At 35.1% G+C, this 57,671-nt stretch carries 46 protein-coding genes (2 of these 46 running past the window's edge); 28 read left to right on the forward strand and 18 right to left on the reverse strand.

Annotated features, from left to right (window positions below):
- From AC3Y25_RS15740 to AC3Y25_RS15750, 3 genes are all read left to right on the forward strand, one after another.
- On the forward strand, positions 1–1,684 hold the 3' portion of the coding sequence (locus tag AC3Y25_RS15740) for a family 16 glycosylhydrolase (protein ID WP_489903379.1). 1,628 nt of this gene lie to the left of the window's left edge; 1,684 of the gene's 3,312 nt are visible here — the last part of the coding sequence; its start codon lies off the left edge, out of view; its stop codon occupies positions 1,682–1,684.
- 125 nt (positions 1,685–1,809) lie between these two features.
- On the forward strand, positions 1,810–4,464 hold the full coding sequence (locus AC3Y25_RS15745; RefSeq protein WP_489903380.1) for a beta-1,3-glucanase family protein: 2,655 nt from the start codon (positions 1,810–1,812) through the stop codon (positions 4,462–4,464).
- Positions 4,465–4,642: 178 nt separating this feature from the next.
- Entirely contained in the window at positions 4,643–6,268 is a 1,626-nt protein-coding gene (locus AC3Y25_RS15750; protein WP_489903381.1) for a glycosyl hydrolase family 18 protein, read from the forward strand.
- Between the two features lie 278 nt (positions 6,269–6,546).
- On the opposite strand, the gene AC3Y25_RS15755 is transcribed toward AC3Y25_RS15750, so the two are convergent.
- Both AC3Y25_RS15755 and AC3Y25_RS15760 read right to left on the reverse strand, forming a co-directional pair.
- Positions 6,547–8,478, reverse strand: coding sequence for a metallophosphoesterase (locus tag AC3Y25_RS15755; RefSeq protein WP_489903382.1), 1,932 nt, complete (start codon positions 8,476–8,478; stop codon positions 6,547–6,549).
- Between the two features lie 487 nt (positions 8,479–8,965).
- Positions 8,966–10,024: a phosphatidylinositol-specific phospholipase C1-like protein gene (locus AC3Y25_RS15760; protein WP_489903383.1), complete on the reverse strand. Its 1,059-nt coding sequence runs from the start codon at positions 10,022–10,024 to the stop codon at positions 8,966–8,968.
- A gap of 265 nt (positions 10,025–10,289) precedes the next feature.
- Between AC3Y25_RS15760 and AC3Y25_RS15765 the strand changes: the two genes are divergently transcribed.
- From AC3Y25_RS15765 to AC3Y25_RS15785, 5 genes are all read left to right on the forward strand, one after another.
- Positions 10,290–10,814: an RNA polymerase sigma-70 factor gene (locus AC3Y25_RS15765; protein ID WP_250836398.1), complete on the forward strand. Its 525-nt coding sequence runs from the start codon at positions 10,290–10,292 to the stop codon at positions 10,812–10,814.
- Positions 10,815–10,898: 84 nt separating this feature from the next.
- A complete protein-coding gene (locus tag AC3Y25_RS15770) occupies positions 10,899–11,822 on the forward strand; it encodes a FecR family protein (RefSeq protein WP_489903384.1) in 924 nt (307 codons plus the stop codon).
- A gap of 70 nt (positions 11,823–11,892) precedes the next feature.
- A complete protein-coding gene (locus AC3Y25_RS15775) occupies positions 11,893–15,174 on the forward strand; it encodes a SusC/RagA family TonB-linked outer membrane protein (RefSeq protein ID WP_489903385.1) in 3,282 nt (1,093 codons plus the stop codon).
- A gap of 5 nt (positions 15,175–15,179) precedes the next feature.
- A complete protein-coding gene (locus AC3Y25_RS15780; protein ID WP_489903386.1) occupies positions 15,180–16,949 on the forward strand; it encodes a RagB/SusD family nutrient uptake outer membrane protein in 1,770 nt (589 codons plus the stop codon).
- Between the two features lie 883 nt (positions 16,950–17,832).
- Positions 17,833–18,201, forward strand: a complete 369-nt coding sequence (locus AC3Y25_RS15785; protein WP_095930732.1) for a SpoIIAA family protein — start codon at positions 17,833–17,835, stop codon at positions 18,199–18,201.
- Positions 18,202–18,277: 76 nt separating this feature from the next.
- Here the strand turns inward: AC3Y25_RS15785 and AC3Y25_RS15790 are convergent, their stop codons facing one another.
- Genes AC3Y25_RS15790 through AC3Y25_RS15800 form a run of 3 tightly spaced genes read right to left on the reverse strand, consistent with a single transcriptional unit; the run spans position 18,278 to position 19,509 of the window.
- Positions 18,278–18,550, reverse strand: coding sequence for a PrgI family protein (locus AC3Y25_RS15790; RefSeq protein WP_250836394.1), 273 nt, complete (start codon positions 18,548–18,550; stop codon positions 18,278–18,280).
- A 38-nt stretch (positions 18,551–18,588) separates the two neighbouring features.
- The gene (locus tag AC3Y25_RS15795; RefSeq protein ID WP_250836393.1) at positions 18,589–18,987 is read right to left on the reverse strand and encodes a hypothetical protein; all 399 of its coding nucleotides are present in this window, start codon (positions 18,985–18,987) and stop codon (positions 18,589–18,591) included.
- Between the two features lie 33 nt (positions 18,988–19,020).
- On the reverse strand, positions 19,021–19,509 hold the full coding sequence (locus AC3Y25_RS15800; RefSeq protein WP_489903387.1) for a hypothetical protein: 489 nt from the start codon (positions 19,507–19,509) through the stop codon (positions 19,021–19,023).
- A gap of 349 nt (positions 19,510–19,858) precedes the next feature.
- On the opposite strand from AC3Y25_RS15800, the gene AC3Y25_RS15805 reads away from it, so the two are divergent.
- Both AC3Y25_RS15805 and tnpA read left to right on the forward strand, forming a co-directional pair.
- Positions 19,859–20,332, forward strand: a complete 474-nt coding sequence (locus tag AC3Y25_RS15805; protein WP_320493777.1) for a CinA family protein — start codon at positions 19,859–19,861, stop codon at positions 20,330–20,332.
- 325 nt (positions 20,333–20,657) lie between these two features.
- The gene (gene tnpA / locus AC3Y25_RS15810; RefSeq protein ID WP_489903388.1) at positions 20,658–21,119 is read left to right on the forward strand and encodes an IS200/IS605 family transposase; all 462 of its coding nucleotides are present in this window, start codon (positions 20,658–20,660) and stop codon (positions 21,117–21,119) included.
- Positions 21,120–21,370: 251 nt separating this feature from the next.
- On the opposite strand, the gene AC3Y25_RS15815 is transcribed toward tnpA, so the two are convergent.
- Complete coding sequence (locus AC3Y25_RS15815) at positions 21,371–22,288, reverse strand: DsbA family protein (protein WP_489903389.1); 918 nt, start codon at positions 22,286–22,288, stop codon at positions 21,371–21,373.
- A gap of 284 nt (positions 22,289–22,572) precedes the next feature.
- On the opposite strand from AC3Y25_RS15815, the gene AC3Y25_RS15820 reads away from it, so the two are divergent.
- The 7 genes from AC3Y25_RS15820 (at position 22,573) to AC3Y25_RS15850 (ending at position 27,606) form a co-directional block, all read left to right on the forward strand.
- Positions 22,573–23,274, forward strand: a complete 702-nt coding sequence (locus tag AC3Y25_RS15820) for an SMI1/KNR4 family protein (protein WP_489903390.1) — start codon at positions 22,573–22,575, stop codon at positions 23,272–23,274.
- A gap of 2 nt (positions 23,275–23,276) precedes the next feature.
- Positions 23,277–23,942 (forward strand): SMI1/KNR4 family protein, encoded by a 666-nt coding sequence (locus tag AC3Y25_RS15825; RefSeq protein ID WP_489903391.1) that lies wholly within the window; start codon positions 23,277–23,279, stop codon positions 23,940–23,942.
- 19 nt (positions 23,943–23,961) lie between these two features.
- Positions 23,962–25,311 carry a DUF6138 family protein gene (locus tag AC3Y25_RS15830; protein ID WP_489903392.1) on the forward strand — a complete coding sequence of 450 codons (1,350 nt, stop codon included), beginning with the start codon at positions 23,962–23,964 and terminating at the stop codon, positions 25,309–25,311.
- Positions 25,312–25,408: 97 nt separating this feature from the next.
- Positions 25,409–25,726, forward strand: a complete 318-nt coding sequence (locus AC3Y25_RS15835; protein WP_250836385.1) for an aminoacyl-tRNA hydrolase — start codon at positions 25,409–25,411, stop codon at positions 25,724–25,726.
- A gap of 2 nt (positions 25,727–25,728) precedes the next feature.
- Positions 25,729–26,379, forward strand: a complete 651-nt coding sequence (locus tag AC3Y25_RS15840) for an Imm19 family immunity protein (RefSeq protein ID WP_489903393.1) — start codon at positions 25,729–25,731, stop codon at positions 26,377–26,379.
- Positions 26,380–26,505: 126 nt separating this feature from the next.
- Positions 26,506–26,985 carry a TlpA disulfide reductase family protein gene (locus AC3Y25_RS15845; RefSeq protein WP_095930722.1) on the forward strand — a complete coding sequence of 160 codons (480 nt, stop codon included), beginning with the start codon at positions 26,506–26,508 and terminating at the stop codon, positions 26,983–26,985.
- Between the two features lie 6 nt (positions 26,986–26,991).
- Entirely contained in the window at positions 26,992–27,606 is a 615-nt protein-coding gene (locus tag AC3Y25_RS15850; protein ID WP_489903394.1) for a thioredoxin family protein, read from the forward strand.
- A 141-nt stretch (positions 27,607–27,747) separates the two neighbouring features.
- Here the strand turns inward: AC3Y25_RS15850 and AC3Y25_RS15855 are convergent, their stop codons facing one another.
- From AC3Y25_RS15855 to AC3Y25_RS15870, 4 genes are all read right to left on the reverse strand, one after another.
- Positions 27,748–28,977, reverse strand: coding sequence for a PQQ-dependent sugar dehydrogenase (locus tag AC3Y25_RS15855; protein WP_489903395.1), 1,230 nt, complete (start codon positions 28,975–28,977; stop codon positions 27,748–27,750).
- Positions 28,978–29,328: 351 nt separating this feature from the next.
- On the reverse strand, positions 29,329–29,622 hold the full coding sequence (locus AC3Y25_RS15860; RefSeq protein ID WP_095930719.1) for a DUF3861 domain-containing protein: 294 nt from the start codon (positions 29,620–29,622) through the stop codon (positions 29,329–29,331).
- Positions 29,623–29,641: 19 nt separating this feature from the next.
- Positions 29,642–30,373, reverse strand: coding sequence for a LytR/AlgR family response regulator transcription factor (locus AC3Y25_RS15865; RefSeq protein WP_095930718.1), 732 nt, complete (start codon positions 30,371–30,373; stop codon positions 29,642–29,644).
- Positions 30,370–31,419, reverse strand: a complete 1,050-nt coding sequence (locus AC3Y25_RS15870) for a sensor histidine kinase (protein ID WP_489903396.1) — start codon at positions 31,417–31,419, stop codon at positions 30,370–30,372. Before AC3Y25_RS15870 ends, AC3Y25_RS15865 begins: the two co-directional genes overlap by 4 nt.
- 265 nt (positions 31,420–31,684) lie before the next feature.
- Here AC3Y25_RS15870 and AC3Y25_RS15875 point away from each other — a divergent pair, with 265 nt between their 5' ends.
- The 4 genes from AC3Y25_RS15875 to AC3Y25_RS15890 all read left to right on the forward strand — a co-directional run bounded on the left by AC3Y25_RS15875 (position 31,685) and on the right by AC3Y25_RS15890 (position 38,106).
- Positions 31,685–32,839: an efflux RND transporter periplasmic adaptor subunit gene (locus tag AC3Y25_RS15875; protein ID WP_427874214.1), complete on the forward strand. Its 1,155-nt coding sequence runs from the start codon at positions 31,685–31,687 to the stop codon at positions 32,837–32,839.
- Positions 32,840–32,844: 5 nt separating this feature from the next.
- Positions 32,845–36,015, forward strand: a complete 3,171-nt coding sequence (locus AC3Y25_RS15880; RefSeq protein WP_250836379.1) for an efflux RND transporter permease subunit — start codon at positions 32,845–32,847, stop codon at positions 36,013–36,015.
- A gap of 18 nt (positions 36,016–36,033) precedes the next feature.
- The gene (locus tag AC3Y25_RS15885; protein ID WP_489903397.1) at positions 36,034–37,440 is read left to right on the forward strand and encodes an efflux transporter outer membrane subunit; all 1,407 of its coding nucleotides are present in this window, start codon (positions 36,034–36,036) and stop codon (positions 37,438–37,440) included.
- A gap of 180 nt (positions 37,441–37,620) precedes the next feature.
- On the forward strand, positions 37,621–38,106 hold the full coding sequence (locus AC3Y25_RS15890; RefSeq protein WP_489903398.1) for a hypothetical protein: 486 nt from the start codon (positions 37,621–37,623) through the stop codon (positions 38,104–38,106).
- Between the two features lie 412 nt (positions 38,107–38,518).
- Here the strand turns inward: AC3Y25_RS15890 and fucP are convergent, their stop codons facing one another.
- The 7 genes from fucP to AC3Y25_RS15925 all read right to left on the reverse strand — a co-directional run bounded on the left by fucP (position 38,519) and on the right by AC3Y25_RS15925 (position 46,539).
- Positions 38,519–39,823, reverse strand: coding sequence for an L-fucose:H+ symporter permease (fucP, locus tag AC3Y25_RS15895; RefSeq protein ID WP_489903399.1), 1,305 nt, complete (start codon positions 39,821–39,823; stop codon positions 38,519–38,521).
- 195 nt (positions 39,824–40,018) lie between these two features.
- Positions 40,019–40,459, reverse strand: coding sequence for a MaoC/PaaZ C-terminal domain-containing protein (locus tag AC3Y25_RS15900; protein WP_276173181.1), 441 nt, complete (start codon positions 40,457–40,459; stop codon positions 40,019–40,021).
- 96 nt (positions 40,460–40,555) lie between these two features.
- Positions 40,556–41,629, reverse strand: coding sequence for a Gfo/Idh/MocA family protein (locus AC3Y25_RS15905; protein WP_489903400.1), 1,074 nt, complete (start codon positions 41,627–41,629; stop codon positions 40,556–40,558).
- A gap of 33 nt (positions 41,630–41,662) precedes the next feature.
- The gene (locus AC3Y25_RS15910) at positions 41,663–42,919 is read right to left on the reverse strand and encodes an extracellular solute-binding protein (protein ID WP_489903401.1); all 1,257 of its coding nucleotides are present in this window, start codon (positions 42,917–42,919) and stop codon (positions 41,663–41,665) included.
- On the reverse strand, positions 42,919–44,058 hold the full coding sequence (locus AC3Y25_RS15915) for a CaiB/BaiF CoA transferase family protein (RefSeq protein ID WP_489903402.1): 1,140 nt from the start codon (positions 44,056–44,058) through the stop codon (positions 42,919–42,921). Before AC3Y25_RS15915 ends, AC3Y25_RS15910 begins: the two co-directional genes overlap by 1 nt.
- A gap of 187 nt (positions 44,059–44,245) precedes the next feature.
- Positions 44,246–45,394: a CaiB/BaiF CoA transferase family protein gene (locus AC3Y25_RS15920; protein WP_489903403.1), complete on the reverse strand. Its 1,149-nt coding sequence runs from the start codon at positions 45,392–45,394 to the stop codon at positions 44,246–44,248.
- Positions 45,391–46,539, reverse strand: coding sequence for an ABC transporter substrate-binding protein (locus tag AC3Y25_RS15925; RefSeq protein WP_489903404.1), 1,149 nt, complete (start codon positions 46,537–46,539; stop codon positions 45,391–45,393). The genes AC3Y25_RS15920 and AC3Y25_RS15925 overlap by 4 nt, the downstream gene beginning before the upstream one ends.
- 366 nt (positions 46,540–46,905) lie before the next feature.
- Between AC3Y25_RS15925 and AC3Y25_RS15930 the strand changes: the two genes are divergently transcribed.
- The 4 genes from AC3Y25_RS15930 (at position 46,906) to AC3Y25_RS15945 (ending at position 50,629) form a co-directional block, all read left to right on the forward strand.
- The gene (locus AC3Y25_RS15930; RefSeq protein WP_489903405.1) at positions 46,906–47,760 is read left to right on the forward strand and encodes a fumarylacetoacetate hydrolase family protein; all 855 of its coding nucleotides are present in this window, start codon (positions 46,906–46,908) and stop codon (positions 47,758–47,760) included.
- Positions 47,761–47,778: 18 nt separating this feature from the next.
- Entirely contained in the window at positions 47,779–48,792 is a 1,014-nt protein-coding gene (locus AC3Y25_RS15935; protein ID WP_489903406.1) for a zinc-binding alcohol dehydrogenase family protein, read from the forward strand.
- Between the two features lie 202 nt (positions 48,793–48,994).
- Complete coding sequence (locus AC3Y25_RS15940; protein WP_489903407.1) at positions 48,995–49,792, forward strand: SDR family oxidoreductase; 798 nt, start codon at positions 48,995–48,997, stop codon at positions 49,790–49,792.
- 6 nt (positions 49,793–49,798) lie between these two features.
- Positions 49,799–50,629, forward strand: coding sequence for an amidohydrolase family protein (locus tag AC3Y25_RS15945; RefSeq protein WP_489903408.1), 831 nt, complete (start codon positions 49,799–49,801; stop codon positions 50,627–50,629).
- A 329-nt stretch (positions 50,630–50,958) separates the two neighbouring features.
- Here the strand turns inward: AC3Y25_RS15945 and AC3Y25_RS15950 are convergent, their stop codons facing one another.
- Entirely contained in the window at positions 50,959–52,635 is a 1,677-nt protein-coding gene (locus AC3Y25_RS15950) for a glycoside hydrolase family 28 protein (RefSeq protein WP_489903409.1), read from the reverse strand.
- 432 nt (positions 52,636–53,067) lie between these two features.
- Here AC3Y25_RS15950 and AC3Y25_RS15955 point away from each other — a divergent pair, with 432 nt between their 5' ends.
- The 3 genes from AC3Y25_RS15955 to AC3Y25_RS15965 form a co-directional block, all read left to right on the forward strand.
- Positions 53,068–55,575 carry a right-handed parallel beta-helix repeat-containing protein gene (locus tag AC3Y25_RS15955; protein ID WP_489903410.1) on the forward strand — a complete coding sequence of 836 codons (2,508 nt, stop codon included), beginning with the start codon at positions 53,068–53,070 and terminating at the stop codon, positions 55,573–55,575.
- Positions 55,576–55,757: 182 nt separating this feature from the next.
- Positions 55,758–56,822 carry a Gfo/Idh/MocA family protein gene (locus AC3Y25_RS15960; protein ID WP_489903411.1) on the forward strand — a complete coding sequence of 355 codons (1,065 nt, stop codon included), beginning with the start codon at positions 55,758–55,760 and terminating at the stop codon, positions 56,820–56,822.
- A protein-coding gene (locus tag AC3Y25_RS15965) for a sodium:solute symporter (protein WP_489903412.1) crosses the window boundary here: on the forward strand, positions 56,819–57,671 show its 5' portion. 728 nt of this gene lie beyond the right edge of the window; only the first 853 of its 1,581 coding nucleotides appear in the window; it begins with the start codon at positions 56,819–56,821; its stop codon lies beyond the right edge, outside the window. Before AC3Y25_RS15960 ends, AC3Y25_RS15965 begins: the two co-directional genes overlap by 4 nt.

A 57,671-nucleotide genomic window follows, 5' to 3' on the forward strand; every position in this document is an offset into this window, starting at 1 on the left:
AGGAACTACAACAGGAACGTATTCTGTTGTGGCAAATCCGGGTTCGAATGCTGTTAACTCATCTGCAAATGTAGCGAAGTACGTTCGAAATGCATCAGAACAGTATGATGTGCTTTTCTTTAATACACAAACTTCGATTGAAGATGCAGGATTATTCAAAAGTCAAACCAATAAAATTATGATTGATGTTTATACAACGGCGCCAATTGGTACAGTTGTAAGCATGAATTTTGAAAATAGCGCGACTTCGCTTCCAGCCAATTATCCGACAGGAAGAAATAGTAATTATGTAGCCATTACAACCAAACAAAACCAATGGGAAACATTAACTTTCTATTACAATTCAAGTCCAGATGCAGGAACTTCGAATCTGGCAGTAAATCAAATGGTTTTATTGTTCAATTCGGGTTCGTACACAAGCGATACCTATTATTTTGATAATATTAGAATTGGATCGACTAAGCTTCCAGATACTTTTACGCCTGGTGTTGTGTATGAAGATTATCAAACGATTCACAATATTACATTTAGAGATGCTATTGGAACGTATACAGCAAACACAGCAAATCCAAATGCAAGCGGAATCAATACTTCTTCGAATGTTGGAAAATACGTTCGCAAATCAACGGAGTTGTATGATAATTTCTCGTTCAATACGACTTTAAACAACATTGGTGATTTTAAAGCGGGAACAAAAAAGTTTGCAATGGATGTTTACACTTCTGCTCCAGTTGGATCTATTATTTCTTGGCAGGCAGAAAGCAGCGCTTCGGTTCCGTCCAATTATCCTGTTGGAAGACACAGTATTTATCAGGGAGTGGTAAAACAAAGTAACGCTTGGCATACGATTACTTTTACGTATGTAAGCACGCCAGACGCTTCGACTCCAGATAATGATGTCAACCGTTTTGTTTTCTTGTTTGAACCGGGAACCAATTCTGGAAACACCTATTATTTTGATAATCTGAGAGCTTTAAATTTAGTCTCTACACAAACTCCAAATGTGAATTTAGCTTTGGCTAAAACAGCAACGGCTTCGACATTAGAAAATCCGACTTTTACTGCAAACCAAGCAACAGATGGAGATGGAGGTACAAGATGGGCGAGTTCTTTTGCCAATGCAACCGAATGGATTTATGTTGATTTAGGAAGCAATTATACGCTTAACAGAGTAGTTTTAAAATGGGAAGCTGCTTATGCAACTCAGTACAAAGTACAGCTTTCTACAGATAATGTTTTCACAGAAAATGAAACTATCAATACACAAACGGCAAGCGATGGCGGAACGGATGATTTGGCCGTAAGCGGAACAGGAAGATATCTTCGCATTTTATGTACAGCAAAAGCTTTGGCTCCTTACGGATATTCATTGTATGAAATTGAAACTTATGGATCTTCGTCAACGGCTAGAATGGCTTTGAATGTTGCAGAAGAGCCTCAGGAAGAAGAAACTGTTTTTGCAGTCTATCCGAATCCGACAACAAACTATGTTCAAGTTTCATCTCCTGAAAACTTAGACAATAAAGTGATCACGATCTATGATAACTCTGGAACTTTGATTTTACAGAATAAACCTCAAGGAAATGAAAGTGTAATTGACGTGAGTAAACTTCGCAGAGGAATCTATATTCTGAACTTCAAATCAGATCAAAAGAGTTGGAGTAAGAAGTTAATTAAGAAATAATTTTTAAATCCGTTGGGTGCAATTCAAGGAGGGCAGACCAGTTGCACCTGGCGGATTATTTAGTCATTTTCAAATGACTTTAGTTTTAGAATCTAATTATTATGTAACCCCAAAATTATTTAGATATGAATAAAATTAGACTTCAAAGATTTTCTTTTTTGATGACGCTTTTTTTAGTGTTTTCAAGCCTAATGCATGCTCAAGGGCCTGTACCATTTACAATTAGTAATAATTCGACGTTTGCAGACAGCGATTTATATGTTGCGATTGTAGGAATCGATTATACCACAGGAAACCACGTTTGGGTCAATGCCAAAACAAGTCAGGTTTTACCAATGAATGCATCTTACAATACGGTTACAGGACCCACTTATGGTGGAAATACTGGGCCAGGACAAAATTCTAAATATGCGGCATGTTTTACAAAACTGAGCGAAATTCCAAACAAAACCTTCACTTTGCCATTAATTGCTGGGTGTCGAGTTTTTATTTCAAAAGGTTCACAATTGTACTTTTATTTTTTTGGAGCAAGCGGAGCACCGTCGGGATATGCATCGCCAAATCCGCAGAACGCAACAGATCCAAATCAGGGAATTTTGTATGAAATGATTGAATTGACTAACAATCAATATGGTTTCTTCGGAAATCCAACAAGAGTTGATTCATACAAATATCCAATGGGATTGGAATTGTTTGGTGCCAACGGATATCAAAAGAAAGTGGGAGACTTGAAAAAACATGCTGATATTGTTGCGGCTTTTAAAGCGAATGTTCCAGCAGAATTTCAAGGCTGTGTTAACGATGCAACGGGAGAAATTACAGCGCCGTCTAAAACTGCAGCTTACGCCGAAGGATCAGGGCCATACGCAAATTATTTAAAATCATATATCGATGCGATTTGGAATAAATACAAAAATGAAGATTTGATCTTTTACGCAGGAGATGCGGGAGTTTTTAAAGGAAGAGTTATTGGAGAACAACTAGAAATGGTGGGACAATCTGGTGCTTTTGTCGGAAGAACAGGGCGTGTTCAAAACCGACCAACAACGCAAGAAGCACTTGAAGGAAAAGGTGTTTTGGACAGAAGATTAGTTGATGGAGATTTAGACTTAGTAATTCAGGCTCAGTTAACAGCAGCGATCAACCGACATGTGGTAAATACTACAACAGCAAATCCGGGACAGCAAAATTGGTACGATGCATCGAAATATTATCAAGTAAATCCAACCAATCATTATTCTAAATTCTGGCATTTACCAGGAATTAATATTGATAATTTGGCTTACGGATTTGCTTATGATGATGTTGCCGATCAGTCGCCATCACTTCATTCGCCACAACCAACAAAAGTTATAGCAACATTTGGAGGTTATTATGGACTTACTACGCCTTCAGTTCTAGCTACAACAGATGTAATCACTGTTTATAAAGATTGTAACTACACAGGTTTTTCTGGCGGATTAACAATTGGAGATTATAATCTGGCTCGTTTAAATTCTTTAGGCGTTTTAAACGATGATATTTCTTCGCTTAAAATTACTCAGGGGTATCAGGCGATTTTATATCAAGATGATAATTTCGGCGGAGCTTCAACTGTAATCAATTCTGATAATTCTTGTTTGAATACCACTTGGAATGATAAAGTAAGTTCAATCAGAATTATTGCAAACGGAACGACAACTTTAGGCAATCAAACTTTCTTTCTTCAAAACAGAAACAGCGGTTTGTATATGGATGTTTGGAATTCGAGTATGTCAAACGGAGCAGGAATCAATCAAGGTGCTTTGAATTCTGGAAACAATCAGAAATTTACTTTCACGCATTTAGGTGATGGAATGTATAAAATCATTGCGAACCACAGCGGAATGTCAATGGACATTAATAACTTCAACAAAGCAAATGGCGCAAGAGTAGAGCAGTATCCATACAATGCTACAACAAATCAGCAGTTTATTTTGGTTGCAACAGGCGATGGCTATTATAAAATTGTTGCCCGTCATAGCGGAAGAATTGTTGAGGTAGCAGGAGCAAGTACAGCTTCTGGAGCAATTGTACAGCAATGGGATAATAATAACCAGACTTGCGGACAATGGAAGTTAGTTCCAGCAACAAGTTCACAGACTTCAGTATTGATTCAAGCAGAAGATTACTCAGCAATGAGCGGTATTCAAGTTGAAGCGACTACAGATACAGGTGGAGGTTCAAACGTTGGTTATACAGAAACAGGGGACTGGCTGGCGTATAACAATATTAATTTCCCAACAACTGGTTCTTATTTAATTGAATATCGAGTAGCAAGCGGTGTTACGGGCGGAAGATTATCTTCTGATTTGAATGCTGGAGCTGTCGTTTTAGGAAATGTTGATATTCCGAATACGGGAGGTTGGCAAAATTGGCAAACCGTTTCTCAGACTGTAAATGTAAATGCAGGAACATATAATTTCGGAATCTACATTCAGAATACAGGAATGAATATCAACTGGATTAAAATTACAAAAGTAGCAGGAGGAGCAGCAAGAATGGCTTCAGTCGAAACTGTTGAAGAACCAGCTGAAACTGTTTTAAATGTTTATCCAAGTCCAGTTGAAAATACGTTATATGTAACAACAGATCTTTCTGGAGGAAGTGTAAAAATAGTTGATTCGCAAACAGGATCTACTGTAGCATCTCAAAAAATCAACAACAATAGTTTTGATGTTTCGCATCTAAGAAAAGGAATCTATTTTATAGTTTTTGAGAAAGATGGCAAACAAACGATCAAGAGATTCATAAAAAAATAGTTTTAAAAAGTGATTTCAGGCTTTAGATTTTAAACAATAATGTAGTAGTGTTAGTTCTACGAAATTAGATTGCAAATCAAATCTAAAATCTAAAGTCTGAAATCTAAAATAAAAAAAATATACAACTCAAATAACCGTCCCATGTTTACGAGTTTATTAATCTATTAAAACAATTATTATGAAAAACAATTACAAAAGAATGCTGCAGAAATGCATGATTATTTTAGTCTTAGTCGCTTTTAATTTAGCGACAGCCCAGAAAAAAGTGATAGCTTACATTCCGAATTGGATTGATTTGAATGCTTTTTCAAGTACAATTCAGTACAGTAAATTAACGCATATTAATATTGCTTTTGAAAATCCTGATGCCAACGGATATTTAAGTTTTAATTCAGGAAGTAATGCCATCATTAACGCGGCACATGCTCAAAACGTAAAAGTTTTTGTATCGCTTGGAGGTGGTTCTGTTTCTGAAGGCGGACCAATTCGTGATAATTATTTCAATTTAATTACGCCAGCCAACAGAACGGCTTTCATTCAGAAGATTTATGATTATGTCGTGGCTCATAATTTTGATGGAGTAGACGTAGATCTAGAAGGTCCAGCAATTAATGGAGATTACGGCGGATTTGTGATTGCTTTGGCTAATAAATTGCATGCCAATGGCAAATTGATTTCAGCAGCACTTTCAGAAGGATATGGTGGTGCCAATGTACCTTCATCTACTTTTGCAGCTTACGACTGGATCAATATCATGGCTTATGATGCAACAGGGCCTTGGGCACCCAATAATCCGGGACAGCATTCCCCATACAGTATGGCGGTAAACCAGTTTAATTATTGGACAGGAAGAGGCTTGCCTGCAAGTAAAGCTATCATCGGACTTCCGTTTTATGGCTATGGTTTTGGTGCTTCGGCAAATCAGGGAATTTCTTATGCTAATATCGTAGCGCAATATCCAGGAGCGGAGAATCTAGATCAAGTTGGAAATACGATTTATTATAACGGAATTCCAACTATCAAACAAAAAACGACTTTTGCGATTCAAAACGCAGGCGGAGTTATGATTTGGGAATTGTCTCAAGATGCAACAGGATCTAAATCTTTACTGACAGCCGTTAATCAGGTTATTACAGGAAGTAATCCTCCAGTAACTGGAACTACAATTCAGGCTGAAAATTATAATACCATGAGCGGTGTTCAAACCGAAGCAACAACCGATACAGGTGGTGGATTAAATGTTGGATATTGCGACACAGGCGACTGGATGGCTTATTACAATATTAATTTTTCAACTTCTGGTTCTTATCAAATAGAATATCGAGTGGCAAGTGCAGTTACAGGCGGAAGATTATCATCTGATTTAAATGCAGGAACTATTCAGCTTGGTGCTATAAATGTGCCAAATACAGGAGGATGGCAAAACTGGCAGACGATTACTCAAACTGTAAATGTAAATGCTGGAACGTACAATTTCGGGATATATGTTCAGAACACAGGTTTTAATATAAACTGGTTTAGAATTACAAAATCAGGTTCAACGGCTAAATCTGCTCCTGCAAGTTCAGAACAATCAATTGCGAGTTTAGAAATTTATCCGAATCCGACTGAAAGTCAGCTTTTCTTCAGCACAGAGGTTTCTGGCGGAAATGTAAATGTAATCAATACAGAAGGCGGTGCGACTGTTTTTTCTCAAACAGTAAATAATAACAGCATTGATGTTTCGACTTTAAGAACAGGAATTTATCTTATTTCGGTAGAGAAAAACGGAATAAAAACGGTAAGACGTTTTATTAAAAAATAATCCTAACCCATTTGCCATAATGGTTTTAGATGCATTAAATTTTAGGTTTTAATGTGATGAAAAGGGCTGTCTATTTGGACGGCCTTTTTTTATAATGAGAGTTTAAATTTAACCGCAAAGAGCGCTAAGGTTTACGCAAAGAGCGCAAAGTTTTTTAAGACTAAATTTTATAAAATAAAAAAGTTCGCAAAGCTTTAGGTTTAGCTTTGCGAACTTTGCGTTTTTAATAGGTTTGCAGAGATAAAAAACTTTGCGTGCTTTGCGGTTAAAAAAGAGAATCACTTCAAACTCTTAATCACGCCATTTTTCAAATCAACTGTAAAATGATCTGCTGGAACTTCGTGCATGAATTTATTGAAGATGATTAGGAATAACTTCATCTGTTTTTGGAGCGGAGTATCTTTTGAAAGATCGGCTTTGGAACCTTCTAAAAATAAATCAGACAAAACTTTATATTCTTTTGCTCTTTGAATTCCAACATCAGCCAAAGCCAATTCATCTGCACTTCTAAAACGATAAAAATCAACTAGAAGATCATAACCCGTCCAATTAAAGTTTTCTTTTTTGAGATTATTCTGAGTTAGGATTTTTTCCGATTTAGCTTCAGCTTCTTTCAATTCCTTTTGAAACTGTTCTTTATTTTTTAGAATAAAATCAAAATCTTTATCCGATTGCATGTTGGCTAAAACCAATAAATCTTTTGCAGAAACATTCAATATAAAATCTTTGAAAGCAGAAGGCCAATCGTCTTTTAAGAATCGAAGGCGAACTAATTCTTTTAAATGAAAATCGGTAAAATCATGATAGTTTTTCGTTTTTAAAATATCAATATTCCAAATGTCTTGCGTGTTCTGACTTTCCAAAAACTGATATTCCATTTTGTATAAATCAAAAAGTTCATTGTATCGCGGAACATTGTCAATAGTAATGGTTTGAATATCTACGAGATTATCTTTTTTGAAAGTCAATAATTTGTAAGCGGGAATATAAGCCGCAAGCGATGGCGTCTGAATATTAACCAAAGTATTTCCTTTTGCTGAAGTTCTAACTCCCGTATCGTTGATATGCATATGACCTCCAAAATGAATTTTAAGCCCTGCATCTGCAAAAACTTGTGCTACTTCTTCGACAGGAACACGGTTTAATTGCCATTTGTTTGGACCAAGCAATTCTTTTATTTCTGCGGAAGCATCATCATTAAAATCAATCATTGGAAAATGACTGAAAGCGATTAAAGTTTTTCCTTGTTTTTTGGCTTCCGCCGAAATAGTTTCAACCCATTTTATAAGATGTCTTTTGTTCGAAAGCACATTATTGTAACCTGTGCTGGCTTCGCTGTAATTCTTAGAATCTTTTTCCGCGGAAGCATTTTTCTTTGGAATATAAACATTTCCGTCAATTGCCATTAGCCAAAGTCCATCGATTGGTTCTACTACATAACTAACATCTGGAACTTCGTAACCTGTGGCTACTTCATACACGCGATTCTCCAATTTCGCACTTTCTAAAGCCTTTTCGAATGTATAATTCTTGCTTGAATAAGTAGAAAATGGAGTTGCCCAGAATTTGTATTTTTTATTCGGATGAAAACCAAAATTCTGAAGCTGATCTGTAATTCCTAAATAACCCATTTTAGCAATATCGGCGGTAACAACTACGGGCTGTTCGGTGTTTAAATTGGGCTTATAAAGGCCGTCTTTGCTAAAAATGGGCTGACTTTTACCATTATTTCCTAAGAAATCTTCTTTTCCTGATTCTTGAGCAAATGGCCCAACCGGATCATGATTTCCTGTGGTGATGAAGAATTCTACTCCGTACTTTTTGGTGTATTGTTCTAATATTTTGGCTAATCCGCGAACGTGAATTGGCTGTCCGTCATCGGTATAATCTCCAGGAAGTGCGACGTATTTGATTTTTCGCTTAGCGATATCTTCTAAAGCTGCTATAAAGGCAAAATAATTTTCATTGAATATTCGAGTAGAATGCAGCTGAGATGACATCGTTCGCACCAAAATATATTCTCCCGTTTTCGGATTTATAACGCCTTTATAATCTGAATCTGAAAATCTTCCGAATAGATCCTGTAGATGTACATCTGATAAAAATGCGATTTGCGTTCCGTTGAGGTTTTTTACTTTTTGTGCTGATGCTACGTTATTGTAAAAAACTATCAGCGAGATTATGTATAATATTATAAATTTTGAATTCATAGGTATTGTTTTTTTTAACCGCAAAGAGCGCTAAGATTTATGCAAAGTTCGCAAAGGTTTTTGAGTATGATTTATAAAATAAATAAGGTCGCAAAGCTTCGTGGATTTTATGTTTTTAAAAAGAATAATTATCAAACATAGCCTGCGGTTTCAACCGCAGGAGCACAATGTATATCATCGCCCTGTCTACATTTCTAAACGAGCATCATGCATGTTTTCTCCCTGAGCTTTCCCGCGGTTGAAACCGCGGGGACACAAGGTATATCGTCTCTCTGAGCGTTCCCGCGGTTGAAACCGCGGGCTATATTTACAAACTACATACATAAAGCTTTGCGAACTTTGCGTTTATAAACATAACCTTAAATAAAAATCTTCGAACTTTGCGTAACTCTTTGCGCTCTTTGCGGTTAAAATTATTATTATTTCAATTTTCAGGTTTCCCGTTCCAGAAATAACTTGAAACTTGAAACCTGAAACAAAAAAAAAACTATTTTCCAGTAACAGGATTATTTCTAACATAACTTCCATCATCGTATTTAATTTGGTACGGTGAATTAAAGAAAGTGCTTGGAAGATAATAATCGGTTGTGATGATTTGTGCGCCTGATTTTTTAGCTGCTTCAAAATGCGAATAATCGTTGGCACGCGCTTCTTTGGTGTCAGAATCTGCTCTTGTTCTTATTAAGTATCCCTTTTTTACTAAATCTTCAATCTGTGGATCTTCAGAATTATTTCTGAATAAAGCTGCGGCTTCTGGTTTTCCGGGTTCGGCGTTAATGAAAACGGCGCGTCCCTTAAGGGACGGATGATTCAATGCGTACAAATCTCTTTTTGCGCCGTTATTATCTAATAAGAATAAAAATCGTCCTTTTGCTTCTTTTAAAGTTGGCCAGTTGTCATGCAAAACGGCTTCTTCGAGTGTTTTATATTTTCCTCGCACCATATCTGGCGTAATCAATTTGTCTTTTCCTAATTCTTTTCGAATTACTTTATCCATTTCATCAAAAACGGATGCAGTGAAATCTTCTGGTTTTGTTCCGAAGAAATTAGCATCGCCGTCTTTTGGTTCTAAAGTGATAAAAACTGGAATATGATTTGGATTGGCATCTGACCACTTTTTCAATTCCTGAAGACAGATTTCAAAAGTGTAGCAAGAAGTTCTAAAATCGATATCCGGCATGTGGAAAACCTTAAAACCTGGTTTTTTCATTAATCCATCTGGATCGTAGGCTTCTTCAGATTTTGCAATATCTAAACCTTTCGGATGAGTATATTTTCCGCCTTTCGCGTCAGCAAAAATATCGATTTCCAGATTGCGCAGACCTTTGTTTAATTGATCTGTAATACTGATGTGAGTGTATTGCAAGCCTTTAAGCGAACGAGAAGTATCTCGTGCTTGAATCGTATTGTATAAATCAGTTTCGATTGCATGACGGTAGCTGTTATGCGATCCGATAACCTGAATCTGGTTTATTTTCAGATTGTCGTTTTGGGTCTGGGCGCTTAAAGCTCCTGCTAATAATAAAGTGAGCAAAAATGGTTTCATAATTCTAAAATGTAATTGATACTGTTGACTGGGGACGCATCAAAAGAAAATTGCATTTTTTGAAAGGGACTAAGTTAAAAGTCGCTATTGGTTTTTATGTTAGATTAAAAAAAAGAAATCGCAAAGACATTCCTATTTCTGTCTTGAAAAAGTAGTATTAATACAACAAACGTGTTTATTTATTAATTTAAAGATAACCTTGACGCAAAAAGCATTGGCTTTTCATTTTATTATTTTACGATATTAAAAAGCCTGTAATTATAATATGAACAATCCTGAAATTTTTGAACAAACGTATAATCAATATTGGAAAAAGCTTAACGCGTTTTCTTATACGATGACTCAGGATAAAGACTTGGCGCAGAACATCGTTCAGGATGTTTTTGTGGATTTATGGGAAAGAAAAGAAGAGTTGAATATTCAGGCGATTGAACCTTTTTTGTTTCGCGCTGTAAAAAATCAAGTCTTTAAACATTATCAGAACAATCGTTTTGATAAGACGATTTTAGAAGAAAAGTTCGAAGACTACATTATCGACAATTTTTCGACAATTGATCCAGAAGTGATGGATCTGCTTTATGCTTTATTAGACAAACTTCCGGAGAAAAGAAAAGAAGTTTTGCTGATGTATAAATTTCAAGACATGACAATCGATCAGATTGCAGAAGAACTTGGAATTTCGAAACAAACCGTAAAAAATCAGATTTCATCTGCAGTAAAACAACTTCGCGAAGGCTTAAAAGACTTGGCTTGGCTAGCTCCATTTATTATTTTCAATCAAAAATTTTAAAATAACTTTCGCTTGACGTTTTCATAATATTTGGCAATAGTACGATTTCGAGATTCTGGTACTTATTCATAACAATAAGTATTTATGATAAAAAGAATCAAACATAGTTTAGAGTATTTGCTGGATAAAAGTTCGCGAGGAAAAACTTCATCGGCAGAAGAAAATTTATTACATGATTTTGCTTTCAGCGAATATCAAAAATCAAAGTGGGATAATGATTTTATGGGAAACCCAGAAATCGAATCTCAAAACATGTACGATGAAATTCAGTTAAGAATTGGAAAGAAGAAATCTTTCCGTCCTTATTTAAAATATATAGCTGCTGCCAGCATTCTTTTTCTGCTTGGTTTAGGATTTTTCTTGAGACCAAATGTTTTAAACCAAAAACAAATCACATTTAAAACGTCATCGATTCCCAAATCTATCCAATTAAGTGACGGTTCGAAAATTTATCTGGCAGCAAACTCATCATTTCAGTATCCTGAAAAATTTGAAGGCGATCAAAGAACGGTTTCTTTAGTAAAAGGAAATGCGTTTTTTGAAGTTGCCAAAGACAAAAAGCATCCATTTATTATTCATTCTGGCGAAATACAAACCAGAGTTGTAGGAACTTCATTTCACATTCAATTATCAAAATTAAACTGTAAAGTGATTGTAGTAACTGGAAAAGTAAATGTGTCTGGAAAAGGGCAGAGCGTTGATTTAGTGCCGAATCAGGAAGCTTTGTTTGAAGGTCAAAAATTAACCAAACAATTAGCCGATAAAGCATTTTTGGTGAATTGGTATAATGAAGATGTTACTTTAGATCAAACTACTTTAAAACAAGTAATCACCATTTTACAATATAAATACGGAGTTTCATTTGAGTATAACAATAAACACGTATTAGCAATGCCGTTAACGGTATTCATTAAGAAGGACGCGACATTAGAAAATGTTTTGGAACAAATAAATTATATCACAAACCTAAAATTCAAAGTCTATGGCGAAATAGTAAAAGTGGATTAAAAACAAAAAAGCAGTTGCGGGAACAACTGCCATTAATAAATTAAGCATCGTAAAAACAATTACTTAAATCATGTATTTTAAACCTTCTTATTTAAATCTAAAGAGTTTTGTCTTTTTAGTTCTAGCTTTACTTGCCTTTCAGAGCGGTTATAGTAAAACTTTATTAAAAGAGTCAAAAATAGCAAATAAAATAGAAAAAGCGACTCTTGTCTCTATTTTTTCAAAATTAACAAAGCAGACCGACTACAAATTCAGTTACGGACAAGCCATAATTGCTGATAATACAGCTTATACAGTAAATTATAATACAGAGTCGATAACTGCGATTTTGAATGATCTTTCTAAAAAAGCCAATTTCAATTATAACATTAATGGTAAATTAATTTTAATTCAAAAAACAGCTGAGCCAAAAGCAGTAAATACCAAAGCAATTGAGAGAATTAAAATAAAAGGAAAAGTCGTTGATGAAAATAAATTGCCTATTCCTGGAGCATCTGTAATAGAAACGAGCACTTCAAACTCAACAGTGACGGATTTTGACGGTGTTTTTGAGCTTACTGTAGGAGAAGGAAAAACAATCGATATTTCGTATGTAGGATACAAATCTAAAACGGTTCCTGCGCAGAGTGGTTTTATGACAATTCAGTTAGAGCCAGCTACTGCAGAATTAAATGAGGTTTTGGTTGTTGGTTACGGAAAACAATCTAAAAAAGACGTTACGGGAGCAGTTACGCAATTGGAAGCGGCAAACTTTAAACAAGGAGTAAGCATTTCGCCAGATAATTTAATTCAAGGAAAAGTTGCGGGTGTTCGTGTGGTTAGTACGAGCGGTGAGCCAGGAGCGGGAGTAAATGTAACCATTAGAGGTGTTGGATCTATTAGAAGCGGAAGTACGCCTTTGTTTGTCGTTGACGGAATTCCATTGTCTAATGACGATGTGAGCCCATCTGGAACGAATGTTGGTTTTGGTAGTTCGCAAGCTAAAAACCCTTTAAACTTTTTAAATAATAGTGATATCGAATCGATTACAGTTTTGAAAGATGCATCTGCTTCTGCAATTTATGGAGCAAGAGGATCTAACGGAGTTGTTTTGGTAACGACTAAAAAAGGAGCAAAAGGAGATGGAACTCTAACTTTTGATTCGTCTTTAGGGATTTCTACTGTAGCAAATAAATTGGATGTTTTGAGTGCAGGTCAATATAGAAATGCAATTAAAGATAAAGCTTTTGACCATGGTGGTAATACAGATTGGCAAGATGTAATTTTTAGAGAAGCTATTACAAAAAGTAATTCGCTAGCATTTTCTAAACAAACAGAATCAGGAAATTATTATGCTTCTGTGGCGCAATTGGATCAAGAGGGTATTATTAGAAACAGCAATTTTAAGCGTTTGACAGGAAGAATTAATGCTGCTGAGTCATTTCTAGACAATAAACGTTTAAAATTAAAATTTAATCTTACGGCTAGTGAAACCAAAGACGATGGTGTTCCTACAAGTGATGACGGTGGTTCTAATGGACAATTGCTGGTACATACCTTAATGGCAAACCCAACTAGATCGGTTTTTGATGCAAATGGAAATTATACCAATTTTAATATGAATGCGCATTACAATCCAGCGTATTTGTTAAGCATTTATACCGATCAGACTCGTACTTTAAGAGTTTTAGGAAACTTTGAAACTTCTTTTAGAATCGTTAACGGATTAGAGTACAAATTGAACCTTGGTATAGATCGTTCGATGTCAGAGAGAAATACTACTATTTTTCCAAACTTAACAGATTTGAATCCGAAAGGGAAATATGTTCAGAATAATTTAGATTCTAAAAACTCTTTGGTAGAGCATTATCTGACTTACAATTTAAATTTGGATAAACATAAAATTGAAGCTTTAGGAGGTTTTTCATATCAGAAATTTGAAAGATCAGGAACAAGTTTTAGTATCGACGGAATTTCAAACCAAGGTGAAGGCGTTCCTCCTTCAATAAATCCAGGTTTCAAAGGTACTCAATCTGGAACAACAGGTTATGCGCAGGAAAATGAATTGCAGTCTTATTTTGGAAGATTAAATTATGGTTTTGATAACAGATATCTTCTAACAGCTTCTATGAGAGGTGATGGATCTACTCGTTTTGGTAAAAACAACAAATACGGTTATTTCCCATCATTTGCTTTAGGATGGAACATTGCTAACGAAAGTTTCTTAAAAGAATCTTCAACATTAAACAATTTAAAACTTAGAGCAAGCTGGGGACAGACAGGAAACCAAGAAGTTGAAAATAAAATTACGCAGGCAAGTTATTCATTGTCTGGAGCTGATGGATATTATTTATACGATGATTTAAATCTAGTAAATGGAGTTTCGGTAAACAGAACACCAAATCCTGATTTGAAATGGGAGGTTGTGACGCAATTTAACGTAGGTTTAGATTTCAATTTATGGAACGACAAATTGTACGGAACGTTAGATTATTTCAATAAAACAACTACAGATGCTATTTTGAATGTTCCTTCTCAAGCTTTGAGTCCAACCACTACAATCTGGACCAATATTGACGGTAAAATTATCAATAAAGGTATCGAGTTTATGTTGGGTTCAAAAATAGTAGATACTAAGAACTTTTCTTGGAATATTGACATGAACGGAGCAACATTAAATAACAAGATTGAAGATCTTCCAGTTTCAGAAATCTTAACAGGAACAATTTCAGGACCTGGACAATCTGGAGTAAATGCAAATATTTACAAAAGCGGTTATGCAGCTGGATCTTTCTATTTATTGGAACACATTGGTTTTGATGCAAATGGAGGAAACATTTTTAAAGATCAGAATGGAGATGGCAAAATTGATAACAGCGATAGAATTATTATTGAAGGCGCGCTTCCAACTTTCTACTACGGATTTAATAGTGATATGAGATACAAAAACTTTACGTTTTCGTTCTCTATCATCGGACAAACAGGTGGTTATTTATTAAATAATACAGGTTTAAATGCATTAAACATAAACAACTTAGCATCAGATCGTAACGTGGCAACAGGTTATTATGAGTCTGGGGCAAATGCTGCAAACTCACCAATCTTGTCAACGCTTTTCTTAGAAAAATCAGATTTTATTAGATTAAACACAGCTCGTATTGGTTACAACTTCGATTTGAAAGGATTAAACTGGATCAACGGATTAACGCTTTACATTACAGGTCAGAACTTAATTACGATTACAAATTATACAGGTTACGATCCATTAATCAACAGTCCAAAATCAAATGGAGGAAATCAATCTATTGGTATCGATTATGCAAGTTATCCAACTTCTAGAACATTCAGTTTTGGAGCAACTTTAAAACTATAATTATTATGAAGACAAATACAATTTTTAATATAAAAACATTAGCGCTATTTTCTTTTATATGGCTTTTTGCAAGCTGTACCAACCTTGACGAAGTTGTTTTAGACGAGGTTTTAGGAGAAGATGCTTCAAACCCTGCTGGAGCTCTTGCGGCTGCTTACGACCGTTTAGGAGACGGAACGTTCGTAGATCATGGAGGAATTTTTTCTTTGCAGGAATACACGACAGACGAAGCAATTTTGCCAACTCGAGGAAGTGACTGGGGAGATGGTGGAAAATGGAGAGATATGCATGAGTTTACATGGAAATCTGATAATGCTGTTGTAGTGGATAACTGGAACAAATTGACAAACGGAATTACGCGTTCGTTAACTGCAATTCAATCAGTTGAAGAAAGTTCAATTCCGGAGAAGAAATTGTTTTTAGCGGAAGCTAAAGGACTTTTAGCGTATTATTTGTACACCACATTAGATTTGTACGGACAAGCGCCTTACAGAGATCCGATGAACCCAAATGCGCCTTTACAGATTTTAAAAGCCGATACGCAAATCGATCAATTGATAAAAGACGTTGAAGCTCTTCTGCCAGATTTAGCAGAAATGGGAACGCAGCAAACACATCACGGAAGATTTACAAGAGAAGCAGCTTATGGATTCTTAGCAACTATGTATTTGAATCGTGCGGTTTTTAAAGATCGTTTCAATGCATCTTCAAGCTTTAATTTTACTGAAGCTGCGGCAACCGGTACAGGAACAGATATGGATCGTGTAATTTATTATACTTCATTGCTGATTGATTCTGGTAAATATTCTTTAGAAAGCGATTATTTCAAAAACTTCGCAAGAGACAATGATAAAGGAAAAGAGTTAATTTTTGCTATTTCTCAGAAGATAGATTACATCAGAAACGGTTCTAACAGTTTTGCTTATGTATGTATGGAGCGTAACCAGAGAACTTCTGCAGCCAATAGAGGAACAAACGCGGCTTGCACAACTCCTGAGTTTTTTGCGACATGGAATGGAAATCACGATGATCCGAGATTTCAACAGAAATACCAATATGCTGACGGAACTTGGTTTAAAAATGATGGTACAGATGTAAGCGTTCCAGCAACAGATATCGTTCCGAAAAGTGCTAATTTACCTTGGTTCCACTTCAATAGAGGAATTGAATTTGGACCTCAGTACGGACCAATTTTATTGTCGTCTGGTTCTTTAGAAATGGTTAACGGACGTATTAAAGTTTCTCCGTTATACATGGAAAAAAGCACAACTACAAGAATGGATTTTACACCTTCTTTGACTTTCAAAAATCCGGCTCAGGCAGTTTTTGCTCAGAACGAGATCAATCAGGGAGCACGTATTTTCAAATATGAATTCGATCCAGAAGGAGGAAACGGAAACAGTAATGTTGATATTCCTTTATTCCGTTTAGGAGGAATTTACACGATGAGAGCTGAGGCTTATTTCAGAAAAGGGAATACAGCTCAAGCTATGGAAGATTTGAACAAATTACGTACGAGCAGAAAAAGAGAATCTCTATACGGAAGCACACCAGGAAAAGCTTTGACTGCAATCGATCAGACTGTTTTATATAACGAAATTGGTTTCGAATTATACTGGGAATTATACAGAAGACCACAAATGATCCGTTTCGGGAAATTTGATCTTCCAGGAACCGCAAAACCAGCTTCAGAACCATACAGAAGAGTTTTTCCAATTCCACAGTCTACTATCGATGTGACTAAGGAATTCAAACAAAATCAAGGATACAATTAAGTTTGTGTGTTAGTTTATTTTTTATTTTTTTTTCAAAAAGCCTGCTTCAAAAAAGCAGGCTTTTTCTTTTAAAGATGCTAAGGTTCTAAGATGCTAAGATTCTAAGGTTTATAGTTGCAAAGTTGCAAAGGCTTTTTAGATAATGATATTCCGTACAGAACTGTAGAGATGCACTGCAGTGCATCTAACGCAAAGTCTTTCCGATTTGATTTTCTGTATGATTTCACAAATTGTTAGACGCACTGCAGTGCGTCTCTACGGAAAATCTTTGGTAATTAAATTATACGATAATCTAGGTTTATATTTATCACAGAATCGTAGAGATGCACAGCAGTGCATCTAACACAAAGTATTTCCGATTTGATTTTCTGTATGATTTCATAAATCGTTAGACACACAGCAGTGCGTCTCCACGGAAAATCTTTGGTAATTAAATTATACGATAATCTAGGTTTATAAGATAACAGAATTGTAGAGATGCACTGCAGTGCATCTAACGCAAAGTATTTCCGATTAGATTTCCTTACATTATTTCACAAAACGTTAGACGCACAGCAGTGCGTCTCTACGGAAGATCTTTGGTAATCAAATTATACGATAATCATGGTTTGTAGTAATTATAGTTGTAGAAATGCACTGCAGTGCATAGAACGTAAAGTATATAAATCTCAGCATCTCAGTATCTCAGCATCTCAGTATCTCAGCATCTCAGTATCTCAGCAACTTATCAACTCAGAACCTTAGCACCTTAAAAAAATATAATAAACGAATAGTTAAATGTAAGTGTTATCTGATTGATAATGAGTATATTTGAGTATGTGTTGAACATTCTTAAAATGTTTAAAAATGAACAGTATAAAATAACTCAAAAAGAATAAAAATCATGATACATCAAATTGATACCACAGATAATATTGTTGCCTTTAGAGCATTGGCAGAAGTAACAAAAGAAGATTTTTTGACTACAGTAACTCCAGCGGTTGAGCATTTGGTAAAACAAGTCAATGAAATTAATTTTTTATTGGTCTTAGATACAGACATTAAAAATTTTACACCAGGAGCATGGCTAGAAGATGGACTTTTGGGACTTAAGCATTTAGGAAAATGGAATAGAGCTGCAATTGTTACCGATACAGAAGAAATTATCTCCTTTACAAACGGATTTAGCTATATTGTTCCAGGTGAATTTCGTGGTTATAAAAAGGCTGATTTCAATAAAGCATTAAATTGGGTTGAAGGCAATATTTCTTAATTCAATCTAATCAAAAATAGAAAGAGCGCTTATAAAGTAATAAGCGCTCTTTTTTTATGATAGTTTATTTAAACCATTAATGATTGTATTCGATACCACTGCTTGCCTGCGCATCAATTTTTTCTTTAGATACTTGACTGTATTTTTTATAACAAGCCGATGCTAAAATTGGTAATGCAAGACCGCCTACAACAGCACCTACTTTTTTATGTCCCGTTTGTTTTAAAACTGCCGCTGCAACAAGAGCACCGACACCAGCACAAACCATTTGTTTTACTGACAGATTTAACGGTTGCTTTTGAGGTTCAATTCCGTGTAATAATGGGTCTATAAAATTTAAATTCTCCATAATGCCAATTAATTTTAATTATACTTATTTGTTATTTTTTAATTTTTACTGTTTTCAGTGTCAGTTTCACTTTCAATTTTCTCAATTTCGACCTTTTCCTTTTTTATAGCTTGGCGCAATAGAGCAAAAAGACTCATATAAACATTTGCCATAAAAACTAGAGAAAACCCTGCCAAAATATATCCTCTCCAATCATTTAACAAAAGTTTATAATCACAGATAATCAGAAAGGCAATTGTAACATAATGACTAAAGCAATATTCACAGGTAAGGAGATAGAAAAATTTTCTTGACAGTATAAATTTGTCATTTTTAGAATGTTTGACACACCATTCATGCGGTTCTCTAAAAATCTCTTCATGTGTGACAGTCCAGCTGATGCAGGCAATCGGAATTGCTAATACAAAAAGCCAGACAATTTGAACTGCTATAGACATAAATTAATGCTTTACAATTTACGATAATTTTTGCTATTCTCTAGGATGGTTTTCAGGATAATGTTCGGCGTCAAAATCATCCAATTCTTCATCCTTATCCAAATCTTCCTCTTTCTCACGATCTTTTTCGTAATCTAAATCTGGATCATAATCATCGTTTAAGTCATCTTCTGTGCCATCATTTGTAATGGCATCATCTTCATTGATGATTCTTTCCTGATTCGGAATGTTTTCTGAACGAATAGTAGTATTCGGTACAAAATCACCTGTTAGACGCGTAGGATCTTCAATAAACTCTTCCTGATATTGATAAGGATCTTCATCTCGTGCATAATTGTCATTATCAACTAGCGTATTTTGTTCGTAATGATCGGGATCGCTTTCGCCAAATTCTCGGTTATCATTTTTTTTCAAAACTTGTTTAAATTCGTCTTCATTAGAATAAGTACCATCTACAAGTGTGTTTTGTTCGATATAATCAGGATCAAATTGACCATAATCATGGTTATGTTGCTTTTCCATAATAGTGTTTTTTTGATTTGTTATTTTATTTTCAATATTGAATCTTCACGACGAAGACCTTTATTAATCTTTACAGTTTTAACTGTTATCCATGTCCTTAGCTTTTCTTTAAATGAGCTATTTTCGGCTTTTAATTTTTTCTGGCTTGTACTTTTATAAAGTCACTAAGAAAAGCTGTATTTACAAAATTACCCTGTAAACAGATCAGAAACCTTATATGAAAAAACATTATAGTTGCATAATTAACAGTTATTTATATTATAAATGTTGTAAGAAATTATGTAAGGCAATTGTGTTTAAACAATCTACTTTTGAGATGAAATGAATGTGCAATTAAATTTAAATCGATATGGCATCAGATAAGGTAACGGCATGTTGTAAGGCTTTAATAGAAAAGAATTTAACAATAGCATTTGCAGAAAGCGCTTCGGCGGGAAAAATGTGTTATGAATTTTCAACAGTTTTTAATTCCGGAAGAATCCTCATAGGAGGAATGGTTTGTTATCATTCGTCTATGAAAGAAGATTTGCTTCATATTCCGTGGGGAACAATTGAGCAATACAGTGCCGAATCTGCAGAAGTGACCAAGTTAATGGCACAGAACTTTTACCGTTACATTAATTCGGATATCTGTGTGGGTTTAACGGGATTAACTACACCTGGCGGAAGCGAAAGTGAGTCTAAACCTGTTGGAACTATTTTTATCCATATCATTTTTGGCGAGATACAAATTGCCAAACGTTTTGAGTTTAAAGGAAATCCAGAAGAGATTATTAATCAGGCAATAGATGTTGTAGCCGATTTGATTTTGAGGGAAATTTAATAAACCAATCAAACGTCCCTACGGGACGACAACTACGTAAACATTTTTTTTTCTACCGATGAGATGTTCCTAGCGGAACATTTTTTTTATGCTAATGGATTGAAATTTTTAAAATTTCTTGATTGATAAGATTCGAAGAATGTTCCTTACGGAACATTTTTTTGTCTTAAACTAACACTCATATGACTTTTAGTAGCTATCCGAAAAAATAGAATGTTTAAAATTTACATCACTAAGAGAAAAAATGTTCCGCTAGGAACATCTCATCGGTAGAACTTTTAATGATGGATTATTTTTTTCGTTCCGTAGGAACGTTTGGTTGGTTATGGCAAATACATACACACAATTGCATATACAATTTGTATTTGCGGTAAAATATAGAAAAGCATTAATTTCAAAAGATTGGAAAGACAAATTACATCAATATATTACGGGTATAATTCAAGCCAATAATCATAAAATGTTATGTATTAATAGTATGCCAGATCATATTCATATTTTTATTGGGATGCGTCCTACACAATCTATTTCTATGCTAGTCCAAAATATAAAAACAGAAACTAGCAAATGGATTAAAGAAGAAAAATTGGCAGCTGATTTCTCATGGCAAGAAGGATATGGCGCTTTTTCATATTCAAGAAGCCATGTGCCGAATGTCATTCGGTACATTCAAAATCAAGAACAGCATCATAAAAAAGAAACATTTTTAGAAGAATACCAGAAACAGCTGATAGCTTTTGAAGTAGAATTTGATAATCAATACATTTTTAAAGAACCAATTTTATAACGTAAACGGATGTTCCGATGAGACGATCCAAAACGTACATATTTTTATATATTCCATATGTTCCATCGGAACATTTCATCGGTAGAAATTCATTCATTCATTTTTTACGTTCCGTAGGAACGTTTGATAAATTGAGATTAATTTAAAATGATAAACAATCAGACGTCCCTACGGGACGAAACGAACAATCTATTTATTTTTTTTCTACCAACCAAATGTTCCGATGGAACATGATTTCAATATTCTTTTATTTATTTTTTAATATAAAGCGAACCATTTTTAATTGTCTTTTTATCCAACAAACCTTGTTGATTTAATTTTTCTAAAATAGAAGTGGCCTCAGAAGTTGATTTATTTAAAATCACAGCATACTCTTTTGGAGCTAATGTTGGGAAAATTTGAAATAAATCTAGTGGAGTTTCATTTTTAATGGTTTTCTTTTTTGCATCGGGAAATAATGCTAATAAAGCATTTTCATAAGCAGCATAAGGTTTAGAACCGTAAACCGTTAATTGGTTATTATCAGCATCGGCTAAAAATAAGGTTGGGAAACCTCGTACTCCAAGCGTTTTGGCTAAATTTAAATCTTCTTGAAAAAGCTTTTTGGCATCTCCTTCATAATCTGCTTTTAGTTTTGGAACATCCAAGTCAACAATTTTTGCTGCTTCGGCTATGTTTTCCCATTTGGCTATGTTCTTTTTGTTTAGATATAATTCTTCGCGAAGAACACGCATAAATTTTACAGCTTTTTCTTTACTCTGTATTTGAGCCGCTTTCATGGCAATGCAAGAAGGATAAGAAGAATCTAACGGATCTTCAATCCAAACATTTCCGTCAATCGGCATTTCGTAATACAAACTCGCTTCATCCCAATGATGTGCAACGTCAGAAGGTTTGCTTATTCCGCCGCTGTTATAACTCCAATCAGGTAATAAGCCGCCCATTCGGTAATCAATTTCAAAATAATCGCCATATTCAAGTTTTAATTTTCTAAGCTGAGGTTCAATTCCCCAGCAAGAAGAACAAATGGGATCGGTATAGTAAATAATTTTTACAGGTTTATTTTCTGTTGAAATATTTGTAGTTTCATTCGATTTTTCGCCGAAAGGCATTTCACACATTCCGCTAACAGGATCACATAATAACGGATTTATTTTTTCTTCACTCATTTTTGAATTTGTTTGCGACTGGCAGCTTGCACTGCAAATCAAGATTAATAGTAGCGACAGTATTTTCATAGAAATTTTTAAAATGACTCCCGAGTTTTTTAATTTACTGCAAAGTTCAGCCGAATATCATCGCCAGTCAATTAGTCAAAAAAAAGTGACTAGAAAAAAAACAATTTTTAGGAATCGTTCATTCTTCTCAAAAAAAAATAAAGTTCTAGTATTAAGTAGTTGCAATCTTACACCGTTTTTGTGTATTTTCACATTTGATTAAAGCTACAGCCAAAATGAATTACATTCAAAAAATTAAACGCCTCTACAATTTGTCTGAAAATGAAAACTACGGATTTTCAGAAAATCAAATTCTCGATCTTGAGAGAACATTAGAGATTAAACTTCCTTCAAAACTCAAAGAATACTATTTGGAATTAGGGAAAGAAGAAAACCTCAATTACTGTTTTAACAGACTTTTGAAACCTGAAAATGAAATTGGATTTTCAGATGATGATTTTCTGGTTTTTTACGAAGAAAATCAAAATGTTGCTTTTTGGGGAATTAAAAAGGAAGATTTATCAAAGGGAAATCCTCCAGTTTACGGCAATTACGATACAATCGAAAAATCGGATTGGGAAATCGAAACTCAAACAACGGAGAACTTTTTTCTACTAATGGCAGTTTTCAGCGGAACATTGGGCGGACTTCAATTTAATGGAAATCATTTTGGAAAAATTAATTCGGAAATTGTAAAGCTAGTTGAAGAAAATTATACGCTTGTTCCAGAAATCAGTAGAGAAAAACAAAAGGTATATACAGATGATTTTTATGTTGTAATCAGTTTGTCATTCGATCAAGAAAACAATTGTACGGCAGCTTTTATTGGATCAAGCAATCAAGAACGGTTTGATGCCATTCTGGAGAATCTTGATATCGATTGGTCCTATCTTTCGTATGATGATGAAGAAGCTTACGAAGATGATGAAACCGAATAAATATGTGGTTCAGTAAGTTTACTTTTTTCGATAAGCAAGCAGCTTTAACAGAATCGGTTTCGGAAGATTTCTTTACCAAATTATTTTCAAAAGATGAGTTTGACAATTTTCCTGATATCGAGAGTTTGTATCCAAATGGTAGAGATCCAAAATATTTCCCTATTCCTCAACAGCTAAGGCTTCCGAAAGAATATATCGAACTTTTGCAGTATTCAAACGGTGGTGGAATTATAAATGGCGAACGTGAATTTGGCTTTTTTTCGTTAGAAGAAATTCGTCAGATGTATATAAATTACGGATTTCCAATTTGGGCGCCGGCATTTCTTCCAATAGCTTTTAATGGTGGAGGGAAGTTTTATGCTTATGATCTCAGAGAAAACGAGGGGTTTCCAATAATTCTCATTCCTGCTGGAAATCTTGGATATGATGATGACCGTTGGGTGTTTTTAGGAAACTCGCTAGAAGAAGTCTTGAGTAAAAACACAAATGTAGAAGATGAGCTGGATGTGCTTTATCCTCAAAAAGAACGATCAGAAAATGAGATTCGATACAGAGAACTCCAACTTGAATTAAAGGAATTAGAAGACAATAAATCAAAAGGAAAAATTGATTTAAAAACTTTTCTGCTTTCGAAAAAACGAATCGAGACGGATTTAAAGAAATTATAAGAAAAACGAATAAAATATAATGAGAGAATTAAACTATTTAGTAAAAATAGAAGGTAACGAATCGCTTTTAGAAAAATTCATTGAAGCGATTGATAATAATACAGTTCAAATTGATAAAGCATATCCAAATCCGTATGTATTAGTTTCGGGCGAAAAATTTCTATTATCATCGATAATTGAATATTTTTTCCAGACCAGACCTTTCTCAAAAGAATTTTATATTTCATTTGTCGAAAAACTTAGAAAACTTACTGGATTTGATAGTTATCGTTATACATTAGGATTGCAAGCAGACGAATTGGTTTTTAATAGTTTTGAAAGAGTAAAAAAAGGCAAATACAAGATTTTTATACCCAAAACAACAGAAGAACTTCCAGAACGCATATTGACGGAAGAGCAAAAAGAGCTTTTAAGTTTTATATGTTATATTGCCGTTTCTCATATTAAATACGGTCCAAGTTATGCCACAGTTACTGCAAATGAGTATTTTGATGTTGTAACAGAATTGGGGTCTGACGAAGTAGCTCAATTAAAGAAAAACGGAACAGGAAAACTTCCAAAAGAATTGAGTGCACATAAAGACAGTGATTTAACAGCTAAAGCCAATGATGTTTTTGCAACAATCAATATAAAACTGATTACAGAAACAGAAGAAAGTTATAGAAAAGCATTACACTTTGTAAATAATCTTCTGAAGACCGATTTTCCTAAAAGCTACGAAATCGCATTTTCCTCCAAAAACAAAGAGTTGCTTCCAATAAAAGGGCTTCCAAAATGTGGGCAGAACTATCTTTTTGCTGGAGCTGTTCAATATCCAAACCTTCAAAAGGACATTTTAGAATATATTAACTTGGCTAAAAAAGAATACGAATGGTACAACAATCTTGAAGACGAGAATTGTACAATGCCGTCGACTTTTGCTGTTTTTGCTTTAGGATTACAAGATGAAAAATATTTTGATACGCTAATAGAGTATTATAAAACAGTTGATGGCGAACATCAGTCTGTTCATGCAAAATTTACGCCTGCATTTTTGGAGAAATTCGGCATAACCGAAAAATCTATAAAAGTCTTTATCAATGCTGTTTTATCCATGCAGGAACATCCGCATAATAAAGCTTATATTCCTTATTTTACAAATGAAAAGAATTTGAGATTATTGTTGGAGAGCAAGGAGAATTTTATTTCGTATTATTTTACTGAAGAGGATTTAAAAGAATATTCAAAAAGTGGAGATAATCCTCAGGAAATGGCAGATTATTGTTGGGAAAGCATTATGTATACCATTTTTGGGCAAAGTAAAGATTTTGCTAAAATTGCCAGACAATTATCAGACGAAGAGAAAATACTATTTGAAAAGTTGTTCTAAATAATTTCAGTAGTTTATAACCTGAGATCAAACGAAAAAGTAGTTAGAAATATTTGCAGTATAGATATAATACCCAAAAAAGGAAATAAGATTTAATATGAAAATGTACATTTTAGTAAAACAGGACGTTCCAGACAAATTGGTTCCGGTAATAACTGCCCACGCATCTTTGGCTTGTTTTAGAAAATTTGAGCAAAATGAAAATATGCAGAAATGGGTAAACGGAATATTTAAAAAAGTGGTCTGCGTGGTTTCTGAAACAGAATTTATAAATGCAGGAAAAGAACCGGATCATATTATTTTGACCGAGTCAGCACTAGATAATCGAGAAGTTTGTATGGCATTTGTACCACGGGAAGAATACTCTAAAATGTTTAAATTTTTTAGAATGTGGACACCTCAAGATAATTTGTAATTATGAATGAAATAATACAAATTGAAGAACTCAGCCATAATACCTTTTTCTGGAAATATTATTTCTGCTGGTCAAGAGGTTTTGATGAGAGAGAAGAAATAAATATTGATGAAGCTCTAGAAGTTGTAGAAATTAATGAAACAGAAGCTTATGAATGGGAAAGGATATTTTTTAATTATGATGATATAGAAGAAAATCCAAGACATGTTGCAGGCAGAATAAATGATAATTTAAATTTTGCAGTTGAGTTTGCCGAATATGAAATCAATTTTTTTCTGAATGATATTTACATAGGAAATTTAGGAGGACATTTTGAAGCTTGGTTTTTTACTTTGAATGAATTATTGGCTTTTGAAAAATATCCTAATCTGTTTCTTCTTTTTCTTCCAATGACAGGAATTTCTGAAAATCAAAAAGCAATTTTAAAACCCATTATTGTAAAGTATTTGAACTCAATTCCGAAATTTGATGCACATTCCAATTATATTGCAGATTGCCTCTTAAACGGATTACTAATGCAATCTCCATTTGAAGAAATAAAAGGAATTGGTTTGACAAATAATGAAAACCATAGCGTGAGGAATTTGACAACATACCCACGTTATCAGGAAGATGTAATAGAACTGAACAAAAATCTAAAACAATACCTTTAAACTTAGCGCCTTAGTATCTCAGCATCTTAGTATCTTAAAAAGTACATTAAATTTTCATTAACAAAATCTAATTAAGCATTAGTTTATATTTGTAAGAAACAAATTAAATTTAAGATCAAAAGGTCTATGAAAAATAAACTTTTAAAAATTTCCTTTCTTCTGTTTCTGCTTTTTTCCGTAAAAGGATACAATCAGAACGTAAAGCTTTTAAATATAAATCAGCTCAACGAAAGAATTAAAAACGGAAAAGACAGCACTTATGTAGTCAATTTTTGGGCAACTTGGTGCGCGCCATGTATAAAAGAATTGCCACATTTTGAGAAATTGGGAGCAGAGCATAAATCAGAGAAAGTAGCTGTTTTATTAGTAAGTTTAGATTTTAAATCCAAATTGCAATCGAATGTAATTCCGTTTGTGAAAAGGAAAAATTTAAAGAATGAAGTCTTTCTTTTAAACGAAAGTAATCCTCAAGAGTTTATTGATCGAATTGACCCAAGCTGGTCAGGAAGTATTCCGGCAACGCTTTTTATTAAAAATGATAAACGAAAATTTGTTGAAAGCGAATTTACCTACGAACAATTATTAACTGAATATAAAAAACTGTAAACCATTATGAAGAAAATAATCTTATTACTAGCATTGGCATTTTCTGCTTTTCTATCTCATGCACAAAATGCTGTAACACTTAAAGCGGGCGATGCAGCTCCAGATTTCAAACTGAAAAATGTGGACAACAAAGACGTTTCTTTTGGAACTTTTAAAGATGCAAAAGGATATATTGTTGTTTTTACCTGTAACACTTGTCCCTATGCAATTGGATACGAGCAGAGAATTATCGATTTGGATAAAAAATTCAAATCTCAAGGATATCCTGTAATTGCAATCAATCCAAATGATCCTGAGGCTTCTAATGCAGATACTTTTGCAAAAATGCAGGATTTGGCAAAAGAGAAAAAATATACGTTCCCATATTTATTTGATCCAGGGCAAAAAATTACCGATGAATATGGTGCAAAACGCACGCCTCACATCTTTATCGTTTCTAAAACTTCAAAAGGTAATGTAGTAGAATATGTGGGAGCAATCGACAATGATCCAGAAGGGAACAATCCGCAGAAAGTAAAGTATGCAGAAGATGTAATTGCATCACTTAAAATTGGTCAAAAACCAGCAATTACACAAACTAAAGAAATTGGCTGTACGGTAAAAAGAAAAGCAAAAGCTTAATTGTTTTGTTTCACGTTTCATGTTTCAAGTTTTATTCCGTTGCGTTTAACCTGAAACTTGAAACCTGAAACAAAAAAAACATAAATAAAAACGCCCCATATTTGGGGCGTTTTTGGCATGTATGGTGAACAAGTTTACTTTCTATTTTTTATCAATTTTGTAAAGTCTTCCTTGATCGGTAACGGCGTATAATGCTTCATCTTTTCCTTGCGTAATATCTCTAAATCTTTGACCTTGTCCTGCTAATATTCTTTCTTCACCCGCTACTTTATTGTCTTTAAAAGCTAAACGTACAATGTGCATGCCGTTCAATGAACCAATAAAAAGGTTATTTTGCCATTCTGGAATACGGTTTCCAGCGTAGAAAGTCATACCACTTGGTGACACTACAGGATCCCAATAATAGACCGGTTGCTCCATTCCAGTTTGCTGTGTAATACCTTCTCCAATTTTCGTACCACTATATTCAATTCCGTAAGTAATTGTTGGCCAGCCGTAATTTGCTCCAGCTGTAATTCGGTTAATTTCATCACCACCTCTTGGGCCGTGCTCACTTTGCCATAAGTCACCCGTTGTTGGATGAACTGCCAAGCCTTGCGGATTTCTATGACCAATAGTGTAAAGCTCTGGCAAAGCCCCCGTTTGTGTAAAAGATGGATTTCCTGGTGCTGCTTGTCCGCTTGTTGTAATGCGTACAATTTTACCCAAACTACTCGTCACAGCTTGTGCCAACGGACGAGTTTGTAAAACAGATCTTTCTCCAATACTTACAAATAAATTTCCAGTTTTGTCAAATAAGACACGGCCACCATAATGTAGCGTGCTTGCATTTGGAGTATTCGAACGATAAATAACTGTTGGATTTTCTACCGCAGTTTCATTATCAGATATTCTTCCTTTCGCGACAGCAGTAATATTTCCGCCAGCTACGATTTCAGAAAACACCCAATAAATCATTCGGTTAGTAGCATATGCAGGATCTAGACAAATACCTAATAATCCGCCTTGATCTGCAGGATTTACAGCAGTAACGCCTGTTAATGCTTCACCAATAACTCCTGCTTGAGTTACAATTCTAATTTTACCCGATTTTTCGGTTACCAAAAGACGTCCGTCAGGAAGATATGCAACTCCCCAAGGAGCGCTTAAACCGCTGGTGATTATTTTAGCTTCATATTCTGTGGTAGTTTGAATGCTTCCTGCTCGTGTTTGTCCAGAAAATGCGGGCTGATAAGTGGTGTTGGCTGTACCAGTTTCTACAGGTGGGCCAGTTGGTCCTGGATCGGTGTCTGGATCAGTATTGTCATTATTCGAACAGCTTCCCAAAACAAGAATTGTGGACAGAAGAAAAATACTTTTTTGAATTATCATAATGCTTTCATTTTAATGGTTAAAAAATAATTTTTGCATTATCGAACATTTCGAAAGTGAAGATTATAAGTAGAGATTCAATAAAGTTGAAATGGTTAGTTTCAAATGAATGCTCTGTTTTTTCAATTAAGAATGCCTAAATGCTTATGCCATTTTATATGAAGCAGAAGAATTTCAAAAACAGAAATTAAACTTCTTTTGGAAAAAGCATTTAGTGGGACATGCCTAATTGGAACGGAAAATTGTGACAAAATATTGCCAGTAAGAATTGTATTGTTTTTTTCTTAGCAGAAATTTAACATTCAGTGATTCAATAAAAATAGGGTTGAAGTCTTATTTTTAAAGAGAATTTTAAAGACTTTTTAATTTTTTCATGAAGACCGGAAAAACTTCATTTAATTCTTCAAAAAGAGGATTTTTGCGGTTTTTTAATTTGATTTCGCTAAATAATTTTAACCCTAAAGCAAATTGAACTGCCTCAGATTCGTTTGCGAAAATGTTCTTAGATTTTATTCTTTCGATAATTCCGAAGATTTCATCGTGATTATCAAATTCGATTCCGAGTTCTTTTGCTGGTTCAGTTTCACCATTTGAATATTCCTTAAGACTTAAAGTAAGATAATATTTATTTGATCTTTTTTCCATGATTTTTGTAATTCTAATTTTATTTCAGCCATTTTTCGACCAATGTTTTAAAAGCTTCTTTGTATTGTTCGCCGACTGTGATTTCTATTTTATCTATAAAAATGGAGTTTTTACTAATAGCACTTATTTTATCAAGCGAAACAATAAACGAACGATGAACGCGCATAAATTTTGACGAAGGCAGTTTTTCTTCTAATGCTTTAAGCGAAATAAGAGACATTAACGCTTTTTGAGAATCTTCAAGATGTACTTTTACATAATCTTTTAAACTTTCGATATAAGTGATGTCTTTTAGAGAAATTCTGACCCATTGGTATTCTACTTTCAGAAAGATAAATTCGTCATCTGCAGCAATTGTGGTAAAGGTATTATTGGCTTCTTCGGTTAATTGCAAAACTTTGCTTGAAGCACGTAGAAATTCTTCATAACTGAAAGGTTTTAAAAGATAATCTACAGCGTTTACACGATAACCTTCAATTGCATAATGATTGTAAGCTGTTGTAAAAACGATTTTAGGCAGTGGTCCAGCTTGATCTTGAAGAAGTCTTGCCAATTCCATTCCAGTTAAATTAGGCATATTAATGTCTAAGAAAACCAAATCGGGTTTTGTTTCTCTAATGATGCCCATCGCGTCTACAGCATTATCGCAAGTTGTTATTAATTCTAAAAAAGGAGTCTGCTGTATAAACGTTTCTACCAGTTTTAAAGCCAATGGTTCATCATCTACTGCTATACATTTTAATACGGTCATTGCTCTAAAGTTATTTTGAGTTTAATGTTATATGTTCCATGATCGGTAACTCCAAAAGATATATAATGCTGATTTGGATAAATCAATTGCAATCTGCGTTTGGTGTTGGTTAAACCAATTCCGCCTTCATCTGAAACCGATGTTTTTTCGAAAAAAGTATTTTCTACTTCAAATTCTAGATGTGTATTGTTTTGCGAAAGTTTAATGTGTATTTCACTTTTATCGGTTGCATGAACACCGTGTTTAAACGCATTTTCTACTAAAGGTAGTAATAACATCGGAACAATTGGATAATCGTGCAGTTTTTCGGGGATTTCTGTGATAATAGTCAATTTACTATTGGCACGAAGTTTCATCAATGCGATAAAATCTTTTAAGAATTCTACCTCTTTAAGTAATGTAGTTCGTTCGCCTTCTGTGCTGTAAAGCAAGTAACGCATCATTCGGCTTAAAGTATGCAACGCATTTCTAGAATCTTCAATATCAGTATAAGTCAAAGAATAAATGCTATTCAAAGAATTAAAGAAAAAATGCGGATTAATTTGCGCTTTCAACATAGCCAATTCTGCCATTGTTTTGTCTTGTTCCAGTTTCTGTTTATGCTGTGCCGCTTTTTGCCAATGCGTTAACATTGCCCAACTGGTGCTTATTCCTAACACCAATAATGTCAAAGTAAATACGTAATTATCAAAATACGGATTTTTATATTTTTTAAAGCCAATAGCTTTACTGATTTGAGTATGAAGATCGGTTTGTGAGGTATAAAAATAAGCGATTAATTGCATGGCAATAATTGCTGCAAATGCCCAAATTAAAAATGCCGAAGTATTGTCTTTAATGATGGTTTTTGGAACTATTTTTTTTGCCGTAGAATAAAAAAGAATCATTAATAAAAACAATATAATACTCTGCCAAAGCCAGAATGCTTGCGGAAGCACAACATTCCAAGTCAGCGGAATATAAAACAGCATAAGATACCCTAATAGCGACCAGCCAAGAATGTGTAGTCCAGTAAATAAATAGGGTCTAAAAAAGTTCGGTGCCATTATAATTTGTGATTTTAAGGCAATATTACATTTTATTTGAATATGAAAATTGGGCAATCGCTAAACCCCGATTTAGAGTCTCTAAAAAGCATTTTAGAGCCGACGGGATAAAAATTAAACACTTGTTTAATATTTAAAAAAAATCCATCGGTTGTCATCTTACCTTTATCGATTATATCGGGCTCTTCGTCTATTTGAAAATTTTTGCATGTTATATTTTAGTTCTTTTGTTGTCATATAATAGATAAATTACACATTTTTCAAGATGAATAAGCAATCATTTTTAAGCATTCTTGCAGCATCCCTTATTATCGCTTCTTGCGGTAAAAATGACAAATCGGCACAAGCCGGAGGAGCTCCGCAGATTAAAGAATATAAGACTGTTACATTACAGCCAGAATCAGCTACGTTAAACAGTGATTTTCCAGCTAGTATTCAAGGACAGCAAAATATAGAAATCCGCCCAAGAGTTGAAGGATATATCGATAAGATTTATGTTGATGAAGGAGCAGTGGTAAAAGCTGGCCAGCCATTGTTTAAAATCAGCGCTCCAGAATATGAGCAGCAAGTTCGTACTGCAACAGCAAGCATTAAAAGTGCTCAAGCAGAGGTAAGTTCTGCAAAATTGGCTGTGAATAAAGTAAAACCATTGGTTGAAAAAGGAATTATCAGCAAATACGATTTAGAATCGGCTCAATATACTTACGAGTCTGCTATGGCATCTTTAGCACAGGCAAATGCGGCTTTAGTAAATGCTAAAGTTAACCTAGGATATACTACAGTTACAAGTCCAGTAAATGGAGTAGTAGGTTCAATTCCTTTCCGTTTAGGAAGTTTGGTTAGTTCTAATACTACAGAACCTTTAACGACAGTTTCAAGTATTGGTAACGTGTACGCTTATTTTGCAATGAATGAAAAAGCACTGCTAAATTTTACTAAAGATGGTGGAGGTTCATTAAATCAAAAAATCAAAAGTATGCCAGCAGTTTCTTTATTGCTTTCGGATGGTTCGTTATACGATCAAAAAGGAAATATCGAAACGGTAAACGGATTAATCAATACCGAAACTGGTACGGTAAATGTTAGAGCACGTTTCGCAAATCCAAAAGGAATTATTAGAAGCGGAAGCAGTACAACAGTTCGTATTCCGACGGATGTAAAAGAAGCTTTGATTATTCCTCAAAGTGCCACTTTTGAACTACAAGATAAAATGTTTGCAGTAGTTGTAGGTAAAGACAAGAAAACAAGAAATGCAAATATCACAGTACTTGACAATTCAGCAGGTAATTATTATGTAGTTTCAAGCGGATTAAATCCTGGAGATGAAATTGTATTAGAAGGAGTAGCTTCGTTGAAAGAAGGAACTGAAATTAAACCTAATAATCAAAGCCAAGAAGCAGTTTACGCCGATTTAAAATAAAGAAAATGTTTAAAAAATTTATACAAAGACCCGTACTCTCGACGGTAATATCTGTTATTATCGTCATCTTAGGTGTTTTAGGCCTAATTGAGTTACCGATATCGCAATATCCAGATATTGCGCCTCCAACCGTAAACGTCGCAGCAAGCTATACAGGAGCCAATGCAGATGTGGTACTGAAAAGTATCGTTATTCCGTTGGAAGAACAAATTAATGGTGTAGAAAACATGACTTACATGACTTCTACAGCAACCAATGATGGTAATGCTTCTATTAAAGTTTTCTTTAAAGTAGGTACCAATCCAGACTTAGCAGCGGTAAACGTTCAGAACAGGGTTTCTAGAGCAACAAGTTTATTGCCTGTAGAGGTAACTCAGGCTGGGGTAACAGTTACCAAGAGTCAGAGTAGTAACTTGTTGATTTTCTCTTTATACAGTGATGATAAAGCTTACGATCAGACTTTTCTTCAAAACTATGCAAAGATTAACCTTGTACCGCAAATTCAGCGTGTTGTTGGGGTAGGAGATGTAACCGTTTTTGGTGCAAAAGATTACTCGATGAGAATCTGGCTGAAACCAGATGTAATGCAACAATATAAACTGATTCCAAGTGATATTTCGGCAGCTTTAGCCGAGCAAAATATCGAAGCGGCACCAGGTAAATTTGGTGAAAACGGAAATCAGGCATTTCAATATGTAATTAAATACAAAGGACGTTTAACAAGTGCTGAGGAATTTGGGGACATTGTTATAAAATCTGTTGGAAATGGACAGATGCTGAGACTTAAAGATGTGGCTAAAGTAGAATTAGGATCTTTAAGTTATTCGTCGACAATTAAAACAAACGGTGTAGAATCGGCTGCGATGGCAATCAGCCAGACGCCTGGATCTAATGCTCGTGATGTAATTATCAATTCTAAAAAACTGATTGAAGAAGCAGCAAAAAGTTTTCCAAAAGGAATGAAGTACACTATTATGGTGGACGTTAACGAAAACTTGGATGCTTCTATCGAAAAAGTAATTCATACTTTGGTTGAAGCCTTTATATTGGTTTTCATCGTAGTATTTATTTTCCTTCAAGATTTTAGATCAACTTTAATTCCGGCAATTGCAGTTCCGGTTGCGATTGTGGGAACGTTTTTCTTCCTGAATTTATTCGGATTTACGATCAACTTATTGACGCTTTTTGCGATGGTTCTTGCCATTGGTATTGTGGTCGATGATGCGATTGTCGTCGTTGAGGCCGTTCACGCCAAACTCGATCACGGATATAAATCGGCTAAAAAAGCTACAATTCATGCGATGGACGAAATCTCAGGAGCGATTATTTCGATTACATTGGTAATGGCCGCGGTATTTATTCCGGTAACTTTTATTGGAGGATCTACAGGAGTTTTCTACAAACAGTTTGGTATTACACTGGCCGTTGCGATTATTCTTTCGGCAGTAAATGCCTTGACTTTGAGTCCGGCTTTGTGTGCGCTTTTATTGAAACCGCATGCAGACGATCATAAACATAAAAGTTATTTACAGCGTTTCTATACTTCCTTTAACGTTGCGTTTGATAACGTTACCGCTAGATACAAACGTTCAGTAAGTTTCCTTTCTGTAAAAAAATGGATTGCATTAGCTTCAATTATAATTGCTGGTGTGGCATTAGTTTATATGATGAAAACTACGCCTTCAGCTTTCGTTCCTTCAGAGGATCAGGGAACTGTTTTTGCTAATATTAGTTTGCCGCCATCAGCTTCGATGGAACGTTCTGATATTATAGCAAAAAGAGTAGATAGTATTGCAAAGACAATTCCGGGCGTTAAAAATACACTTCGCATTGTGGGGCAGAATTTTACCGCTGGAGCTGGTAGTGCCTACAGTATGGTTATTGTAAAATTATATCCTTGGGATCAGCGTGATCTTAGCGTTGATGATGTAATCGGACAGCTTTTTGCTAAAACAAGCGGTATTCGTGAAGCAAGTATATTCTTTATTTCGCCTCCAACGATTCAAGGTTTTGGACAAAGTGGTGGATTTGAATTCCAATTGCAGGATAAAGGTGGACACACGACTTCTGAGTTCTATAAAGTGAATAATGAGTTCTTAGCAAAATTAGCGGAGCGTCCAGAAATTCAATACGCAACAACGCCATTTAATCCTGGTTTTCCTCAGTATATGATGGATATTAATTTAGCGAAAGCGAAAGACGCAGGAGTTTCTATCAATACGATTCTGTCAACAATGCAAGGTTATTACGGAGGATTGTACGCGTCGAATTTTAACAAATTCGGAAAACAATATCGTGTAATGGTTCAGGCAGCTCCAGAATTTAGAGCGAATACAGAAGGATTGAATAAGATATTCGTTCGTAATAGCGCAGGAAATATGGCGCCAATTACGGAGTTTGTAAAAATGACAAGAGTTTTTGGACCAGAATCTATTTCGAGATTTAACTTATTTACGTCAATTTCGATTACAGGGGCGCCAAAACCAGGTTACAGTTCTGGAGATGCAATTAAAGCCATTCAGGAAGTAGCTGCAGAGAATCTTCCTGCAGGTTATGGTTACGAATTCTCAGGTTTAACGCGTGAGGAATTAGCATCAGGAAGCGAGACGATTTTCATTTTCATCTTGTGTTTGGTGTTCGTTTATTTCTTGTTGAGTGCACAGTACGAAAGTTACATTCTGCCATTTGCCGTATTATTATCAATTCCGTTTGGACTGGCAGGAGCCTATTTGTTTTCGATTATTTTCAAATTGAATAGTAATATTTACCTGCAGATTTCCTTAATCATGCTTATCGGACTTCTGGCGAAGAATGGTATTTTGATTGTCGAATTTGCTTTGGACAGAAGACGTAAAGGATTGCCAGTTGTACAAGCTGCAATTGAAGGGGCTGTAGCGCGTTTACGTCCAATTTTGATGACATCATTTGCCTTTATTTTAGGATTGGTTCCCTTAATGTTTGCTTCTGGAGCTGGAGCTGTTGGTAATAAATCGATTGGTACTGGAGCTGTTGGAGGTATGTTAATTGGAACTATTTTGGGAGTATTTGTTATTCCGGTTCTGTTTATCATTTTCCAAAACTTGCAAGAAAAAATAAGCGGTCCAGCGAAAGATGGTTATGATGATGAAGACGACGATGAAGACGAAATTCATTTAATAGAAGCTCACAAAGAGTAAAATTTAATTACAAGAAAAATGACGAATAGTTCAAATAAATATATTCTACTGGTAATAACAGCCGCACTGATTAGTGCGTGCTCTGTTACCAAGAAATACGAACGTCCCACTACTTTAAAAACAGATCAATTGTACCGTGATCAGTCTACAACCGATTCGACTACAATTGCAGACATGCCTTGGAATACCGTTTTTAAAGATGAAAAGTTAAACGCATTAATTCAAAAAGGTTTAGAACAGAACCTAAATCTGAAAAATGCAATTGAGAATATTGTTCAGGCAAGAGCTTCTTTACGCCAGAGTAAATTGGCTTATTATCCATCATTGCAATTGGATGCCAATGTAACGCACAACAAACAATCTCAGGCAGGATTAAACTTTCCGGCTGGAATCAATATTAATACCTTAACTACCACTTACAAATTAGGCGTTAGCAGTTCTTGGGAGATTGATGTCTGGGGAAAATTAAGCAGTTCTAAAAGAGCAGCTTTGGCAACCTATCTAGCTTCTGATGCTGCGAAACAAGCAGTTCAAACGCAGTTGATTGCCGATATTGCCAATAATTACTTCTTACTATTATCGTATGATGAATCGCTAAGAATTACGGAAGAAACGTTAAAAACTCGTATCGAAAACGTTGAAACTATCAAAGCTTTAAAAGAAGGAGCAATTGTTACAGGTGCAGCGGTTGTTCAGAGTGAAGCCAATCAGCATGCAGCAGAAGTTTTAATTCCAGACTTGAAACAAAGTATTCGTGAAACCGAAAATGCTCTAAATATTTTACTTGGGCAAGGGCCCGGGCCAATTGATAGAGGCGTTTTAGGAACACAGATTATTCCTGAAAAAATTGCAATCGGAATGCCTGCTCAGTTATTGAATAATCGTCCAGATGTCCGTCAAGCGGAATTTAATTTCAGAGTTGCTTTTGAGTCAACTAATTTGGCTAAAACGTATTTTTATCCAAGTCTGACGCTTACCGCAAGCACAGGATTTTCAAATTTAGAATTGAATGATTTCTTCAGCCATTCTATTTTTTATTCGATTATTGGAGGATTAACACAGCCTTTATTCAATAATGGCTTAAATAAAATGAGATTGACTACAGCGCAGTCACAACAATTACAAGCATACAATAACTTCCAGCAAAGTCTTTTAGTAGCAGGTCAGGAAGTTTCAAATGCCTTGTATGCGTATCAAATGGCTGTTGAAAAAGAAGATTCTAGAGCGAAACAAATTGCAGCTTTAGAAAAAGCAGTAGACTTTACGCAAGAACTTTTAGAATATAGTTCTGCAACTAACTATACAGATGTATTAACATCACAGCAAAATCTTTTAGCAGCACAATTGAACGGAGTTAATGATAATCTTCAAAAATTACAAGCTGTTATTAATTTGTACAGAGCGTTGGGTGGTGGTTGGAAATAATTGTTTATAATGATAAAAAACGTCTCAATTTTTTGAGACGTTTTTTTGAAATGTATATCGTTTAAAAAGCACTCTTCGTCGATTAGTTTAGTAATTTTGTATAATGAATGCTTTACACGCAAATTTTTGGCATTACTTTCGATTATTATCTATTAAGATTAACATTTAAATTCTAAAGACATGAAAAAGTTAGTATTCGCCTCAGTGCTTTTTATGAGTGCATTTTTTGCTCAAGCACAGGTATCTGTAAATGTAAACATCGGAACACCGCCTAATTGGGGACCACAAGGTTATGACGACAGCAGGTATTATTACCTACCAGACATTGATGTATATTATGATGTAAATCAGAGCGTATTTATTTACGATAATGGCGGAAAATGGATGCGCGAAAAAAGACTTCCGTCAAGATATAGAAGTTATGATTTATATTCAGGATACAAAGTAGTTTTGACTGATTATAGAGGAGATTCTCCTTATTACTATCACACAAAACATAGAGCCGAATATCCGAAAGGTTACCACGGAAAACCTCAAAAAAATAGAGGAGAAAAACCAAAAGGCAACAACGGAAATCATTACGGAAATGATAAAGATAATAAAGGAAAAAACAAAGGAAATAAGTCAGACAAGAACCACGATCACGGTAATGGCAAACACCATTAATAAACATGACTAAAAGAAAACGTCTCCAATGGGAGGCGTTTTTGATTTTTTATAGCCACAATACGAGCGATAGGAAATAACATAAGCAATTTCAAAAATTGACATTAATTTTTATTTTTTAAAGAATGTAATTTACACTAATTCATAGCTAAAATGAATTGCCTCCAGCTTTAGCTGGAGGTTACTAGATTCTAGATTTATTGGCTTTAGCCAAACTAGGCGCAAAAGTTTGGCTAAAGCCTTTTATTTGCATAAACAAAAAACCTCCAGCTAAAGCTGGAGGCAATTGATATTTAAATTTTTTATTAAAATAAATTTGTGCTAATTCGTGAAATTTGCTTCGCCTGTTCGCTATCGCTCGGGTTGTGGCTAAAAAAATCCTTTTTAATCCCAATAATGTGTGGCAAAAAAACTATTCAGAAACAGCTTTTACTTTATGTCCAAAAGCTCCAAAAGAAAGAATAATCAAAAAGCAAACCAACGGAATAATATATCCCGACTGAATATCATCATGATTCATATCGATTAAAGTTCCCATTCCGTATGGAATAATTGCTCCTCCAACAATTGACATTACCAACCATGAAGAACCCGTTTCTGTATTCGATTTTAAGCCTTTAATTCCTAAAGAGAAAATCGTAGGGAACATAATTGACATAAAGAACCCAATTCCTCCAAGAGCGTAGATAACCACAATTCCAGAACCGTAAATAGCTACTAAACAAAGTAAAACGCTCATGACGCAGTAGATTGACAATAAAACGTAATCTTTTACAAAACGTAAAAAGAATGTTCCAATAAAACGTCCTGCCATAAAAAGGAAACCATAAATTCCTAGATAATATCCAGCCGTTTTTTCGTCTAATCCAGCACCTTGCTGTGCAATTCTAATAAAGAAACTCGTAATACAAACTTGAGCTCCAACATAAAAAAATTGAGCTACAACGCCCCAGCTTAAATGTCTGAATTTTAAAACCGAGAAGAATCCTGGTTTAATTTCAGCTTCTGTATGAGTGGCTTTCATTGAAGGCAATTGTACGAAGTAGAAAACAATTGCAACCAAAACTAAAATACTTCCCAGTACGATATAAGGCATTTTTACAGAAGCTGCTTCGCCTAATAAATAAGCCGCTTTTTCTGCCTCAGGCATTGCTGCCATTTGCTCTGGAGTATGATTGGTTCCTGAAAGAATAAACAACGAACCTACAATAGGAGCAACCATGGCTGCCAATCCGTTGAAAGAAGCTGCTAAATTCAATCTTTTAGAAGAAGATTCAGCAGGCCCTAAAATTGCCGCGTATGGGTTTGCACTGGTTTCTAGAATCGTTAAACCACATCCTATTACAAATAGAGCAAATAAAAACAATTCGTAAGTTCTAGTATTAGCGGCTGGAACAAATAAAAATGCTCCGATAGCAAAAACTAACAATCCTGTGATAATACTGTTTTTATAACCAAATCTTTTAATCAGCATTCCCGCTGGAATTGCCATAATAAAATAAGCAAAAAATACAGAAGTATCAATTAGAGTAGATTGGCGATTGTTTAATTCACACGCTTTCTTTAGGTGCGGAATCAAAACAGAATCTAAATTGTGGGCCATTCCCCAAAGAAAAAATAGGCATGTAACTAGAATAAAAGGCAAAAGGTACTGATTTCCTTTTCCGCCTTCTGTCGGCACTTCGTGTTGATCGCCGGCTTGGTTTGTAATTTGCATTGTTTAGATAGTTTTTTGTTATTTTTTAGGTTCAAAGTGACAAAGTGACAAAGGTTCAAAGTTTTTTAAAATTTTGTCGATTTGTGACAATCTTCTTTGTTTTTATCGAATTCGAAGTGGCAAAAGATTCATAGGTTCAAAGTTTAGAAACCTCTGTCACTTTGCAACTTTGTCTCTTTGTCACTTCTAGAAAAATTATTTTTTCTTTACTAAAAGTAAATGATCACATACCAAAACGACTTCACCGCGTTGATTAATGATTTCTACGTGTTCTGTTACAGTTCCCATTTCTGGATTTTTGGCTTCTCCTTTTTCAGAAATAGTAATTTCAGAGTGAATAGTATCGCCGATATGAACTGGTTTTACAAAACGCATTTTGTCGTAACCTCTAGAAAAAGCCTCTGGATTTATTTCCGAAGCGGTTAATCCAATTCCGATGGCAAACACCATGGTTCCGTGTGCGATTCTTTGTCCGAAAGGTTGTGTTTTGCACCATTCTTCATCCATGTGATGAGGGAAGAAATCTCCCGTGTGTCCGGCGTGAACTACGAAGTCAGTTTCTGTTATTGTTCTGCCTAATGTTACTCGTTTGTCGTCGATTTGATAATCTTCGAAAAAAGTCGATTTAAAATACATATTATAGATATTTTTTGTCGGCCCTACTTAAAAAATACGTTTGTTTTGAAGAAGGCTTAAATTTGTTTTTTTTGGTTTTGAAATATAGTGTTTTAATTACACTTCATCAAAAGAAATTCCGCCATTTTTACTGCTTACGTAGCATGCTTCTACAACCTTCATTGTACCTAAAACATCCTGAACGCTGGCAGATAATATTGACTCAGAACCTTCTTTGTAACGCATCAGATTAGACATTGCACCAATAAAAGCTTCTGGAAACCAAGAACCTTCCAGTTTTACTTCAGTCCATTCGTATTCATTTTTGTTATCTTTTTTCGGCAAAGCATACTCAAAAACGTCTGGTAAACCGTCAGGATAATTCATCAACAAGCCCATTTTTGCTTTAACCGCGCCCTTTGTTCCTTCCCATTTAATGTAGCTTTCTTCGTGTTTTGGACCAAAATGATGATCGTGATTCGTATTGATGACAACATGTTTATCTTCGCCATAATCTAAAATAATAGTAGATCGGCTCGATGATAATTTCTTAAGCGGATGTTTGGCTGTTTTTGCCATTATGCTTTTCGGATTTCCCAGAAAAGATCGAATACAGTCAATGTAATGCACACTGTGAAAAAGAATCTCCAATCTTGGGTGTTCTTTAATTAAAGGAAATAATTCCCAAGGCGTATTTACAGTAACTTTGAATTCTAAATCGTATAATTCGCCAATAATTCCCTGATCGATTAAATATCTCGCTGCGCTTACAAAAGAGGCAAAACGCAATTGGAAGTTGATTGCAGCAACGAGATTCTTTCTTTCGCAAACTGCTACAATTTCGCGTGCCTGAGCCAAATCATTTCCCATTGGTTTCTGAATCAAAACCGCAGCTCCGTCTGGCAATTGTTCTAAGATTTCGATGTATTGATCAGGTAAAACGGTAATATCGTAAACAGCGTTTGAAGGTGCATTTTTAACCGCATCTGCAACGCTTTCAAAAACATGATCAATTTTGAATTGTTTCTGTAAATCGTATGCTTTGGAAATGGTTCTGTTGGTAATACCAAAAACTTTAAAACCAGCCATTTCGTAAGCAGGAAGATGTGCATCTTTTACAATACCGCTCGCTCCAATAATCACAATGGGCTGTTCTGTTTGGGGAAGTAAAGGTTTATAGGGAATATTCATTTGTTCTATATTTTGAAATTAAGCCTGCCAAGTTTAATTTTTGACAGAGCCGTGTAATGTTGTTCCTTGACTTAATTCTCTAATTTTTTTCTGAGTTTCTTCTAAAAGTATTGCCGACGGAATTTCTGTTTCAATCGCTTTTAAAACCACACCATCAATAAGTTCAGCTACTTTTGGCCAGATTGGCGTTTGAGGCAGTGTCAATGCATTTTCATGAAGCATTTCGAGTTTATGATAAAACGGAATTAAAGTATTGATTTCTGCGTCTTTCCAAGTCGATTTTCTGCATCCGATTCCGCCTTCTGTGGTCAATAATTTGTCACTTTCTGGCGTAGTGGCAAATCGTAAAAAATCGTAGGCCAGTTTTTTGTGTTTGCTTCCAGAACCAATGGTATACAACCAATATACATTCAAAGAAGCTGTCTTATGACCTGGATCAGATGGGAGGGAAGTGATATCGATTTTTCCTTTTACTTTCGATTCCTCAATCACTTCGGCCATAGAAGCAAATCCGAACCAGTTGATTGCCATTGCAGCTTGTCCTTCGGAGAAAGCCAAACCTGCTTCAACCGAACCAAATTCTCTCGATTTAGGATGAACAGCATTTTTGTCATTGACCATTTTTCGATAAAAATCCAATGCTTTTATCGCCGCTTCGTTATGAATGTCAATCTGATTTTTTTTGTTTAATAACGAACCGCCGCGTGTCCATAACTGCAAACAAAAGTCAAAAACCATATTGTGTCCGTCGGGATAATTGGCAAAAACAGCACCGTATAAATTTTGTTCGGGACGATTAAAAAATGTTGCTATCTCTGAAAATTCCTGCCACGTTTTTGGAGTAGAAAGTTCGTAACCAAACTGTTCTTTAAAATTATCTTTTTCTGTCTGGTTTTCAAATAAATCTTTTCGGTATATCAAACATTCTGGACCGTCATGAAAAGGAAGTCCGAAAATGCCATTACTTAGTTTCTGCAAATGCAAAAGCGATTTATGCCATCCAAAAGGATAATTTTCGGGTGGATTTTCTCCAATTAACGAAAACAAATTAAGAACCGCATTCTCGTTTACAGCATCAAAAATCCAATCGGTATTGATATGCGCAATATCCCATTTTCCTTCTTTTAAACCTTTATCTGAAATTGTAGTTTCATACAAATCATGAAGTTCCAATGCAACCATTTCGGCTTCAATTTTTATATTGTTTTGAAGTGAAAATGCATCCCATAATTTTCGAAGTGTACTTTCGAAAGGATCGAATTTACGAACGGCGATTCTAATTTTTTCCATTAACAGTCAATAAATTCTTTAATAATTTTCTCGTTGTCCTGACCTAGTTTCGGCGAACCTTTTTCTGAAGTCAGATATTCGCCGTCAATTTTTATCGGACAGCGTGTAGTTTTATACGTATATCCATCCAACATTTCGACTTGCTGAGTGAAATTCAAAACCTTAAATCCATCTTCAGCAAATAACTGCGGATAGTTTAAAACTCCTGCGCACCAAATGTCGGCTGGTTCCAAAATATCCAACCAAAACTGTGTTTCCTGCGTTTGCAAATGATCGGCAAGAATATTTTTTATGTCGTCTCTAAGTGTAAATTTATTTTCAGGGAAAGCTAATAAAGCATCACATTTTAGCAAAGAAGCCAAAACAGGAATTGATGCCATTGCAAGCGCTAAATAACCGTTTTTGGTTTTGTAAATTCCGTATGGTGCGCCCAAATAAGCGTGTGCGTTATTGGTTTTAGTTCGAACTGGCAACTCGCCTCCATCATTAAAGAAGGTTGTAATAGTTTCAAACTGAAAATCAAATGCCGATTCAAGCATACTGACTTGAACTTGCGCGCCAATATTATGAGTTGCTTTTCTAAATAAAGCAGCCAAAATTCCTTGTGCCAAATGCGCTCCAGCAAGCATGTCCACAATTGATAATCCCATTGGAACTGGACCGTCTTCCTGATTGCCACTCAGCCAAGTTAAAGCGGTTAATGATTGTAAAAGCAAGTCTTGTCCCGGCAAATCTTTCAAATCTGGATGTTCTCCAAAACCCGAAATTGATCCGTAAATCACATTTGGATTAATGTTTTTTACGTCATCATAACTCAAACCAATGCGTTCCATAACTCCAGGTCTGAAATTATGCATGACAACGTCAGCTTTGGCTAATAATTTTTTTAGTTTTTGAAGTTCTTCTGGTTGTTTAAAATCAATCGCAAAAGATTCTTTGTTTCTGTTGATGGTATGAAAAACAGACGATTCGCCATTCATAATCAAATCAGAAGTATATAAAGTACGGCAGATATCTCCCGTTCCCGGTTTTTCAATTTTTATCACGCGCGCTCCCAAGTCGGCCAAACGCAAACTCGCCGACGGACCCGAAAGAAACTGACTGAAATCTACAATTAAATAATCTTCTAATGGTTTCATTTTTTTTATGTTTAACCGTTTAATCGGTTATGTGTTTAATCGTTTTTATTCAACAATTAAAAATCTAATTTGATCTGCTAAAATCTTTTTAAATCTGCGTGAAATACTTTTAGCGCATAGATTTTTTCACGCAGATTTGTGCAGATTAAAGCAGATTTGCACAGATTTTAATTTAAGCTGTTGCGTATCATTTAACTTGAATAAACTCTTTGTGTATGCTTAAATTATCTTGTCCTACTTTTGGCGCTGCTTTTTCACTTAACAGAATTTCTCCATCCAATTGAATCGGACTTCTTGTGGTTACCAAAGTTTCGCCTTCGGTATTTTTTACGGTTTGTTTCAGTTGTAATTCATTTACAAAAGGCTGATTATCCAGTTCTTCGTAATTGAAAACTTTTCCGCACCAAATGCCTTCTTTCTGCAGGATTTCAATCCAATAATCAGATGTTTGGGTTTGAATTCTTTCACTCAAAATCGTTCTGATTTCGTCACGTTTTTCAAACCAAAGATGTTTATCAGCGAAAGCGTTTAAATCCAGTCCTAAAGTTTTTCCAATGAAAAGTAAATCGCCCATTGCAAGAGACAAAAAGCCGTCTTGCGTTTGATAAACTCCATAAGGAGCGCTTAAAAAAGCATGTGCACTTCCTTTAATATCTCCACGTTCAGGTAATTGACCTCCGTCATTTAAGAAAGAAGTTATAGCTTCAAATTGTACATCCAAAATAGATTCCAATAAACTCACTTCTACCAAAACGCCTTTTTTAGTTTTAGCTCTTTTTAAAAGTGCTGCTAGAATTCCCTGTACAAAATGATTTCCGCACATTAAATCGGCTACAGCCAAACCAAAAGGAACTGGGCCTTGATTTTTGCGTCCGCTCAGCCAGCTTAACCCAGAAAGCGATTGCAATAATAAATCTTGTCCCGGTTTTTTTGCCCACGGACCTTCATTTCCGTAACCTGTAATGGTTGCGTAAATAATCTGTGGATTTATAGAAAGGGTATTTTCAAAATCTAAACCGATTTTTTCCATCACTCCAGGTCTGAAATTATGTGTCATAATATCAGCCTTTTCAATAAGTTTTTTAATTAAAACCAAATCGTCAGGATTTTTCAAATCGGCTGCAAAAGATTCTTTATTTCGGTTTATGGTATGAAAAAGCAAACTGCTATCGTCTACAAATAAATCTTTGATGCTCAATTGTCTGCAGGCTTCACCTTTTACAGGACGTTCGATTTTGATAACGCGTGCGCCCAAATCGGCTAGTTTTAATCCAGCTGAAGGTCCTGCTAAAAACTGGCAGAATTCCAAAACAATTAATCCTTCTAAAGGTCTCATACGGTCTGGATTTTTAGAGATTCCGCGTAAAGCGAATTCATTTCTTCCAATACTTTTAGTTCGTCTCCGCCGTTCATCAAATAATTACGAACCACATCTCCAGCATGATCTTGGAAATACATGTGACCGTAATATCTCGGACGAAGGAAAGCGCGCTCTAAAGCTGGCAACGTATTTTTAAAATAATCATGCGTCACGCTGTTAATTCTGTCGCTTTTCCAAGCTTGTAAATGTCCTGGCTGACCGCCGTTATCCGTATAAATATTTTGCTGTACTTGTGATGAACAAGTAAATTCAGCGTATTTTATGGCAGTTTCAATATGTTCGCTGAATGAAGAAACAGCCAACCCAGTTCCTCCCAAAGAAGAAATCATCGGACTGTCATTCAATTTTACTAAATCATAAAAATGTAAAAGGTTTTGGCTGTAGCCAATGCGAGAATAATTAGAATAACCATAAGCAAACGGGCAATACGCAATTTCGTCTGAATTGACCATCGCCTCATAAACCTGAATTGGATTACGGTTAAAGTTAGCTGGATCAATCAACTGCGCCAGTTCTCTAAACATTTGAAGCGCTTTGATTCCTGTGGTCTCAGAAATCACTTTTTCTTCCGAAAGAAAAGGAGCTTCGCCTAAACTGCAGCAAAACATATAAAAACTCATTAAAACATCTACCGGAATTCCAGCGAAAGCGACTAAACCTTTTTTCGCTAAAGCCAATAAATCCTCGTAGGTTTTTGGAACTTCTAAATTATTTTTTTGTAAAATATCCAATCGGGCAGAAGCAACAGGAGTTGCAGCATCAATTGGTAATGCCCATAATTTGTTATGAAAAACATAACTTCCGTATGATTTTCCGACAGTATTAGTTTCTTGGTCTTTAATATATTCGTTTGACAAATAATCAGATAACGGTAGAATCGCTTTGGTCTGAGCTCCAAAACCTGTCCAAGGATGATCAATAACCAATAAATCGAATCTTTTGGCTAAGTCTTCGATTGAGGCATCGGCAAATTCTTGTAAGCTTCTTTTCTCCCAAGAAATTTCAACATCAGGATGTAATTCTGTAAAACGCTGTGATGTAGCAACCATTGGAAGCAAACCTCTTGTATGGTTCCAAGTTATGCCTTTTAATTTTATCATTTTTATATAGGAATTTTTGAGTAGTGAAATCGATTGAAATAATAAATGTAAAAAATACAATTACAAAAGTAGAAATAAGATTTAAATGAACAAGGAATCCGTTCTTTTTAAGAAATCTTTTTTACATAAAGTGATAATTAGTGATAGATTTTTTACAAACCGTCTAAAAAATGTTATAAAAATTTAAAGTTTAGTCATTTTCATTAACGGAAAATAAAATATGTCTCTAAAATTAATTTTTAAAAAGTACTTTTGTAATTGTAAATTTTACATTTATTAATTTTGCTTTACTCATTTTAAGGAATTATAAATCTGTAAATGAAGAATTGCCATAAAATATAAACTAACAACTAAAAATATACGATTATGAAATTAATACGTTTTGGCGAAATCGGAAAAGAAAAACCTGGAGTTTTGATTGGAGAAAAAAGATATGATGTTTCTTCGATTGTAACCGATTTTAACGAAAGTTTCTTTGAAGAAAACGGATTAGAAAAATTACAAAAAGCATTAGAAAGCAATCCAACTTTACCAGAAGTAGAAGCTTCGGTACGTTTGGGGTCGCCTGTTGCACGACCTTCCAAAATTATCTGTATTGGATTAAATTATATCGATCACTGTAAAGAAACAAACGCTCCGATTCCGACAGAACCGATTATTTTCTTTAAATCAACAACTTCTTTGTGCGGTCCAGATGATGATTTGATTATTCCGAAAAATAGTGAAAAAACAGATTGGGAAGTAGAATTGGCTTTTGTTGTTGGAAAAAAAGCGAGTTATGTTGAAGAAGCTGAAGCTTTAGATTATGTTGCGGGTTATGCTTTATTGAACGATTACAGCGAAAGAGCTTTTCAGCTAGAGCGTGGCGGACAATGGGCAAAAGGAAAAGGTAGCGATACTTTTGCGCCTCTTGGACCATTTTTGGCGACAAAAGATGAAATCGCAGATGTGGACAATTTAAAAATGTGGCTAACGGTAAACGGTAAAAAATACCAAGACAGTAATACCTTAAATTTAGTTTTCAAGATTCCTTATCTGGTTCATTATTTAAGTCAGTTTATGACTTTGCTTCCAGGTGATATTATTAGTACGGGAACGCCTCCGGGAGTTGGTTTAGGAATCAAACCAGATCCGATTTACATTAAAGCGGGCGATGTTGTAGAATTGGGAATTGAAGGTTTAGGAACAAGCAAGCAGAAAGCTGTAGCATATCAAAAATAAAAATTAAGAAAGTATAAAATGAAATATATTGTTTGCGAAAAACCACAGGAATTTCTATTAAAAGAAACCAGTATTCCAGAACCAAAAGAGGGGGAAGTTTTATTGAAAATCAAAAGAATCGGAATCTGCGGAACTGATATTCACGCTTTTGGGGGAACTCAGCCTTATTTTGAATATCCAAGAATTTTAGGTCACGAATTAGCAGCTGAATATGTAAAAGGAAATACAGCAGGATTTAAACCTGGTGATAAAGTAACTTTTATTCCGTATTTCAACTGCGGAAAATGTGTTGCGTGTCGAAACGGATTGACAAACTGCTGTGTAAATATCAAAGTTTTCGGAGTTCATATTGATGGCGGAATGGCTGAATATGTTTCGATTCCAGAACAATATTTACTTCACGGTCAAGGTTTAGATTATGATGAATTGGCCTTGGTTGAACCGTTGGCAATTGCAGCGCACGGAGTTAGAAGAGCAGCAGTAAAACCAACTGATACCGTTTTGGTAATGGGAGCAGGACCAATCGGAATTGGTTTGATTCAGTTTGCTAAAATTGCAGGAGCAAAAGTAATTGTAATGGATATCAATGATTACAGATTAAACTTCTGTAAAGCAGAACTAAACGCAGACGAAACAATTAATCCGTTAAACGATGACGTTGTTCAAAAGTTAGTTGAATTAACAAACGGCGACATGGCTAATGTGGTAATTGATGCAACAGGAAACCAAAAGGTAATGAACAGCGCTTTTAATTATATTTCGCATGGTGGAAGATTTGTTTTGGTTGGACTTCAAAAAGGGGAATTAAGTTTCAGCCACCCAGATTTCCACAAAAGAGAATCGACTTTAATGAGCAGTAGAAATGCAACGATCGAAGATTTCGAATATGTAATGAAATGTTTGAAAGAAGGCAAAATCGATCCGAAAAAATACATCACACATAGAACGAGTTTTTCTGAAATGATTACTGATTTTGGTAAGTTGATTGATCCGAAGAATAATGTGATTAAAGCATTAATTGAAATAGACTAAAAGTATATTGTAAAGTACTGTTTGCTGAATAAATATTGAACACATAGAAACATAGATTTTTATTGTTTGTAAAAGAGAATAAAAAAGAAACTAGTTTCTTAACACATAGCTATGTGTGTTAATGTAAGTGAAACGCCTTTTATTAAGTTTTAAAAATCTATGTTTCTATGTGTTTAAAAATAAATCTCAAATACCCACAAAAATGGATTTAAATTTAAAGAATAAAATAGTTGTCGTTTCTGGCTCTGCTGGAAAAGAAGGCAGTATCGGAGAAACGATTGTAAACAGATTAGCCGATGAAGGTGCAATACCGGTTTTAGTTGATAGAAATGCGAGAGGTTTCGAATACGTGGAAAGACTTCAGAATAGAGGCGTTAATTCCTTATTTGTGCAAACTGACGTAACCGACCCTGTTGCAATAGAAAATGCTGTAAAAGTAATCGGAGCTAAATATGGAAGAATCGATGCTATAATTAATAATGTTGGTGTAAATGATGGTGCAGGATTAGATTCAAGCTACGAGGAATTTATGGATTCTTTGAAACTGAATGTGGTAAGTTATTTTCTTTTAGCTAAATATTCCCTTCCATACTTAAAAGAATCAAAAGGAAATATTTTAAATATTGGTTCAAAAGTGGCTTTAACAGGTCAGGGCGGAACTTCTGGTTACGCTGCTGCGAAAGGTGGAGTTTTGGGCTTAACTAGAGAATGGGCAGTAGATTTGATTCAGTACGGAATTCGTTCGAATGCCATTATTATTGCTGAAAGTTATACGCCTGCTTACGAAGATTGGATCAAAACATTGCCAGATGGCGAAACTGTTTTGAATAAAATCAATAAAAGTATTCCGTTAGAAAGTCGTATGACTAAAACAGAAGAAATTGCAGATACGGCTCTTTTTGTCATTTCAGAAAAATCATCGCATACTACAGGACAATTTGTTTTTGTGGATGGAGGTTACGTACATTTAGACCGCGCTTTAATCAGCGATGTTAACTAAGAAATTATGAGTAAAAGAATAGATTCCCATCAGCATTTTTGGAAGTTTGATCCCGTTCGTGACAGCTGGATCGATGAAACCATGCAGAATATCCAAAGAGATTTTCTTCCTGGAGATTTAGAACCTTTATTAAAAGAAAACCAGTTTGAAGGTTGTGTTGCTGTTCAAGCAAGCCAATCGGAAGAAGAAACTCATTTTTTATTGGATTTGGCTTCTAAAAATGATTTTATAAAAGGTGTTGTCGGTTGGATAGATTTGCGAAATGAAAACATTGAAGAACGTTTGCAATTCTTTTCAGATCAAAAAAAGCTGAAAGGTTTTAGACATGTTGTTCAAGGTGAAGCGGATGATTTTATGTTTGGAGCAGAATTCAGAAATGGAATTCAAGCTTTAAAGCCATTTAATTATACTTATGATATTCTGATTTTCGAACGTCAATTACCAGCAGCAATAAGTTTGGTAAAAGATTTTTCAAATCAAAAGTTTGTAATCGATCATATTGCCAAACCAGATATTAAATCAGAAACTATTTATACTTGGAAAAGTGGCATTGAAGAAATTGCAAAATACGACAATGTTTGGTGTAAAATTTCGGGAATGGTCACGGAAGCCGATTGGAAAAATTGGAAACCAGAAGATTTAAAACCATATTTGGATGTAATCTTTGAAAACTTTTCTATTGGCAAATTAATGTTCGGTTCAGATTGGCCAGTTCTTAATGTTGCTTCAGATTATAACGAAGTAGTAAAAACTTTAGAAGATTATATTTCGAAGTATTCTATTGAAGACCAGAATAAGATTTGGTTTGAGAATGCGAATAAGTTTTATGAGTTATAAGTCAGCTCATAGATTATAAGAGCCTGAAAGGCTCACATCATGAACACTGGGCAACGCCCAGTGACAGCAAATAGCAAGAAGTAAAAAAGCCCTGAAGGGGCGTAAGCAATTACATGACAATTAATGCTTACGCCCTTTCAGGGCTTTATTATGCAGGTCTATATCACTTCATAGGGCGTTGCCCTATGGTGATGCTTTGAGGCCTTTGGCCTATTATTAGAATAATAAAAAAATATAACCATTGGTTTCAACCACTGGAACACAATGCTAGACGTTACAATATTGCGTCCCTGTGGTTGAAACCACGGGCTATTTTTTGAAATTGATTCTTAAAACTTAACCGCTTTTTTAGGAACGTTTTTATCAACAGTTGTCGCCTTAGAAAAATTAATCTTAGAACCACTCAAATCAATATTCTTACTCGCTTCACCATTAATCGTAATAGCATTTGAGGAAGAAGGATTAAACTCGATATTTTTCAAAGAAAGGTTTTTAGTATTATAAATTTCAAAAGCATTCTTCGCTTCGATATCCAATTGTGCGTTGCTGATTTTAATTCCGTTAGCATCAATTATAGAAAATCCTTTTTGTGCTTTCGCAATCAGGTTTGTGATTTCAATATTTTCTAAGTTCATTTCAGGAAGACCTTGTAAAAATACCGCTTGCTGAGCGCCTTTGATTGTAATGTTTTTGATTACGATATTTTTAAACTGAGGCGTTTCTTCGTTTACGGGAATTGCTTTTGTGCTAACAGTATTTCCGCCTTCTGCTAAAGTTTCAGCGATCGATTTTCCTCCATAATACAAATCGAATGAAATGGCTTGTGACGGAATATCAGTCATAAAAACGTCTGAGATATAAATGTTTTCTACAACACCGCCACGTCCGCGAGTACTTTTAAAACGAAGTCCAACATCAGTTCCCATAAAAGTACAGTTAGAAACGTGCAGGTTTTTTACACCGCCAGACATCTCACTTCCAACCGTAACACCGCCGTGTCCGTGATATACGATATTATTTTTTACAATAATATTTTCGCAAGGAACACCTCTGTCACGTCCGTCTTTATCTTTTCCAGATTTGATACAGATGGCATCGTCACCCACATCAAAACTTGAATTTTCGATAACTACATTTTTACAAGATTCTACATCAAGTCCGTCACCGTTTTGAGAAAACCACGGGTTGCGAACGGTTATATTTCGAACAATTAAATCTTCAATTAATAGAGGGTGAATATTCCACGCAGGAGAATTTTGGAAGACAGGTCCGTCAAACATTACACGTTTACTATTTTGAATGCTGACCAATACTGGACGAAGGAAATCATGAATCGCTTCAAAATCTTCTTTAGTTTTCAAATCATGACGAATATTCTGATCTGCACCTTTAGCCCCTTTTAAATATTGTTCAGAAGGATACCAGCTGTCTTTTTTTTCGTTTAAAACCCCGCCAGAAGCCACAAATTTCTTCCATTGCTCGTCTGTTAGTTTGCTTTTTTTAACTTGTCGCCAAGCTTCACCAGAACCATCCCAAACGCCATTTCCAGTAAAAGCTATATTCTCTAAGTTTTTACCATAAATAGGAGAGATGCATCGCCAAGTATTTATACCTTCAAAACTGGTTTCGATAATTGGATATAAAGTTTTGTCTGTTGAAAATTTAATTAAAGCGCCAGTTTGAGCATGAAGTTCAATATTGCTTTTTAAGATAATCGGTCCCGTCAGCCAAATCCCAGGAGGAATAATTAATTTTCCACCGCCTTTTTTAGAAAGTGCATCAATAGCATCAGCAAAAGCTTTAGTATTTAAAACATAACCGCCATTTACTGCTCCAAAGTCTTTTAAATTCACATTGTAATTCGGGATTGCAGGTTCTTGGACTTCAGCCATTTTAAACTCAATATTTTTATAAGTATCGGCACTTTTTTGTGCAGAAACTGTATTGAAACTCAAAGCAAAAGAGGCGAGAGCTACGCATAAAAGGTTTTTTCGGTTAGTTTTCATTCGTATTGTATTATAGTTAAAAGTTTTTTTCGGGAAACCAATCCATTATCAAATCAATTTTTTACTCGTTGAATTATTATTCAATAAATAAAATTTTGCATTTTTAATTTGAAATATTTAATGTAATCGATTACACAAATCTATTAAAAAAATAATACGAAATGACAGTTTTATAGACTTTATCACAGATTTTTTGTGAATTTAACTTTTTTTGTTTGCGAAATCAGAAAATAACAGAAAGCCAATTTTTGAAGCATTCGGTCTTAAAGGCAATATTACAGGAGGGTACAGGATGCTTGTAATTTTATATTCTTTTAAATTGTCCCTGTTATTTGGTAAAAGTGTTAAAAATACAATTATTTGTAAAAATTATAGCGCTTTAAATAAATGCCTCGTAATTTTAGCTTAAGAAAAAAATCAATACTATAAATAATGCGTTTAATTCCTTTCAACAAATTACTAGTCGTTTTTTTGATGATATTCTCGCTTTCGGCAAGTGGAGCTGAAATCTGGGTTTCTCCATCAGGAAAAGATTCTAACCTCGGAACAAAATCAAATCCACTGGCAACGGTTCATATGGCAATGCGAAAAGCCAGAGAACTTCGTCGTTTAAAAGATCCATCGATAAAAGACGGAATCCGAATCGTAGTAATGAACGGAACGTATTATTTAAACGAACCATTATTTGTAAGGCCTGAAGATTCTGGAACTGCAGAAAGTCCGACAACAATTGAAGCCGATGTAAATGCAAGACCCATTATAAGCGGTGGAATCGAAATTAAAAACTGGACAAAATCGACAACGGTTATCAACGGACTGAAAAAAGGTGCGGTTTGGGTGGCCGATGCTCCTAAAAAAGCAGGAAGTCTGATTGATTACAGGCAATTATGGGTAAATGGCAAAAAAGCCGTAAGAGCCAAAAATACTGCCGGAACTACAATGGAACGTATTTTATCTTGGAATCACGAAGAACAAACTTGTTGGATTCCGTTTAAAGATAAATCAGTGAAGTACGAACCAGGAATGGAAATGTTTATCGTACAATGGTGGTCAAACGCTAATCTTCGAATCAAAAATATCGAAGTTCAAAAAGATAGTGCCAAACTTTCGTTTGAAGAACCAGAAAGCCGTATTCAAAGCGAGCATCCGTGGCCTGCACCGTGGATTTCTAAAAACAATGGGAATTCAGCTTATTTTTTAAACAATGCTTTTTCGCTTTTAAACGAGCCTGGAGAATGGTATTTGGACAAGAAAAATGCTAAAATCTATTATATTCCGCGAGCTGGAGAAGAAATTAATTCGGCAATTGTAACTGCGCCTGTTTTAGAAAATCTAGTTGAAGTAAAAGGAACAATTGATTCTCCTGTAAGTCATTTTAGATTTAAAGGAATTTCGTTTCAGTATAGTAATTGGCTTCGTCCATCACAACAAGGTCATGTGCCGTTGCAATCTGGTTTGTATTTGTTAGACGCTTATAAATTGAAAGTTCCAGGAACACCAAATCAGGCGAATTTAGAAAATCAAGCTTGGGTGGGAAGACCTCGTGCAGCAGTTGAAGTAAATTATGCTAATAATATTCAGTTTGAATCGTGCCGTTTTGAGCATTTGTCTTCGACTGGTTTAGATTTAAATAAAGGAACAAATCACAATACTGTAAAAGGAAATTTATTTAAAGATATTGGCGGAAGTGCCATCAATGTTGGAGTTTTCTCCGAAGAAGCTTTTGAAGCACATTTGCCTTTAATCATAAAAGATGAAAGAGAAATGTGTTCGGATGAAGTGATTTCAGATAATTTAATCACCAACGTAACCAATGAAGATTGGGGAACTCTGGGAATCAGCGCAGGTTTTGTTCGAAATATTACCATTGAACATAACGAAATTTCAGATGTATCCTACTCTGGAATGGCAATGGGCTGGGGTTGGACGCACACGCCTAATGTGATGCAAAACAATAAAATTCTAGGAAATAAAATTCATCATTATGCGAAACATTTGCATGATGTAGCAGGAATTTACACGCTTTCGGCTCAGCCAGGAAGCCGAATCGAAGAAAATTATATTGATAAGGTTTATAACAGTCCGTATGCGCATGATCCGTTTTTATGGTTGTATTTGTATACAGATGAAGGAAGTGAAGGTTTTACAATTAAAAACAACTGGATTGCTGAAAAGAAAATCCTTAAAAATCATAACGGTCCAAAAGGAAATATCTGGGAACACAACGATCCTTATGTAAGTTCTAAAATAAAAGATGCAGCGGGAATCAGAGCGCCTTACAAAGATTTAGAAAAAGAAGTCGTAATCGATGAAAAATGGGGATTGCAGGAAATGCCAAAACCGTATGCGATCGAATTGATAGGTTCTGATTTTGATATCGAAAAAATCAAATCGACTTTGGTTGGGTTTAGAATTGTAGGTCAGGAGTTGTATCAATGGAAAAATCATTTGGTGATTTACGGAAAAATGAATCAGCCCGAAAGAACGAAACGAAAACTGGCTGGTGCTTTTCCTTCTTTAGAAATTAAAATCTATGAAGATCTAGTTTACGATTTCCAAAACTTCGAAAGATGTAAAGATTCAAAACCAGCATCAGATTGGGAAAATGTAGTTTTAACAGCCAATCTTCCTGCTGACGAAAAACTGCAAAAAGAATATGTAGAGTATCATAAAACGCAATTCGAAAAATGGCCAGAAGTAGCAAAAGGTTTCTGTAATGCCGATTTTCAGCAATTGCAGGTTTTCAAAAAAGACAGACAATTAATTTTAGTAATCAGTATTCCGAAAGGAGAAAATCTGGATAAATTAAATCCGAAAACAACGCAAAACAATCCTCGTGTAGACGATTGGAATGCCTTAATGAAAAAATACCAATCAGGAATTGAAGGCGCAAAACCAGATGAAACCTGGATTTTCTTGAATAAAGTTGAAACGAAATAAAAAGAGATAGCCACGACTCGAGCGATAGCGAACAGGCGAAGCAATTCACGAATTATTTTTTGAAAATCTTTGCGATTATTTTTTCGAATAATTCGAATTAATATTACATCTAGATTGTAAAAAAATAATTCGTGAATTCGTGGCTAAAAAAAAATAACTATCAAAAACCTAAAATAACAACAATGTTAAAAATAGCCATTCTGGGACTTGGAGAAGGACGAAGCACAATGTCGGCCGCTATAGAAAGTTCAAAACTAGAACTCGTTAAAATATGCGACCGAAACGAAGAATTGTGTAAACAGCGAGCAAAAGAATTCGATTTTCATTCGTACACCACTAATTATGACGATTTATTAAACGATTCGTCAATTGATATTATAGCGATTTATACGCCAGATCATCTTCACGCACAACATGTAAAACAAGCTTTATTAAGTGGAAAACACGTTGTATGTACAAAACCTTTTATAGATGATCTTTCGGATGCCAAAGAGCTTTTAGAATTAAGCAAATCAACTGGAAAGAAAGTTTTTATTGGGCAAAGTTCCCGTTTCTTTGAACCTGCCAAAAGACAAAGAGCTGATTATGAAGCAGGCTTAATTGGAGACTTAATCACCATTGAAGCCCAATATCATGCCGATCACAGATGGTTTTTAAAGAAAGAATGGTCGCTTTTGCAATCGTTTAAATGGCTGTACGGAGGTTTGAGTCATCCTGTAGATTTTATCAGATGGTATTTGCCGAATATTCAGGAAGTAATGGGTTACGGAATGATTAGCAGTAACGGACAAAATGCAGGTTTAAAAAATGAAGATACGATGCATTTTATCTTCAAAGCAACCGACGGAAGAATTGCCCGTGTAAGCGGTGTTTATACTTCGCCGACTCAGCCTGCACAACGCGACAGCGGAATGAGTACAATTCTGCGTGCTACAGAAGGAGCAAGCCAAGCCGATTATCATGAATTGCGTTATGCCGTTACAGACAAAACTGGCGAAGAAAAAGTGATTACTTGGGGCGACAGCACGATAAAATATTATTTCCGTTTTGAAGGACAAAGCCATCACGGCGGGGAATATCAGAATTACTTGGAATATTTTGCAGATAGTATCGAGCAGGGTTTTGAAGCGTATCCAAACATGGAAGAAGGAATTGGAACCGTGGCTTTATTACAAGCAATGGACAAATCTTTGCAAACTGGAATGCCGGTTAAAATTGCCGATATTCTTAACGAATACGGACTATGAACAGTATCTACGATAAATTAACCACGCTCGATTTTGTAATTGTTGCGGGTTATTTAGTGGCTTTATTAGTCATTGGGTATGTGGTAAGTATGAAACAAAGAAAGAAAAATGAAACGCTTTTTCTGGCAGGAAACTCCTTAAACTGGTACAGCATCGGGTTTAATATGTGGGGAACTAACGTTGGACCTTCGTCATTACTGGCTTTTGCGAGTATTGGTTACGCTACGGGAATTGTAGCGGGAAATTTCGAATGGTACGCTTTTGTGTTTTTACTGCTTTTGGCAATGGTTTTTGCACCAAGATATATTGCGAGTAAAGTAAGCACTATGCCCGAATATATGGGAAAACGCTACGGCGACAGTACGCAGAATATTTTGGCTTGGTACGCTTTAGTAAAAATATTAGTAAGCTGGCTTTCTTTGGGATTATTTAGCGGAGGCGTTCTAGTACGTCAGATTTTAGGAATCCCGATGTGGCAGAGCGTTACCGTTTTAGTGATTTTCTCTGGAATTTTTACATTTGCTGGAGGATTAAAAGCAATTGCCAAAGTGAATGTTTTTCAGATGATTCTGCTGATTGTAGTTTCATTGACTTTGTCTTATTTAGGTTTACAAAAACTAGGAGGAATCGATGTTTTAATTGCCAAAACACCTTCAAACTTCTGGAACTTAGTTCGCCCTTCAGATGATGCGCATTATCCGTGGCCTGCTATTTTGTTAGGATATCCTGTAGCAGCTGTTGCTTTTTTCTGTACAGATCAATCTATGGTTCAGAGTGTCTTAGGAGCGAAAAATCTGGAGCAAGGACAATTAGGAGTTAACTTTATTGGATGGCTAAAAGTAATGGCGT

The sequence above is a fragment of the Flavobacterium sp. LK-23 genome, from assembly GCF_058135255.1.

Coding starts and splice junctions, on each gene's coding strand:
- AC3Y25_RS15745 (WP_489903380.1), top strand. CDS start 1,810: ATGAATAAAATTAGACTTCAAAGATTTTCTTTTTTGATGACGCTTTTT.
- AC3Y25_RS15750 (WP_489903381.1), top strand. CDS start 4,643: ATGAAAAACAATTACAAAAGAATGCTGCAGAAATGCATGATTATTTTA.
- AC3Y25_RS15755 (WP_489903382.1), bottom strand. CDS start 8,478: ATGAATTCAAAATTTATAATATTATACATAATCTCGCTGATAGTTTTT.
- AC3Y25_RS15760 (WP_489903383.1), bottom strand. CDS start 10,024: ATGAAACCATTTTTGCTCACTTTATTATTAGCAGGAGCTTTAAGCGCC.
- AC3Y25_RS15765 (WP_250836398.1), top strand. CDS start 10,290: ATGAACAATCCTGAAATTTTTGAACAAACGTATAATCAATATTGGAAA.
- AC3Y25_RS15770 (WP_489903384.1), top strand. CDS start 10,899: ATGATAAAAAGAATCAAACATAGTTTAGAGTATTTGCTGGATAAAAGT.
- AC3Y25_RS15775 (WP_489903385.1), top strand. CDS start 11,893: ATGTATTTTAAACCTTCTTATTTAAATCTAAAGAGTTTTGTCTTTTTA.
- AC3Y25_RS15780 (WP_489903386.1), top strand. CDS start 15,180: ATGAAGACAAATACAATTTTTAATATAAAAACATTAGCGCTATTTTCT.
- AC3Y25_RS15785 (WP_095930732.1), top strand. CDS start 17,833: ATGATACATCAAATTGATACCACAGATAATATTGTTGCCTTTAGAGCA.
- AC3Y25_RS15790 (WP_250836394.1), bottom strand. CDS start 18,550: ATGGAGAATTTAAATTTTATAGACCCATTATTACACGGAATTGAACCT.
- AC3Y25_RS15795 (WP_250836393.1), bottom strand. CDS start 18,987: ATGTCTATAGCAGTTCAAATTGTCTGGCTTTTTGTATTAGCAATTCCG.
- AC3Y25_RS15800 (WP_489903387.1), bottom strand. CDS start 19,509: ATGGAAAAGCAACATAACCATGATTATGGTCAATTTGATCCTGATTAT.
- AC3Y25_RS15805 (WP_320493777.1), top strand. CDS start 19,859: ATGGCATCAGATAAGGTAACGGCATGTTGTAAGGCTTTAATAGAAAAG.
- tnpA (WP_489903388.1), top strand. CDS start 20,658: ATGGCAAATACATACACACAATTGCATATACAATTTGTATTTGCGGTA.
- AC3Y25_RS15815 (WP_489903389.1), bottom strand. CDS start 22,288: ATGAGTGAAGAAAAAATAAATCCGTTATTATGTGATCCTGTTAGCGGA.
- AC3Y25_RS15820 (WP_489903390.1), top strand. CDS start 22,573: ATGAATTACATTCAAAAAATTAAACGCCTCTACAATTTGTCTGAAAAT.
- AC3Y25_RS15825 (WP_489903391.1), top strand. CDS start 23,277: ATGTGGTTCAGTAAGTTTACTTTTTTCGATAAGCAAGCAGCTTTAACA.
- AC3Y25_RS15830 (WP_489903392.1), top strand. CDS start 23,962: ATGAGAGAATTAAACTATTTAGTAAAAATAGAAGGTAACGAATCGCTT.
- AC3Y25_RS15835 (WP_250836385.1), top strand. CDS start 25,409: ATGAAAATGTACATTTTAGTAAAACAGGACGTTCCAGACAAATTGGTT.
- AC3Y25_RS15840 (WP_489903393.1), top strand. CDS start 25,729: ATGAATGAAATAATACAAATTGAAGAACTCAGCCATAATACCTTTTTC.
- AC3Y25_RS15845 (WP_095930722.1), top strand. CDS start 26,506: ATGAAAAATAAACTTTTAAAAATTTCCTTTCTTCTGTTTCTGCTTTTT.
- AC3Y25_RS15850 (WP_489903394.1), top strand. CDS start 26,992: ATGAAGAAAATAATCTTATTACTAGCATTGGCATTTTCTGCTTTTCTA.
- AC3Y25_RS15855 (WP_489903395.1), bottom strand. CDS start 28,977: ATGATAATTCAAAAAAGTATTTTTCTTCTGTCCACAATTCTTGTTTTG.
- AC3Y25_RS15860 (WP_095930719.1), bottom strand. CDS start 29,622: ATGGAAAAAAGATCAAATAAATATTATCTTACTTTAAGTCTTAAGGAA.
- AC3Y25_RS15865 (WP_095930718.1), bottom strand. CDS start 30,373: ATGACCGTATTAAAATGTATAGCAGTAGATGATGAACCATTGGCTTTA.
- AC3Y25_RS15870 (WP_489903396.1), bottom strand. CDS start 31,419: ATGGCACCGAACTTTTTTAGACCCTATTTATTTACTGGACTACACATT.
- AC3Y25_RS15875 (WP_427874214.1), top strand. CDS start 31,685: ATGAATAAGCAATCATTTTTAAGCATTCTTGCAGCATCCCTTATTATC.
- AC3Y25_RS15880 (WP_250836379.1), top strand. CDS start 32,845: ATGTTTAAAAAATTTATACAAAGACCCGTACTCTCGACGGTAATATCT.
- AC3Y25_RS15885 (WP_489903397.1), top strand. CDS start 36,034: ATGACGAATAGTTCAAATAAATATATTCTACTGGTAATAACAGCCGCA.
- AC3Y25_RS15890 (WP_489903398.1), top strand. CDS start 37,621: ATGAAAAAGTTAGTATTCGCCTCAGTGCTTTTTATGAGTGCATTTTTT.
- fucP (WP_489903399.1), bottom strand. CDS start 39,823: ATGCAAATTACAAACCAAGCCGGCGATCAACACGAAGTGCCGACAGAA.
- AC3Y25_RS15900 (WP_276173181.1), bottom strand. CDS start 40,459: ATGTATTTTAAATCGACTTTTTTCGAAGATTATCAAATCGACGACAAA.
- AC3Y25_RS15905 (WP_489903400.1), bottom strand. CDS start 41,629: ATGAATATTCCCTATAAACCTTTACTTCCCCAAACAGAACAGCCCATT.
- AC3Y25_RS15910 (WP_489903401.1), bottom strand. CDS start 42,919: ATGGAAAAAATTAGAATCGCCGTTCGTAAATTCGATCCTTTCGAAAGT.
- AC3Y25_RS15915 (WP_489903402.1), bottom strand. CDS start 44,058: ATGAAACCATTAGAAGATTATTTAATTGTAGATTTCAGTCAGTTTCTT.
- AC3Y25_RS15920 (WP_489903403.1), bottom strand. CDS start 45,394: ATGAGACCTTTAGAAGGATTAATTGTTTTGGAATTCTGCCAGTTTTTA.
- AC3Y25_RS15925 (WP_489903404.1), bottom strand. CDS start 46,539: ATGATAAAATTAAAAGGCATAACTTGGAACCATACAAGAGGTTTGCTT.
- AC3Y25_RS15930 (WP_489903405.1), top strand. CDS start 46,906: ATGAAATTAATACGTTTTGGCGAAATCGGAAAAGAAAAACCTGGAGTT.
- AC3Y25_RS15935 (WP_489903406.1), top strand. CDS start 47,779: ATGAAATATATTGTTTGCGAAAAACCACAGGAATTTCTATTAAAAGAA.
- AC3Y25_RS15940 (WP_489903407.1), top strand. CDS start 48,995: ATGGATTTAAATTTAAAGAATAAAATAGTTGTCGTTTCTGGCTCTGCT.
- AC3Y25_RS15945 (WP_489903408.1), top strand. CDS start 49,799: ATGAGTAAAAGAATAGATTCCCATCAGCATTTTTGGAAGTTTGATCCC.
- AC3Y25_RS15950 (WP_489903409.1), bottom strand. CDS start 52,635: ATGAAAACTAACCGAAAAAACCTTTTATGCGTAGCTCTCGCCTCTTTT.
- AC3Y25_RS15955 (WP_489903410.1), top strand. CDS start 53,068: ATGCGTTTAATTCCTTTCAACAAATTACTAGTCGTTTTTTTGATGATA.
- AC3Y25_RS15960 (WP_489903411.1), top strand. CDS start 55,758: ATGTTAAAAATAGCCATTCTGGGACTTGGAGAAGGACGAAGCACAATG.